The sequence below is a fragment of the Meiothermus sp. QL-1 genome (assembly GCF_003351145.1).
GTDB lineage: Bacteria > Deinococcota > Deinococci > Deinococcales > Thermaceae > Meiothermus.
In genome coordinates, this window is record NZ_QQSV01000002.1 from 270623 (window position 1) to 326561 (window position 55939).

54 protein-coding genes and 1 riboswitch (1 of these 55 only partly in view) are annotated in these 55939 nt (G+C 65.4%); of the genes, 15 read left to right on the top strand and 39 right to left on the bottom strand.

The annotated features are described in order from the left end of the window. Positions 1–107 precede the first annotated feature (107 nt). The gene (locus DV704_RS04095; RefSeq protein ID WP_114798292.1) at positions 108–542 is read right to left on the bottom strand and encodes a hypothetical protein; all 435 of its coding nucleotides are present in this window, start codon (positions 540–542) and stop codon (positions 108–110) included. Between the two features lie 44 nt (positions 543–586). Further along, entirely contained in the window at positions 587–2830 is a 2244-nt protein-coding gene (locus tag DV704_RS04100) for an endonuclease MutS2 (RefSeq protein ID WP_114798293.1), read from the bottom strand. Positions 2831–2894: 64 nt separating this feature from the next. On the opposite strand from DV704_RS04100, the gene DV704_RS04105 reads away from it, so the two are divergent. Beyond that, on the top strand, positions 2895–3899 hold the full coding sequence (locus tag DV704_RS04105) for a DUF5666 domain-containing protein (RefSeq protein ID WP_233498233.1): 1005 nt from the start codon (positions 2895–2897) through the stop codon (positions 3897–3899). A gap of 55 nt (positions 3900–3954) precedes the next feature. Then, positions 3955–5154 (top strand): PLP-dependent aminotransferase family protein, encoded by a 1200-nt coding sequence (locus DV704_RS04110; protein WP_114798294.1) that lies wholly within the window; start codon positions 3955–3957, stop codon positions 5152–5154. Positions 5155–5501: 347 nt separating this feature from the next. On the opposite strand, the gene DV704_RS04115 is transcribed toward DV704_RS04110, so the two are convergent. Beyond that, positions 5502–6788: a hypothetical protein gene (locus tag DV704_RS04115; protein WP_158539597.1), complete on the bottom strand. Its 1287-nt coding sequence runs from the start codon at positions 6786–6788 to the stop codon at positions 5502–5504. 135 nt (positions 6789–6923) lie between these two features. Here DV704_RS04115 and DV704_RS04125 point away from each other — a divergent pair, with 135 nt between their 5' ends. Then, entirely contained in the window at positions 6924–7607 is a 684-nt protein-coding gene (locus DV704_RS04125) for a response regulator transcription factor (RefSeq protein WP_114798296.1), read from the top strand. Between the two features lie 10 nt (positions 7608–7617). Here DV704_RS04125 and nrdF read toward each other — a convergent pair whose 3' ends face one another. The 5 genes from nrdF to DV704_RS04150 all read right to left on the bottom strand — a co-directional run bounded on the left by nrdF (position 7618) and on the right by DV704_RS04150 (position 18501). Next, a complete protein-coding gene (gene nrdF / locus DV704_RS04130; protein WP_114798428.1) occupies positions 7618–8898 on the bottom strand; it encodes a class 1b ribonucleoside-diphosphate reductase subunit beta in 1281 nt (426 codons plus the stop codon). An 8-nt stretch (positions 8899–8906) separates the two neighbouring features. Next, the gene (nrdE, locus tag DV704_RS04135; protein WP_114798297.1) at positions 8907–10985 is read right to left on the bottom strand and encodes a class 1b ribonucleoside-diphosphate reductase subunit alpha; all 2079 of its coding nucleotides are present in this window, start codon (positions 10983–10985) and stop codon (positions 8907–8909) included. Between the two features lie 9 nt (positions 10986–10994). Then, entirely contained in the window at positions 10995–11354 is a 360-nt protein-coding gene (nrdI, locus tag DV704_RS04140) for a class Ib ribonucleoside-diphosphate reductase assembly flavoprotein NrdI (protein WP_114798298.1), read from the bottom strand. Positions 11355–11465: 111 nt separating this feature from the next. After that, a riboswitch (cobalamin riboswitch) is annotated at positions 11466–11579 on the bottom strand. A 40-nt stretch (positions 11580–11619) separates the two neighbouring features. After that, positions 11620–16839 carry an LAGLIDADG family homing endonuclease gene (locus tag DV704_RS04145; protein ID WP_114798299.1) on the bottom strand — a complete coding sequence of 1740 codons (5220 nt, stop codon included), beginning with the start codon at positions 16837–16839 and terminating at the stop codon, positions 11620–11622. Between the two features lie 207 nt (positions 16840–17046). Then, positions 17047–18501 (bottom strand): glycoside hydrolase family 13 protein, encoded by a 1455-nt coding sequence (locus DV704_RS04150; protein ID WP_114798300.1) that lies wholly within the window; start codon positions 18499–18501, stop codon positions 17047–17049. A gap of 103 nt (positions 18502–18604) precedes the next feature. Between DV704_RS04150 and gmk the strand changes: the two genes are divergently transcribed. Further along, positions 18605–19270, top strand: coding sequence for a guanylate kinase (gene gmk, locus DV704_RS04155; RefSeq protein ID WP_114798301.1), 666 nt, complete (start codon positions 18605–18607; stop codon positions 19268–19270). Here gmk and DV704_RS04160 read toward each other — a convergent pair. The 8 genes from DV704_RS04160 to rpmF all read right to left on the bottom strand — a co-directional run bounded on the left by DV704_RS04160 (position 19262) and on the right by rpmF (position 24309). Further along, positions 19262–20047, bottom strand: a complete 786-nt coding sequence (locus DV704_RS04160) for an SDR family oxidoreductase (protein WP_114798302.1) — start codon at positions 20045–20047, stop codon at positions 19262–19264. The two genes, gmk and DV704_RS04160, sit on opposite strands and share 9 nt — an antisense overlap. Before the next feature lies 1 nt (position 20048). After that, complete coding sequence (locus tag DV704_RS04165; RefSeq protein WP_114798303.1) at positions 20049–20522, bottom strand: GNAT family N-acetyltransferase; 474 nt, start codon at positions 20520–20522, stop codon at positions 20049–20051. 97 nt (positions 20523–20619) lie between these two features. Beyond that, positions 20620–20847 carry a cold-shock protein gene (locus DV704_RS04170; protein ID WP_114798304.1) on the bottom strand — a complete coding sequence of 76 codons (228 nt, stop codon included), beginning with the start codon at positions 20845–20847 and terminating at the stop codon, positions 20620–20622. A gap of 184 nt (positions 20848–21031) precedes the next feature. After that, complete coding sequence (gene acpP, locus DV704_RS04175) at positions 21032–21271, bottom strand: acyl carrier protein (protein WP_114798305.1); 240 nt, start codon at positions 21269–21271, stop codon at positions 21032–21034. 73 nt (positions 21272–21344) lie between these two features. Continuing rightward, entirely contained in the window at positions 21345–22082 is a 738-nt protein-coding gene (fabG, locus tag DV704_RS04180; protein WP_114798306.1) for a 3-oxoacyl-[acyl-carrier-protein] reductase, read from the bottom strand. Beyond that, entirely contained in the window at positions 22064–22993 is a 930-nt protein-coding gene (fabD, locus tag DV704_RS04185; RefSeq protein ID WP_114798307.1) for an ACP S-malonyltransferase, read from the bottom strand. The genes fabG and fabD overlap by 19 nt, the downstream gene beginning before the upstream one ends. Positions 22994–23001: 8 nt before the next feature. Then, complete coding sequence (locus DV704_RS04190; RefSeq protein WP_114798308.1) at positions 23002–23979, bottom strand: beta-ketoacyl-ACP synthase III; 978 nt, start codon at positions 23977–23979, stop codon at positions 23002–23004. A 138-nt stretch (positions 23980–24117) separates the two neighbouring features. Beyond that, positions 24118–24309, bottom strand: coding sequence for a 50S ribosomal protein L32 (gene rpmF, locus DV704_RS04195; RefSeq protein ID WP_114798309.1), 192 nt, complete (start codon positions 24307–24309; stop codon positions 24118–24120). Between the two features lie 111 nt (positions 24310–24420). Here rpmF and DV704_RS04200 point away from each other — a divergent pair, with 111 nt between their 5' ends. Genes DV704_RS04200 through DV704_RS04215 form a run of 4 tightly spaced genes read left to right on the top strand, consistent with a single transcriptional unit; the run spans position 24421 to position 27976 of the window. Beyond that, complete coding sequence (locus DV704_RS04200; RefSeq protein ID WP_114798310.1) at positions 24421–24936, top strand: bioflim formation protein; 516 nt, start codon at positions 24421–24423, stop codon at positions 24934–24936. Positions 24937–24942: 6 nt separating this feature from the next. Then, positions 24943–26469 (top strand): carboxylesterase/lipase family protein, encoded by a 1527-nt coding sequence (locus DV704_RS04205; protein ID WP_114798311.1) that lies wholly within the window; start codon positions 24943–24945, stop codon positions 26467–26469. A 29-nt stretch (positions 26470–26498) separates the two neighbouring features. Beyond that, positions 26499–27143 carry a DUF5639 domain-containing protein gene (locus DV704_RS04210; protein ID WP_114798429.1) on the top strand — a complete coding sequence of 215 codons (645 nt, stop codon included), beginning with the start codon at positions 26499–26501 and terminating at the stop codon, positions 27141–27143. After that, positions 27140–27976 carry an alpha/beta fold hydrolase gene (locus tag DV704_RS04215; RefSeq protein ID WP_114798312.1) on the top strand — a complete coding sequence of 279 codons (837 nt, stop codon included), beginning with the start codon at positions 27140–27142 and terminating at the stop codon, positions 27974–27976. The genes DV704_RS04210 and DV704_RS04215 overlap by 4 nt, the downstream gene beginning before the upstream one ends. Here the strand turns inward: DV704_RS04215 and perR are convergent. From perR to lipB, 5 genes are all read right to left on the bottom strand, one after another. After that, complete coding sequence (gene perR, locus DV704_RS04220) at positions 27973–28368, bottom strand: manganese-dependent transcriptional regulator PerR (RefSeq protein ID WP_199489932.1); 396 nt, start codon at positions 28366–28368, stop codon at positions 27973–27975. The two genes, DV704_RS04215 and perR, sit on opposite strands and share 4 nt — an antisense overlap. A 68-nt stretch (positions 28369–28436) precedes the next feature. Continuing rightward, positions 28437–29051, bottom strand: coding sequence for an MOSC domain-containing protein (locus DV704_RS04225; protein WP_114798313.1), 615 nt, complete (start codon positions 29049–29051; stop codon positions 28437–28439). A 2-nt stretch (positions 29052–29053) separates the two neighbouring features. After that, entirely contained in the window at positions 29054–29443 is a 390-nt protein-coding gene (locus DV704_RS04230; protein ID WP_114798314.1) for a DUF3054 domain-containing protein, read from the bottom strand. After that, the gene (gene lipA / locus DV704_RS04235) at positions 29440–30414 is read right to left on the bottom strand and encodes a lipoyl synthase (protein WP_114798315.1); all 975 of its coding nucleotides are present in this window, start codon (positions 30412–30414) and stop codon (positions 29440–29442) included. The genes DV704_RS04230 and lipA overlap by 4 nt, the downstream gene beginning before the upstream one ends. Further along, positions 30411–31073 (bottom strand): lipoyl(octanoyl) transferase LipB, encoded by a 663-nt coding sequence (gene lipB / locus DV704_RS04240; protein WP_114798316.1) that lies wholly within the window; start codon positions 31071–31073, stop codon positions 30411–30413. Before lipB ends, lipA begins: the two co-directional genes overlap by 4 nt. 70 nt (positions 31074–31143) lie before the next feature. Here lipB and DV704_RS04245 point away from each other — a divergent pair, with 70 nt between their 5' ends. Beyond that, entirely contained in the window at positions 31144–32247 is a 1104-nt protein-coding gene (locus tag DV704_RS04245) for an FAD-binding oxidoreductase (RefSeq protein WP_114798317.1), read from the top strand. A 3-nt stretch (positions 32248–32250) separates the two neighbouring features. Here the strand turns inward: DV704_RS04245 and DV704_RS04250 are convergent, their stop codons facing one another. The 3 genes from DV704_RS04250 to topA are packed head-to-tail and all read right to left on the bottom strand — an operon-like array spanning position 32251 to position 35537. Next, entirely contained in the window at positions 32251–32796 is a 546-nt protein-coding gene (locus tag DV704_RS04250) for an NYN domain-containing protein (protein ID WP_114798318.1), read from the bottom strand. Positions 32797–32841: 45 nt separating this feature from the next. Next, complete coding sequence (locus DV704_RS04255) at positions 32842–33102, bottom strand: hypothetical protein (RefSeq protein ID WP_114798319.1); 261 nt, start codon at positions 33100–33102, stop codon at positions 32842–32844. Beyond that, positions 33099–35537 carry a type I DNA topoisomerase gene (gene topA, locus DV704_RS04260; RefSeq protein WP_114798320.1) on the bottom strand — a complete coding sequence of 813 codons (2439 nt, stop codon included), beginning with the start codon at positions 35535–35537 and terminating at the stop codon, positions 33099–33101. Before topA ends, DV704_RS04255 begins: the two co-directional genes overlap by 4 nt. An 80-nt stretch (positions 35538–35617) precedes the next feature. Here topA and DV704_RS04265 point away from each other — a divergent pair, with 80 nt between their 5' ends. After that, positions 35618–36430 carry a phosphotransferase family protein gene (locus tag DV704_RS04265; protein ID WP_114798321.1) on the top strand — a complete coding sequence of 271 codons (813 nt, stop codon included), beginning with the start codon at positions 35618–35620 and terminating at the stop codon, positions 36428–36430. On the opposite strand, the gene DV704_RS04270 is transcribed toward DV704_RS04265, so the two are convergent. Further along, positions 36405–37526, bottom strand: a complete 1122-nt coding sequence (locus tag DV704_RS04270; protein WP_114798322.1) for an acyl-CoA dehydrogenase family protein — start codon at positions 37524–37526, stop codon at positions 36405–36407. The genes DV704_RS04265 and DV704_RS04270 overlap by 26 nt on opposite strands. Before the next feature lie 78 nt (positions 37527–37604). On the opposite strand from DV704_RS04270, the gene DV704_RS04275 reads away from it, so the two are divergent. Then, entirely contained in the window at positions 37605–38381 is a 777-nt protein-coding gene (locus DV704_RS04275; protein ID WP_233498235.1) for a YdcF family protein, read from the top strand. Here the strand turns inward: DV704_RS04275 and DV704_RS04280 are convergent. The 14 genes from DV704_RS04280 to DV704_RS04345 all read right to left on the bottom strand — a co-directional run bounded on the left by DV704_RS04280 (position 38378) and on the right by DV704_RS04345 (position 53212). After that, positions 38378–39412 (bottom strand): 2-oxoacid:ferredoxin oxidoreductase subunit beta, encoded by a 1035-nt coding sequence (locus DV704_RS04280; protein ID WP_114798323.1) that lies wholly within the window; start codon positions 39410–39412, stop codon positions 38378–38380. The genes DV704_RS04275 and DV704_RS04280 overlap by 4 nt on opposite strands. Then, positions 39409–41232: a 2-oxoacid:acceptor oxidoreductase subunit alpha gene (locus tag DV704_RS04285; RefSeq protein ID WP_114798324.1), complete on the bottom strand. Its 1824-nt coding sequence runs from the start codon at positions 41230–41232 to the stop codon at positions 39409–39411. Before DV704_RS04285 ends, DV704_RS04280 begins: the two co-directional genes overlap by 4 nt. A gap of 105 nt (positions 41233–41337) precedes the next feature. After that, a complete protein-coding gene (locus tag DV704_RS04290) occupies positions 41338–42084 on the bottom strand; it encodes a DUF4388 domain-containing protein (RefSeq protein WP_114798325.1) in 747 nt (248 codons plus the stop codon). A gap of 1 nt (position 42085) precedes the next feature. Next, positions 42086–42991: a homoserine kinase gene (gene thrB / locus DV704_RS04295; protein WP_114798326.1), complete on the bottom strand. Its 906-nt coding sequence runs from the start codon at positions 42989–42991 to the stop codon at positions 42086–42088. Positions 42992–43001: 10 nt separating this feature from the next. Next, positions 43002–44567 (bottom strand): O-antigen ligase, encoded by a 1566-nt coding sequence (locus DV704_RS04300; RefSeq protein WP_233498236.1) that lies wholly within the window; start codon positions 44565–44567, stop codon positions 43002–43004. Positions 44568–44615: 48 nt separating this feature from the next. Beyond that, positions 44616–46046: an undecaprenyl-phosphate galactose phosphotransferase WbaP gene (gene wbaP / locus DV704_RS04305; RefSeq protein WP_233498237.1), complete on the bottom strand. Its 1431-nt coding sequence runs from the start codon at positions 46044–46046 to the stop codon at positions 44616–44618. Positions 46047–46048: 2 nt separating this feature from the next. After that, positions 46049–47191 (bottom strand): glycosyltransferase family 4 protein, encoded by a 1143-nt coding sequence (locus DV704_RS04310; RefSeq protein ID WP_369910918.1) that lies wholly within the window; start codon positions 47189–47191, stop codon positions 46049–46051. Then, the gene (locus tag DV704_RS04315) at positions 47182–47985 is read right to left on the bottom strand and encodes a glycosyltransferase (RefSeq protein WP_114798327.1); all 804 of its coding nucleotides are present in this window, start codon (positions 47983–47985) and stop codon (positions 47182–47184) included. Before DV704_RS04315 ends, DV704_RS04310 begins: the two co-directional genes overlap by 10 nt. Beyond that, complete coding sequence (locus DV704_RS04320) at positions 47982–49103, bottom strand: EpsG family protein (protein ID WP_158539598.1); 1122 nt, start codon at positions 49101–49103, stop codon at positions 47982–47984. Before DV704_RS04320 ends, DV704_RS04315 begins: the two co-directional genes overlap by 4 nt. Beyond that, positions 49079–50026, bottom strand: coding sequence for a glycosyltransferase (locus DV704_RS04325; protein ID WP_114798329.1), 948 nt, complete (start codon positions 50024–50026; stop codon positions 49079–49081). Before DV704_RS04325 ends, DV704_RS04320 begins: the two co-directional genes overlap by 25 nt. Before the next feature lie 32 nt (positions 50027–50058). After that, on the bottom strand, positions 50059–51180 hold the full coding sequence (glf, locus tag DV704_RS04330; protein WP_114798330.1) for a UDP-galactopyranose mutase: 1122 nt from the start codon (positions 51178–51180) through the stop codon (positions 50059–50061). After that, on the bottom strand, positions 51177–52472 hold the full coding sequence (locus tag DV704_RS04335) for a flippase (RefSeq protein ID WP_233498238.1): 1296 nt from the start codon (positions 52470–52472) through the stop codon (positions 51177–51179). Before DV704_RS04335 ends, glf begins: the two co-directional genes overlap by 4 nt. A gap of 37 nt (positions 52473–52509) precedes the next feature. Then, a complete protein-coding gene (locus DV704_RS04340; RefSeq protein ID WP_114798332.1) occupies positions 52510–52929 on the bottom strand; it encodes a HEPN domain-containing protein in 420 nt (139 codons plus the stop codon). Then, positions 52904–53212, bottom strand: a complete 309-nt coding sequence (locus DV704_RS04345; protein WP_114798333.1) for a nucleotidyltransferase domain-containing protein — start codon at positions 53210–53212, stop codon at positions 52904–52906. Before DV704_RS04345 ends, DV704_RS04340 begins: the two co-directional genes overlap by 26 nt. 63 nt (positions 53213–53275) lie before the next feature. On the opposite strand from DV704_RS04345, the gene rfbC reads away from it, so the two are divergent. The 4 genes in view from rfbC to DV704_RS04365 are tightly spaced (at most 3 nt apart) and all read left to right on the top strand, a layout consistent with a single transcriptional unit that may run on beyond the window. Then, the gene (gene rfbC / locus DV704_RS04350) at positions 53276–53854 is read left to right on the top strand and encodes a dTDP-4-dehydrorhamnose 3,5-epimerase (RefSeq protein WP_114798334.1); all 579 of its coding nucleotides are present in this window, start codon (positions 53276–53278) and stop codon (positions 53852–53854) included. After that, positions 53851–54870: an NAD(P)-dependent oxidoreductase gene (locus DV704_RS04355; protein WP_114798335.1), complete on the top strand. Its 1020-nt coding sequence runs from the start codon at positions 53851–53853 to the stop codon at positions 54868–54870. The genes rfbC and DV704_RS04355 overlap by 4 nt, the downstream gene beginning before the upstream one ends. Then, complete coding sequence (gene rfbD / locus DV704_RS04360; RefSeq protein WP_114798336.1) at positions 54854–55723, top strand: dTDP-4-dehydrorhamnose reductase; 870 nt, start codon at positions 54854–54856, stop codon at positions 55721–55723. Before DV704_RS04355 ends, rfbD begins: the two co-directional genes overlap by 17 nt. 3 nt (positions 55724–55726) lie before the next feature. After that, positions 55727–55939, top strand: the 5' end (the start) of a protein-coding gene (locus DV704_RS04365) for a glycosyltransferase family 2 protein (RefSeq protein WP_114798337.1). 609 nt of this gene lie beyond the right edge of the window; only the first 213 of its 822 coding nucleotides appear in the window; the start codon lies at positions 55727–55729; the stop codon falls past the right edge of the window.

The window sequence follows — 55939 nt, forward strand, 5'->3', positions numbered from 1 at the left end:
TCTTAACCACTAATCAGATATCAGAGGAGAAGTGTGGCAGATCGCCTTTGAGGAGCCACCCCGGCCAGAATCCGAGGAAGGTAGGTCTGGAGGGCTTCCTATGGGCGCTAGAGTTTCCCCTTTCTAGGCTCCTTCTGAGAGCTCCTCTTTTGCAGGGCCCCCAGGCCCTCCAGGAGATGCCTTCGGAGAGATAGGAAGCCCAGGAGGCTCAGGGCGGTTCCCCCGGAGAGAAAGAGGGGTTCCAGGCGGAATACACCCAGCCAGAACCCGTAGACCCCAAGCCCCCAGGGAAGAACGGCCAGGACTCCCCAGGCAAAGCGGTAGGAGAGGGGCCAGTTGGGGAAGCGGAGGGAGCTATGCTCCAGGAGGTAGCCCCCGAAGAAGAAAGTCCCCAGAGCAGGAAAGGCGGGGAGGGCCGCCGGGGCTCCCTTGGCTCCCCAGAGAAGGAGGCAGCTCAAGAGAAGGGGCAGCAGAAGAAAGCGTGGGAGCGTAGGGTTGAGGAGAAGAAGAGGCGGAAAGAGGGCCAGTAATGCGGGCCGCATGTAGCAAGTATAGCTGTTTCGGCTTTGCCCAGAAGGGAAGGACTTTAGACCCGCAGGTGCACCACCGTCACCCCGTGGCCGCCCTCGTAGGGCATGGCGTCGTGGTACTCGGCCACCCGCCGGTCGCGCCGCAGGAAGTCGCGCAGAGCGTTGCGCAGGGCCCCGGTGCCCTTGCCGTGCAGAAGCCGCACCGGGGTGGTGGCGGTGGCCTGGGCCTCGCTCAGGTAGCCGTCCACCGCCAAAAGGGCCTCCTCCACTGTGAGACCGCGCAGGTTGAGCTCGGGGTTGAAGCGGGCCCGGTGGGTCTGGCCACCCCGGGGGGTCCCGGCGGACTCCATAGGCCTGAGCGAGGCAAGCGGCACCGTGAGCCGCAGGGCCCCCACCTGCACCAGGGCTTCCTTCCCCCTTAGCTCCACCACCCGCCCCGCGCCATACCCCGGCACCTCCACCGGGCTGCCCGCCGCCAGGGCCGGAGGGGTGGGGGCCGGGGGCGGGGCGGGCTGGTACTGCGAGCGCAGGGCCAGCAGCTCCTGCAAGGCCTGGCCGCTCCCCTGGACCCTGGCCCGCTCGCGGGCCTTCTGCACCCGCCGCTGGGCCTCCTCCACCAGAGCCCGGGCCTGGGCGCGGGCCTCCTCCAGAATTCGCTCCCGCTCCGCTTCCAGACGGGCCCACTCCTGGGCCAGCGCTTCTGCCCTCGCCTCGGCAGCCCGGCGCTCGGCCTCGGCGGCAGCCCTGGCCTGCCGGAGGGCCTCGCGCTCGGCCTCGAGCGCGGCCAAAAGCCGCTCCAACCTCCCCCCCTCAGGGCCCAGCAGGGCCTCGGCCCGGGCCAGCACCGCCTCCGGCAAGCCCAGCCGCCGGGCGATGGCGAAGGCATAGCTGCGCCCGGGGGCCCCCACCTCGAGCTGGTAGGTGGGCCGCAGATGGGCCAGGTCGAAGCGCATGGAAGCGTTGGCCAGGCCCGAAGTGTCCTGGGCGAAGGCCTTGAGGGGGGAGAGGTGGGTGGTGATGAGGCCCCGCACCCCCTGGGCGAGCAGGCGCTCCAAAAGGGCCTGGGCCAGGGCCGCCCCCTCCTCGGGGTCGGTGCCAGTGCCCAGCTCGTCGAGGAGGACCAGGCTATCCGGGGTGGCCTGCTCCAGCACGGCCTTCAGGTGCAGCAGGTGGGCGGCGAAGGTGGAGAGGTTGTCCTGGATGGACTGCTGGTCGCCGATGTCCACGAAGACGCGGTCGGGGAAGGCCAGCTCGGCCTTCTCTGCTGGCACGTACAGCCCGCACTGGGCCATCAGGACCGCGAGGCCCAGGGTTTTGAGCAGGGCCGTCTTGCCCCCCATGTTGGGCCCGGTGAGGAGGAGGATGCGCTGCTTCTCATCCAGCTCCAGGTCGTTGGGCACCGGGTTCTCGATCAGGGGGTGGCGCCCCCCCTTGAGCCGGTAGCGCCCCTCCCGGTTGAGCCGGGGGCGGCAGAGCTGCCAGTCGCGGGCCAGAAGCGCCCCAGCCCGGGCCACGTCCAAAGCGGTCAGGGCCTCCAGGGTGGCTTCGAGCTCAGCGTCCTGGGCCAAAAGGGCCGAGAGCTCGAAGAGCACCCGGTTCACCTCGGCCTCCTCCTCCAGCCTGAGCCGGGCCAGCCGGTTGTTGAGCGGCACCACCGAGGCCGGCTCGAGGTAGAGGGTGAGGCCCGAGTCGGACTGGTCGAGCACCAGCCCGGGAAGCTGGTGCTGGAAGCTGGCCTTGACGGGAATCACGTAGCGGTCGCGCCTTTGGGTCACGAAGCGCTCCTGCACCGCCTCGGGGTAGCGGTCCAGGAGCTGGTAGAGTCGGTCCAGAATCTGCTGGCGCAAAGGGTTTAGCTGGCGGCGAATCTCCCGCAGGCGGGGGGTGGCCTCGTCGCGCACCTCCCCCGCCTCGTCCAGACAGGCCCGCACCCGCTGCAAAAATAGCTCGTGCGCCCCAATGCCGCTGGCAATCCGGCCCAGGTGCCCGCCCACCGGCAGCAGCTCCTGCTTCAAGGCCAGGGCCGCCTCCAGGCTCGAGGCCACCCTGCGGAGCTCCACCCCTTCCAGCCGCCGCCCCTCCCGCACCGCGGCCAAGGCCGGCCGGACGTCGGCAAAACCCTCCAGCCGGTAGGGGTAGGCCAGGGCCTCGGCCAGGGTGGCCTGCCGGAGCAGGGCCCGCTCGAGGGTGGGCTCGGGGGCCAGGGCCAAAAGCGCCTCTTGGCCCATTGGGGTGGCCGCCCGCTCGGCCAGAGCCTCGCGCACCCGGTGGAAGTCCAGGCTCTCCAGCACCCCTCGCATAACCAAAGGCTAAGTATAGCCGCTTCAGGGCCTCCTCACGAAAAGGGGTGGCATAATTTCCGCCATGCGCTTCTGGATGGTGGGGCTCCTGCTCTGGGCCGCGACCCTGCAGGGGGTGAACATGGCCCAGCCCGAGGAGGCGCCCAACTTCCAGACCACCGCCGAGATCGAGCGGCGGGGCAAGAAAATCGTGGTGGTCAAGACCGGGCCCGACAACCCCCCGGCCCTCATCGAGCTGCGCGACCTCTTTGGCGGAACCCTGACCGCCCTCGACCCCGAGAAGAGAACCCTGTGGCTGGGCGAAAAGCTCTTCACCACCGACGCCCTCACCCGCTACTGGCACGGGGAGAAGCCCATCCGCTTTGAGGAGCTGCAGGTAGGGCAGCAGGTGCGGCTCGAGGCCGCCGAGCAAAGCGACGGCAGCCTCAAGGCCTTCGATGTGAGGGTGGGGGCCCAGGCCGAGGGCAAGGCCTTGGTCCGCTCCCTCTTCGCCGACCCGCCCCCCTTCCGGGTGCAGATCAGCTTCGGCGAGAACGCCAGGGCCTACGGGGCCATTGCCCGGGTGGAGCAGATCCGCGAGGTCAACGACTTTGTTATTCTGACCGGAGGCACGGCCCGCTACATTGAGGAGGAGGACCGCCTCGAGCTCAACCTCAAGCCCGAACCCCGGGCGGTGGAGGTCCAGCAGGGCAGGAGCAAGGCCTGGGGCAGCCGCCTGGACTACGACAACCAAAGCGGGGAGGCGCGGGTTGCGGGGCCCATCGAGCTGGAACGCCAGGGGGATAAACCCCTGAAGGGCGCTGCCGAGCGCATGGTCTACAACGTGGACGAGGAGGTCCTGCACCTCCTGGGCAGGGTGCGCCTGCAGCAGGAGGGCCGCACCACCACGGCCGAGCGGGCGGTGGTGCAGGAAAAAGACCGGGTGGCCTTCCTTTACGGTACCAAGGACAAGCCGGTGCGCAGCGAGAACAAAGACGGCTTCGTAGAGGGCAGCCGGCTGCTGTACAACCTCGACAGCGGGGATGTGGTGGTGCTCGAGGGGGTCAAGGGCGAGTTCCAGGAACCCTGACGACTTTGCGATGGGGATTTCGCAAAACGTCATGCCACAGGGGTAGACTTTAGGCGTGGAAACCCAACCCTACGAGCCCCGCTTCGCCGCGCGCACCCAGCGCATCCAGGCCTCCACCATCCGCGAAATCCTGAAGCTCACCCAAAGCCCCGGCTTCATCAGCTTTGCCGGAGGGCTACCAGCGGCCGACCTCTTCCCCCTCGAGCGCATTGCCGAGGCCACCCAGCACATCCTACGCGACCAGGGGGCCCAGGCCCTGCAATACAGCACCACCGAGGGCTACCCTCCACTTCGGGCCTGGGTGGCGCAGAGGCTGCCCCGCACCGCCCCCGAACAGGTGCAGATCGTCTCCGGCTCGCAGCAAGGCCTGGACCTCATCGGCAAGGTGCTGATCGACCCCGGGGCCAGGGTGCTGGTAGAGGCCCCCACCTACCTGGGGGCCCTGAGCGCCTTCAACCCCTACGAGCCCGAGTACGTCTCGCTGCCCATAGACGAGGAGGGGCTGGAGCCCGGGGCCCTCGAGGCGGCCCTCCAGGCCGGGGCAGCCAGGTTCCTCTACGTGATGCCCACCTTCCAGAATCCATCAGGGCGGCTGATGGGGCTGAAGCGCCGCCAGGCTTTGGTGGAGCTGGCGCGCAAGTACCGGGTCCTCATCGTGGAGGACGATGCCTACGCCGAGCTCTACTTCAGCGGCCGACCCCTGCCCACCCTCTACGCTCTTGACCAGGAGCTGGGCGGGGGCAACGTCATCTACCTCTCCACCGCCTCCAAGACCCTGGCCCCGGGCCTGCGGGTGGCCTGGGTGGTGGGGCCTGGGCCGGTCATCCAGAAGATCACCCACGCCAAGCAAGGGGCCGACCTGCACTCCCCCACCCTGAACCAGATGCTGGTCTACGAGCTGGTGAAGGAGGAGGCCTGGTACCAGGGCCAGATTCAGCGCATCCGCACCACCTACCAGGCCCGCTGCGCCTGGATGCTCGAGGCCCTGCAGCGCCACATGCCCAAGGAGGTGGGCTGGCACACGCCCCAGGGGGGAATGTTCTTTTGGCTTACCGCCCCTGAGGGGCTGGACAGCCTGGAGCTCCTCAGGCGCGCGGTGGAGGAGAAGACCGCCTTCGTGCCAGGCCAGCCCTTCTTTGCAGATGGCAGCGGGAAAAACACCCTGCGGTTATCGTACTCCAGCGCCTCGCACGAGGAGATCGAGGAGGGCATCAAGCGCCTGGGCCGGGCTATGAAGCGGATGCTGGTCGTGTGACGACTCACACGACCAGCATCCTTGGTGAGCACAACTCACGCCAGCCGCTACAACCACGACACACTCCAGGCCCTGCTGGCCAGCTTCCCGGCCCGGGGAGCTCCGACACCCTGGAGGGCAGCCTGCCCGTCCTGGTTTGGCCGGTCCCGAACGCCGAGCGCCACCGCACCGTTTTCAAGGAGCTGGCCGCGACGGTAAGCCGCCCGATTCCAAGGGGAACCAGCGGCTGGGCTACGTGGCGGGGCGCTGGGGGCAAGGACGGTGGGTTGGTTTTGGAGGACGCGGTAGCCCCTTTTACCCAGAGGAACCACCCCCCGGGGCCTTCCGGGGGGTGGGGAGAAGGGGGGCTACTGCACAGTTACCTGCCCGCTCTTCCCGGCGTAGGCAACGTGCAGCCCCTGGAGGACGTTTTCGTCGAGCGTCTGGGTGCTCCCAAACAGCTCGAGGCCCTGGATATGGGTATAGGCCCGGACCTGGTAGCTCGCCGTGCCGCTCGTGGCGTAGGTGTAGCTGAGTTCGCTCTGCAGGTCGGGCAGGGTGTAGGTGGTGGAGCTCCCGCTCGGGTAGACTGTGGCCAGGATCTGGAAGGGGGTGTTGCCGTCCTGGGCCAGGCCGCTCAGGTCCAGAGTAAAGACTTGGGCATTGGGGTAGGCCAGGGTGTAGGTGCGGGCGTTGTTGGAGATGCTCGGGCCCTGGCTTCCCCAGGGGGCAGGCAGGGGCACGTTCCAGTCGTTTCCGCCGGTCTCCTGCCAGACCCCGAGCTCCTCGGCCGAAGCCGAGCTGCTGGCCCCGGCTTGGTAGAGCCCTACGTACTTGCCCCCAGCACCGCTCAGAACGCCGTACTGGCTACCCAGGCCGGCCCAACCGGGTTCCCTCATCCCATTCTTGAAGAAGGCCACGGACCCTGCACCGGTGAACCCCTGGGGCAGGCTGGCGCTGATCTGCTTTAGGGCAAAGGCCTGGTAGCCCTGGTCGTCGATGTTCGCGCTGCCGTTTGCGGTCACGTTCACCTGCACCAGCTTGCCGCCAATAGGGGTGAGGTCCATGGGGTTGCTGCCCGGGCGGAAGACCCCCACCCAGACCTCCTGCTGCCCTTGGGGAAGCTCAGCCGTAATGCTGGCGCTGCCACTTGACACGGCACCCTGGCGATTGTTTACATAGACCAGGTCCCCGTCCTGGATCTGGGTGCTCCCGACCTGGGCCGGCAGGGTCAGGTTGAAGGTGAAAAGGACGTTCTGAGAGGGGGTCTGGGCAGAGGAGCAGGTCAGGTCCACCTGCCGGGTCTGGCTGGTGCTGGCCTTGAAGAAGAGGAGCCTACCAAAACCCTGGTTGCTGCAGCGCAGGGCCACCTCGTACTCCACGGTCCCCTGGGCCTGGAAGCTGGCCTGGCCGTTCTGGAAGCTCAGGGCCTGCCAGGCCCCGTTCCCCACCCGGTAGCGGGCCCCCTGCAGGGCGTTTTGGGGGTCGGTGAGCCGGACCTCTACCTGGGTGGGGGCGTTGCCGCCGCCACCACCACCGCCGGAGCCGCCTCCACCTCCAGCGCCGGTGCCACCACCGCCAGTTCCAGCGCCACCACAAGCCGCCAGGAGGGCCAGAAGAAGGCCTGCAGCTACCCGATAACCTATGAGTGCCATCTGCCTATGGGGGTTCATGCCTGTTCACCTCCCGCCGGTTACTGTAGGGCTACGGGCCTTAAACCACCCTGAACGGACCCTGAACGCCCGGCGAATCGCCACCCTTCTCATGAGAACTCTGGCTACCCTGCTGGTATGGAAGGCATTGAACAACCCCTGGTCCTGATTGTGGAGGACGAGAAGGACATCGCCCGCTTCATCGAGCTCGAGCTCCAGGCCGAGGGCTACCGCACCGAGGTGGCCTACGACGGCATCACCGGCCTATCGCGCTTTCGCGAGACCAACCCCAATCTGGTGGTGATGGACCTGATGCTGCCGGTGATGGACGGCCTCGAGGTGGCCCGCCGCATCCGCAAAACCTCCAATGTGCCCATCATCATCCTCACCGCCAAGGACCGGGTCGAGGACAAGGTGGAGGGCCTGGACGCCGGGGCCGATGACTATTTGGTCAAGCCCTTCAGCATCGAGGAGCTCCTGGCCCGCATCCGGGCCCACCTGCGCCGGGTGACCCCGGCCATCACCGGGGAGATTCGGGTCTCCGACCTGATCATCAACCTGGAGGGGCGCGAGGTCTACCGGGGTGGGCGGCGCATCGAGTTTTCCAACAAGGAGTTCGAGCTTTTAGAGCTCCTGGCCAAAAGCCCGGGCAAGGTCTTCAGCCGCTTCGAAATCGAGGAGAAGGTCTGGCCCGGCTACCAGGGGGGCTCGAACGTGGTGGATGTCTACATCGGCTACCTGAGGAAGAAGCTCGAGGGCGCCGGCGAGCGGCGCCTCATCCACACCGTGCGGGGGGTGGGGTACGTGCTGCGGGAAGACTAGCCTCGCTGGCTCAGGTCCCTTTCCGCCGCAGCCTGGCCCGCTCCTCGCGGTAGAGGATGTAGGCCCGGGCCACCTGGGGGTAGGTCTCCATCAGGCCCCGCTCCACCCGGTCCTGGATCTCCTCCACCGAGAGGCTTTGGGTCTGGGCCTCGCGCTTGATGGGCTCCAGCACGTGGCGGGCGATGCGCTCGAGGTCCAGGCTCACCCCCACCGCACCCGCGGCCTTCTGCACCGCCCGCACGATGCGCATCTCGTCGAAGGGCACCTGCCGCCCGTCGCGCTTGATGACCGGCTGCAGGTCCAGCTTGTCCTCGGGGAAGTAGAAGTCTAGGTCCGAGAGGGGCTCCACCCGGATGGCCTTGACGTAGCCGTTGCCCTTGGTGGAGAAGAAGTCGTGGTGCTTGGTCTCGGTGCGCAGGCCGGCCAGCACCACCGGGTTCACCTCCTCGGCCTCCACCCGGAAGAAAGGCTCCAGCCCCAGGTTCATCAGGGCCTTGTCGGCGTTGTAGCGGGAGAAGCGGAGGACCTCCTCCTCCAGGCCAATCGCGCTGTAGAGCTTCTGGGTGTAGCGGGCCTCGAGGGCGTCGAGCCGCTCTAAAAGCTCCTCCACCGCGCGCCCGGCCTCCTTCTGCTCTTTTTCGTTCATCCGGGCATAAAGCCCCTGGGCTAAGAGGCCTACGTACACCCCGTGGATGGCCTCGTCGCGGATAATCAGGCTGATGATCTCCCCCGAGCTGGTCATCCGCCCCTGCCCGGCCAGGTAGAGGGGGTAGAAGAAGCCCGAGTAGAAGAGGTAGGACTCTAAAAGCACGCTGGCGGCCATGGCCTGGTAGAGGCTTTTTTCGTCCCGGATGGCGGTGTAGGCCCGGTGTATGAGGGCGAGCTTGGCCTGGAGCTCGGGCTGCTGGCGCACCCAGGCGAAAAGCCCCTCGATGCGCTCGCTGGTGCAGAGGGTGGAGAAGATGGAGCTATAGCTCTTGGCGTGCATGTGCTCCATGGCCCCCATGAAGCTGAGCACCGCCTTGGCCTGGAGCCCCGGCACCCACTGCACCATCTGCGGCATCCCCAGGCTGCCCTGCAGGGTGTCCAAAAGCGTGAGCCCGGCCAGCACCTCCTCGTAGGCCCGCTTCTCCTCCCGGTTCAGGGTCATCCAGGCCAGCTTGTCGTCGGCCAGGGGAATCTCCTCGTCCACCCAGAACTGCCGCACGTTCTGGTCCCAGAACATCTTGGTGTAGCCGTCCTCGGGCCGGTTCCAGTTGACCGCCTCAAAGTTCAGGGTTGTCTCTAGCATGGCACTCCTCAGACCGCGCAGCTCAGGCACTCCTCCACCGAGAGGTTCTTGGTGCGGGTGTAGTAGAGGCTCTTGAGCCCCTTGCGGTGGGCGTAGACGTACAGCCTGGCCAGCTCGCGGGTGCTGGTCTCGCTGGTCACGTAGAGCACCGTGCTGATGCCCTGGTCCACGTGGGGCTGTATCTCGGCCACCAGGTCGATTACGCGGTACATGTTCATGTGGTAGGCCGACTTGTAGTACCAGTAGGTCTCCTCGGAGAGGAAGGGCACCGGGTAGTAGGTGGTGGCGTTGCCGTAGGTGCGGGTCTCCACCACCTCCACGATGGGCTGGATGGAGGGGGTGGCGTTTTGGATGTAGCTGATGCTCTGGGTGGGGGCGATGGCCAGGCGGTAGGCGTGGTAGAGGCCGTGCTCTTCTACCTGGGCCTTGAGCCTTTCCCAGTCGGCGGGGGAGGGCAGGGGCAGGTGGGCGAAGAGCTGCTTCACCCGCTCGGTGCGGGGGCGGAAGTCCTCGGCCAGGTAGCGTTCGAAGTACTCCCCGCTGGCGTAGTCGGAGAGCGCGAAGCCTTCGAAGGTGACCCCGCGCTCGCGGGCGATTTGCATGGAGCGCTCGAGGGAGTAGAAGTTCACCGCTGCGAAGAAGCTGCGGGCGAAGTCGCGGGCCTCCTCCGACTCGTAGCGGATCTGGTTTTTGGCCAGAAAGCCGTGCAGGTTCATGGCCCCCAGGCCCACCGAGTGGAAGGCCTGGTTGGCCTTGCGGGCCCCGGGGGCGTTTTTGATGTCCGAGAGGTCGCTCACCGCAGTGAGCATGTCCATGGCGGTGTGGACGCTTTCCTGCAGGTTGCCCGACTCCATCACGTTCACGATGTTCAAAGAGCCCAGGTTGCAGCTAATGTCGTAGCCGATCTGGTCGCCCTCGCCATAATCGCCGATTACCGAGGTGGTCTGGAGCTGGAAGATCTCGGTGCAGAGGTTGGACATCTTGATCTGCCCGAGGCGCTTCAGGGGGTGGGCCCGGTTGGCGTTGGTCTTGTAGACGATGTAGGGGTAGCCCGACTCGAACTGGGTCTGGGCGATGCGGGTGAGCATGGCCCGGGCCGAGAGGGGGCGCTTTTTGACTGCGGGATGGGCCACCAGCTCCTCGTAGCGCCGGTCGAGGTCCATGTCGTCCAGGTGCTCGCCGAAGGCCTGGTAGACCGAGTAGGGGGCGAAGACGTAGAAGTCCTCGCCCCGCTCGGCCAGCTCGAAGAACTTGGCCGGCACAATCAGGCCCAAGGAGAGGGTCTGGATGCGGCTTTTCTCGTCGGCGTTGATTTTTTTGGTGTCGAGGAACTCCTCCACGTCCCAGTGGAAGATGTTGAGGTAGACCGCCCCGGCCCCCTTGCGCTGGCCCATCTGGTCGGCGTAGTTGAAGGCGTCCTCCAGAAGCTTCATCACCGGCACCACGCCCTTGGCCGCGTGGGCCACCCCTTTGATGGGCTCGCCCCGGGCGCGGAGCTTGGAGAGGTTGAGCGCCACCCCGCCCCCAATTTTGGAGAGCTGCATGGCGGTGTTGAGGTTGTAGCCGATGGAGTTCAAAGAGTCGTCCAGCTCGAGCAAAAAGCAGCTCACCAGCTCGCCCCGCCGGGCCCGGCCCGCGTTCAGGAAGGTGGGGGTGGCCGGCTGGTAGCGCTGCTCCATCAGGGCCCGCACGTAGGCCCGGGCCTTGGCCACGTCCCCCTGGGCCAGGTGCAAGGCCACCGCCAGCACCCGGTCCTCGTAGCGCTCGAGGTAGTACTTTTTGTCGTTGGACTTGAGGGCGTAGTCCTTGTAGAACTTGGAGATGGCCATGAAGCTCGCAAAGCGGAAGCCGTAGCTATAGGCCAGATCGGAGAGCTCCAGCACCTCCTCCTCGCGGTAGCGCTGGAAGAAGTCCTCGTAGTAGCCCTCCTCAATCAGGGCCCGCATCCGCTCGATGGGCCCCGAAAACCGCCGCAGCTTCTGCTCCACCTCGGCCTCGAAGGCCCGGGCTGCTTCGCGGTCCTTTTCGAGCTGGTAAAAACCGTTTTTCTTTTGCAAAACTGCGCTGTTGAGCTCCAGATAACGCATCACTCCTCCTTATGGCGAAAGCCGTTGCAGGGCCTCCAAAAAGCGCTCCCGGTCTTTTTCCGTCCCGGATAGTTCGAACTTAAGCAAAACCGGCCAGCCGTACCGGCTGGCTAGGGTGTCGGCGGCTTTAGCGAAGTTGGCCCCCCAGTTGCGGTTGCCGCTGGCGGCCACCCCCTCTACCCAGGCCCAATTCTCCCTGGCAAAGCGCTCCACCTCCGCTGGCACCTGGCCGAAGCCGGTGGTGTAGGTGACCAGCACGCAGGGCTCCTCCACCCGCTCTTCGCCGCTTCTTATCCACAGGCGCCTTACGGGCAGGCGCTCCACGAAGCGCGCTACATTGCCGGTTTTGGACGCATAGACCACGAGCATAAGACAAAAAATCCTTCTGTCTGCCGAACAGGCAGCGAAAAGCTTACGCCAGGCGAGCTAGGTTGTATGGGGAATCCTCATCCTGGCCTTCCTTTCCGTCCCTGACGCGGGGACTAGGAGACCCAGCCGGGCGGGTAATCGGGCTTTCACCGTTGCGCGACAGCGGCGGAATTCCACCGCACTTCCCCCGTCGCCGGTGGGGAAACCACATCTTGTGGTTTCTGGCCGAAACCATACAACCAGTTGTGGCCAGGTGTCAAGGGGCTCAGCCGCACTTGCTGTAGCCGCAGGCGTGGCACTTCACGCACCCTTCTTCCTGCACCAGCCCGGCCTCGCCGCACTCGGGGCATCGGCCCTGGGGGGTGAGGGTGTGCTGGAGGGCCTGGGGCACCGGTTCTTCCCGCTGCTTGTCGGCCTCGAGCAAGCGCACCGAGCCGCTGGTCTCCAGGGCCACCGCAATAAGGTCGGCCTTGCTGGTCACGAACCGGCCCTGGTAGCTGCCGTAAAGCCCGCCGTTGATGCCGCGCAGGGTTTTGATCAGGGCCTCGGGCGGAACCCCATACTGCAAGGCGATGGAGATCACCCGGCCCAGGGCCTCAGAGTCGGCGTTGGCCTCGTCGCCGGCCTTGCCCGAGGTGAGGATGACCTCCACCGGGTGCTCGCCCTGCATGTTGACCGTGACCAGGAAGCTGCGGCGGGTGCCGTCGGCGGCGGTGAGCTTGACCATGTCGGTGTAGCCCACCAGGCGGCCGGTGCGCTCGAAGACCGGGCCCCGCTGGGAGGGGCTTGGGGGGACCTCGAGCAAAGCCGGCTGCACCGCCACCGTCTCTTTGGACTCCTCCTTGCTCACCGAGAGCACCTGGAAGGCCCGGCTGCCGTCGCGGTAGACGGTGATGCCCTTGCAGCCGGTGCGGTAGGCCTCGGTGTAGGCCGCCTCCACGTCGGCCACGGTGGCCTCATGGGGCAGGTTGATGGTCTTGGAAAGCGAGTTGCCGGCGTACCCTTCGGCGTCGAAGGCGGTCTGCACCACCCCCTGCATCCGCACGTGGTCCAGGGGTGGTACGTCGTGGGCCCCCTCGAAGACCCTGGCGATGGCCTCGGGGATGCCCTCCAGGCCCTTCACGCTGCCGTGGTGGGCCTGAATGGCCTCGATGATGGCCTCCCAGTTCCAACCCCCCTCCCGGGTGGCGAAGCGCCCCTGGGGCGGGTGCTGCTGCATCATCTCCATGAACAAAGGGTGCAGAAGGGGTTTGTACTCGCCCCCAATCCTGCGCCAGACGAAGGGGGAGAAGATTGGCTCGATGCCGCTGCTGACCCCCATGAGCATGCTGGTGGTGCCGGTGGGGGCCACGGTGAGGAGGGCCACGTTGCGCCGGGGGCGGATGCCCAGGGCCTCGAAGGCTTCGCGGTGCTGCTCGTATAGCGGGAAGACCCCCCGTTCCTCGCCGAGCTGCTCTGAAGCGGCGATGGCCTCTTCGCGCAGGACATGCATCACCCGGGCCACCATCTGGCGCGCGGCCTCGGAGGAGTAGGGCAGGCCCAGCTTGATGAGCATGTCGGCCAGGCCCATGACCCCCAGGCCCAGCCGGCGCAGGCTCTGGCTGGCGGCGCGGTTATCTTCCAGGGCGAAGACGTTGACATCCAGCACGTTGTCCAAAAAGCGCACCGCAATGCGGACATCTCGGCGGAAGGCCTCGAAGTCGAAGCGCCCACCCTCCACGTAGGCAGCCAGGTTCATGGCCCCGAGATCGCAGGGCTCGCCCACGGTGAGGGGAATCTCGCCGCAGTTATGGGCCACCACGCCGTTCGCAATCAGGCTGTGGGTGACGGGCTCGGTTAGGTCGTATACAGGGGCGGTTCCGGCCGGCTCGACCCGCTCCACCGTAACCTCAAAGCGCGACCGGCCAGACAGCGCCCCAAGCTTGCCCCGCTTCGCCAGAGCCAGGCCAAACACCTCGGCGAGGCGGTCGCGGCTCTCGCCCTCGAGGGTCAGCTCGTACCCGCTCCGGCCGGCTTTGGTGGTTCGGCGGATGCACCCCAGGATGCCGAAGTTGAGCAGCAGGAGCTGGACCTCCCGAAGAAGCCCCAGGCTTGGGGAGACCAGCCGCAGGCCCCCCCGGTCCGCTTTACCCCTAGCCTCGAACAGACCGCGCAAGAAACCCACCACCGCCTCGCGCGGGGCGGTAAAGATGCTCTTTGGCACCCCTTCCTCCCCGAGCCCCAAAGCGGCGAAGAACTCGGCGGGCAACCCCGGGCCCAGGGTAGGCTGCAGGCCTTCCGCACCGAACCAGTCGCGCAGGCTGTCCACCACGCTCTGGGGCAGGCCCGCCCCGTCCTGCAAGCGCCTGCCCACCAGCCAGCCCAGCACCAGGCCCAGGCTCTCGCTCCACCGGGTGGGCGGGTTGGCCTGCTGCGCCTGGGGGCTTCCGCTGTGCCTGCTCCCGACCGTCGCCACCCGCTCGCGCACCACCCGCAGCGCGGCGGGGGGTAGGGCCTCCTCCTTGGCCCACAGCCCTTCGCCGCTTTGCACCAGCAGCCTATCGCCGGGCCGCAACCGGCCGGCTTCCACGTACCCCTGGGGGGTGAGAAGGGGGTGGTCGGGGGTCAGGGTGAGGGTGAGGCCCTCGCGGGTTTCAACGCGAACCACCTCCCGCTCCCCGGTGTAGAAGGCCTTGGCTGCCCTGCGCACCGTCACCCCGCGCTCCTTGCGCGCTGGCCCCAGGCCCGCGAAGGGCGCGCGGTTGTCGGTGACCAGGTAGAAGCTGCCCTTTTTGGCCAGCTCTGCGATGGGAACCAGGCCGAACTCGGTGGGAATCCGGGTGCTGCCCACGAAGCAGGGGTTGGTGGAGCGGATCTGGTAGCGGGGGCCCAGGTTCTTGAGGGCCGAAAGGGCGTTGACCCGGTCGATGAAGATGAGCCCGGGTTCCCCTGTGGCCCAGGCGTGCCAGGCAATTTCGTGCCAAAGCCACCTGGCCGGCACCCTGCCGCCGTAGAGCGGGATGGGCCGGGCCCCGTCCAGCTCGCGCTCGGGGAGCTCGGGCAGCACCCCAGTGTAGGGGCCTTCCATGGGGTGGGGGTAGTACTTGCCCGGCACCTCGGTGGGTTCTACCGCCCAAAGCCCGTCGGCCTCGAGGGCCTGCCAGAAGGCCTCGGTGACCAGGACCGAGATGTTGAAGGTGCTGATGTCGCCCTCGGCGGCCTCGCGGTCCAGGTCCTTAGCGGTGAGGAAGTCCAGGAGGTCCGGGTGGTCGATGGAGAGGGTGGCCATCCCCGCCCCGCGGCGGGTGTTGTGGCTTACCAGGCCGTTGGCCAGGTAGGTGTGGTTGCCCTCTACGGAAAGGTCCAGGGTCAGGATTTCCCCGCCCGGCTCCACGGAAGCCACCCGCAGGTAGTACTCGTTGAAGGGTAAGGGTTCGGCCTCCAGGCCCTGAGCTTTTTCCAGGACCATGGCGTATCCCGTGGCAGTGAGCTGGTGCTCGCTCCGGAGATGCCGGGGAAGGGCTTTGGGGGAGGCGTAGCCCTTCCTGCCCTTTTCCGCCGTTGCCAGGAGGGGTTTCAGCAATTCCTGGGCATGGGGCAGGGGCCAGCTGGACTCCCGGGGGGTGTCGGGCTTTATCTTGTGGAGGGCCTCCAGGCGAGAGCCCTTGGGTATCCCGATCCTCTCCAAGTAGCGCTCCAGGCCCTTGGCGGTTATCACCCGGACCCGGTAGTGCTCAGCCTTGGAGAAGCGCCCCGGCAGGGGGTTGTAGCGGAGAAGCTTGGAGGGGATGCCGAGTCCTCCCAGGAGGACCATCACGTCCTGGGCCAGGCGTTTGGAGGCGGTGGTCAGCATGGGGTAGCCCGCGGTAATGGTGCCATCGGCCTCGAAAAGGCCCCGGAGGAAGGCGGCGAGGACAGGGCGGGGGCTTTGGCGGATGGCCCTGGGGACCTCCAGCTCCTGGGCCTTTCCCTTGAGAAGGCCGTTCTTCCTGAGCCAGGTGACCAGGGGACGGCTCCGGACCACCAGGGTGACGCTCCGGTCACCGGGCTTCCGTTCCTCCCGGAGCTCCAGCCCAAAGAGCTCCCGGAAGAGGCGCTTAGCCTCTTCCTTCATGGGCTCTTCCTCGTGGACGGAGAAGCCAACCCGGTCCCCGCTCACGAAGCCTTCTCCGAAGAAGAACCCCAGGAGGAAGGCCAGGTCCTCGGTGAGCGTCTTCGGGGTGCGGATGGGGGTGGCGTTGGGGTGGAAGGGCTCATCCAAGGGGGCAAGCTGGACCGGGGTCCCCGTGTGCTCGTCCAGCACCCAGATCACCCAGTCTCCGGGTCTGAGGTCTTGGAGTTCCACCCAGGCCCGCGTTCCGTTCTCCCGAAGAACCTTGAGCTTGTGGTTGGGGGTTCCTTGGACCTCGAGGCCGTTTTCCAGCACCACCCGGAGGGTGGACGCCACGCCGTTGTTGTACCCTTCGGGGCTCGGCCGCCAGCCCTCATCGGTGGCCACGCTTAAGGTGTGGGGTTGCCAGCCCCGCCGGAAGGGGTCCACCAGCTCTCGGAGGCGCAAGGTACCCCGGTCGGTGTGGACCAGGGTATCGGGATGGAGGCACCCTCCCTGCCTGACCACCCGGAGCACCGGGGCGTAGACGTAGCGCAGCGTAGCCACCGGGCCGCTTTTCTCCGCCCCCAGGTTGGCCCATTCTAGGAAGTTATCGTAGATCTCCACCAGAAAGCTCACCGGCCCCGAGCTGGTGCCGCCCGAGCCCCGGATGGGGGCCCCCTCCGGGCGCAAAGCGCTGAAGTCCACATGGGGTTCCTGGCCCCTGATGGCCTCTGCCAGGGCGGCTTTGGCCGTCTCGATGATGCCCCGCATATCGTCGGGAACGACCAGGGCACTTTGGGGCTTTTCCCGCACGGTCAAGACCCCGTGGCGCCGGGCCAGCGCGGCCAGCTCGGGCCGCAAAAGCCCGTAGACCACCCGGGTCCAGTTGCGTACGGTGATGGGTTGTTTCTCCCCGTCGGGGTTGATGGGGGGTCGCATCAACCCCTGGATGAAGTCCTCCACATCCGGGTGGCTGGCGGAGAGGTAGGCGAAGCCCCGCACGGTGCTTCGGGGGCCTGCGTGCTTGCGCGAGGCATAGGGGTCCAGGTTCACCCCGTTGCCTCCCCCCACCTTGGTCACCAGGGCCAGCTTGGTGGCCACCTCCATGATGCCCTCGAGGCTGCTGGGCTCGTGCTCGGTGGCCCCCTGCACGAAGCAGTTGAGCACGTTGCCGTGCTGGGTACCGGCCCCGGCCAGCACCCGCCCGCCAGGGCAGAAGCGCTTGGAGGCCATCAGCCGGTAAAACTGCTCGGCCCAGTGGGCCCGTTCAGCCTCGGACTTCTCGGGCAGGGCCACCCAGCGGGCCACCCGGCGGAACATTCCGTAGATATCCTCATCGCCCGGCTGCATGTACTGCCGCCTGGCGATGTAGCGGGCGTGCTCATCAAAGGCTGCGGGCTTCGATTCCCCCATGGCTCCTCCTGTCGAGAACCCCCAGCGCGAAATTGCCCAATATATAGGGGGTTGCTGGCGAAATCCTACTGTATGTGGTGGCCTTTGGCAAGGCAGAGGTGCTTTTCGTTGTAGACAGAATAGCGCCCCGGGTAAGCGGAATCAACGACGTACAGAGCAAGACTGCTCGGCGAAGCTCTATCGGCAGATGTTCTCTGCGTAGGGCCCTCAGCCCAGGGCCTGCCAAACCGCCAGCGAGAAGGGTGGGAGCAGACCGTCCTCGAGGTCCCCCCCCACGCAGCGCCCTGCCTGGCCGGAGATCAAATCTGCTACCTGCTCCCCCCGGGGCCAGAGGCCGTGCAGGGGGATGTGGACGCGCCAGGTCTCGGGCGAGGCGTTGATGGTCACCACCACGCTTTCCCTCTCATATACCCGGGCGAAGGCCAGGCGCCCATCCTGGGCGTAGAGGTACTGGTACCTGCCGTGGCGCAGCGCAGGCAGGTGGCGCCGCAAGGCGGCCATCTGGCGGATGGTGGCCTGGATGGAGGTCTGCCAACGCGAATCGTCCCAGATCATGCCCCGGCGGTTGTCGGGGTCGTGTCCGCCGGCCATGCCAATCTCCTCGCCATAGTAGACCGTGGGGGCCCCCGGCAGGGTGAAGAGCGTGGCGAGGGCCAGCCGCACCCGCTCCACCTCTCCCCGCAGGAGGCTGTAGAGGCGGGGGGTGTCGTGCGAGGTCATGAGGTTCATCTGGGCGGTCACAACCTCCCAGCTATACCGGTTGAAGAGCTCCTCCAGCCGGTGGTGGCAGGCCAAAGCCCCCAGGCTTTCCAGCCGCCCCAGCCCGCTCTTGGCAGCCAGGTCCCTGTCCAGCGCCTCCCCCCCCACAAAGCCCAGGACGGCCCGGCCCAGGGGGTAGTTCATCACCGCGTCGAACTGGTCCCCCTGCAGCCAGCGCCGGGCGTCGTCCCAGATTTCCCCCACGATGTAGGCCTCGGGGTTCTTGGCCTTGACCCGCCTCCTGAACTCACGCCAGAACTCATCGTCGTCGATCTCGTTGGGTACGTCCAGCCGCCAGCCGTCGATGCCGTAGTCCAGCCAGTGCTCGGCCACGCTGAGCAGGTACTCGCGGCACTGGGGGTTGTTGGTGTTGAACTTGGGCAGCTCGGGGTTGTTCCACCAAGCGGCGTAGTTGGGGTGTTTGCTGTAGGCGTTGAGGGGGAACTTGTAGATGTAGAACCAGTCCTTGTAGGGCGAGGCGGCTTCGTTTTCCATCACGTGTTGGAAGGCGAAGTGGCCCCGGCCGCAGTGGTTGAAAACCCCGTCCAGTATGACCCGCATTCCGCGTCGGTGGGCTTCCTGGACGAGCTGGCGCAAAGCCTCGTTGCCCCCCAGGATGGGGTCCACTTGGAAGTAGTCGGTGGTGTGGTAGCGGTGGTTGGCGGTGGAGCTGAAGATGGGGCAGAGGTAAAGGGCGTTGAAGCCCAGGTCCTTGAGGTAGTCGAGCTTCTCGATGACCCCCCAGAGGTTTCCCCCCTTGAAGCCTCGCAGGGTGGGGGGGGCCTCCCAGGGCTCGAGGTCTGCCGGCACAGGGGCCGGTTGGGCCGCAGGGCCCTGGCCGATGCGGAACCGGTCGGGGAAGATCTGGTAGAAAACGGCGTCCTTTACCCAGGCTGGTGTCATCGGGGCTCCTGACTACCGGGTTAGTTTATACCCTTCCAGCGCCAGCGCAAGTGCAGGTGAGGCTTTTGCGCTCCTGCCAAGGCTTTGATACGATGCGCGAGTTATGCCGCTTGGGAACCTCTTCGTGATGACCGGGGCCTCGGGGGTAGGCAAGGGCACCATCCGGGGGAGGCTGCTGGAGTACCACCGCATGTACTACTCCGTCTCCATGACCACCCGCTCCCCCAGGCCGGGCGAGCGCCACGGGGTGGACTACTACTTCGTGAGCCGGGAGGAGTTTGAGCGCCGAATTGCCCAGAACGGCTTTCTGGAGTACGCCCGCTATGTGGACGACTACTACGGCACCCCCAGAGAGCCGGTGGAGGAGGCCTTGCGAAGGGGTCAGGACGTGCTTTTGGAGATCGAGGTCCAAGGGGCCCTGCAGGTCAAGAAGGCCATGCCGGAGGCGGTGCTGGTTTTTATCGTTCCCCCCTCCCTCTCGGAGCTTCGCCGGCGGCTTTTGGTGCGGGGCACCGACAGCCTGGAGAAGATCCGCAAGCGCCTTCTGCGGGCTGAGGAGGAGATCCGGCTGGCCAGCGAGTTCAAGTACGTGGTGGTCAACGACCAGCTCGACAAAGCAGTCTCCGACTTTGCCGCCATCATCCAGGCCGAGCGGCTTCTGCAGCCGCGCATGGGGGAGGCCATCACCCAGGCCCTATCCAGGGACCCGGCGCTGGAGGCCGAGCTCGACGAGCTGGAGCGGCGGCTCGGCTCGGGGGGCTCAAAGTAGGCTGCGTAGGGCTCCACCCTCGACCATAAGGGCCTGCCCGGTCAGGTAGCTGGCCCGCTCTGAGAGCAAGAACACCGCTACATCGGCGATTTCCTGGGGCGAGGCCAGGCGGCTCATCGGGATGAGGGCCGTTTGCTCGGCGTGGGCCGCTTCGAGGCTCACCCCCCTCTGTGCAGCGCGGTGGGCCAGAATTGCCTCCAATCGCTCGGTTTGGGTGTAGCCCGGGCCTAGGGTGTTGACCGTGATGCCCCAGGCAGCCACCTCCCGCGCCAGCGTCTTGGCGTAGCCGGTGAGCCCGGCCCGTAGGGTGTTGGAGAGGGCCAGGTTCTCGATGGGCTCCCTTACTGCCAGCGAGGTGATGTACAGGATGCGCCCGAACCGGCGGGCCTGCATGCCGGGCAGCAGGGCCCGGGTCAGGTCCACCATGGGGTACAGAAGCTGTTCAGCGGCGTTGTGCAGCTCCTCGGAACGGAGGGCTTGGGCCGGGCCCGGGGGAGGGCCCCCGGTGTTGCCCAGAAAAAGCTCCACCTGGCCCAGCCTTTCGAGCTCGGCGAGCAGGCGGGCCCGCTCGGGCGGACGGGAGAGGTCGGCCGGCACCGCGCGGGCCCAGCCCCCCTCGCGCTCAATTGCCCCTATCAGGGCCGAGAGCCTGTCTGGGTTCCGGGCCACCGCCACCACCCGTGCCCCCTCCCGGGCCAGGGTGAGGGCGACAGCCCGCCCGATGCCCTGTGAGGCCCCGGTTACTAGGGCCAGCCGGCCGGCGATGCCCAGGTCCATGTCATCGTAGGTGCTTCAGGTACCAGCAGAGGGTGGGGCCGCTGTCGCGCAGGTGGGTGAAGCCCATGCGCTCCCAGAAGCGCTTGGCCTGCTCGTTTTGGCCGTAGACCACGGCGTAGAGCCTCTCCATGCGGTTTTTCAGTAGGGCCTCGAGCTGCTCCACCGCGGCCTTGCCCAGGCCGCGCCCTTGCAGACTTTCCTCAATCAAGAGCAGGCTGATGGTGGCCGAGTGCCGGTCGGGGTGGGCCACCTTGTAGTCCAGGAACCCCACCACCCGCTCGCCCTGCCTGAGCAGCACCGCCTGGCGGCGGGTGTCGTGGCGCAGGGTCTCGAGCTCCCGCTGGATGTCGTTCAGGCTGGGGGTCTCCCCGCCTATGAGGGCGATGTAGGTGGGGCAGCTCAGGTACAGGTTGTGCACAACAGGGGCCAGGTCGCTGGTGACGGGCAGGAACTCGAGCTGCGTGGAAACCCTCATAGGCGCTTGTCTAGGATTTTAACCCAGTCCGGCCCGGCCTGGGGTGTATTTTGCGCCTGAAAGTGCGACCCCCGGGGCGGGCCCGGGGGTTGTGGCTCTAGGAGCGCCTGGCCGGCTCTACCACGCTCACATTCGCAGCTTGGGGACCCTTACCGTTCTTGCCGGGTTCAATCTCAAAGGTGACCACGTCGCCCTCGTTCAGGGTGCGAAAACCCCGCGCCTGGATGGCGCTGTAGTGCACGAAGACGTCCGGCTCGCCCCCTTCCCGCTGGATGAAGCCGTAGCCCTTTTCCGCGTTAAACCACTTGACTCGACCTCTATGCATACTGCTCCTTGCTACAGGCAGCTTCCACGGAAGCCGCCCGGCCCAGGACTAAGGCGCTGAACTACCCAAAGGTCGCCTGGCCCAGGCCGGGTCGCGAGCCGCTGCAACCAGACCGGGGACAAAACAACACGGGCCACCTTACACTCCCAGACGCCCGTAGGATAGCATTCCCTGCCCGCCCTGTCTACTGGCCGGCCTGCTTGGACTGGATGAAGTCGATGGCGTCCTGTACGGTGCGGATTTTCTCTGCCTCCTCGTCGGAAATCTCCAGGCCGAACTTGTCCTCCAGGCCCATGATGAGCTCCACCGTGTCCAGGCTGTCGGCGCCCAGGTCCTCGATGAAGCGGGCTTCGGGCACCACCTTTTCCGGATCAACGCCCAGTTTGTCCACAATTACCTCGCGGATATCGTCCAGGATAGCCATGTTCGAACCTCCACGTCGGGGCTTACTTCACCTGCGGGATTCTACCACAACTGGACCCGAGAAGACGGCCTGCCTAGTGGGGGGTCAGGCCCCCGTCCACGCACAGGGTTTGGCCGGTGATGTAGCCCGCCTCATCGGAGACTAAGAAGGCCACCGCCTGGGCTACCTCCTCGGGCTTACCGAAGCGCCCGGCGGGAATCTGTCGGAGGTACCCGTGCGCCACCTCCTCAGGAAGGCGCGCGGTCATATCGGACTCGATGAACCCTGGCGCAACGGCATTGACGGTGATGCCCCGGCTGGCGTACTCCTTGGCCACGGCCCGGGTGAAGCCGATGAGCCCCGCCTTGGCCGCCACGTAGTTGGCCTGGCCTGGGTTGCCCAGGATGCCCACCACGCTGCTGATGTTGACCACCCGGCCCCAGCGGGCGCGCATCATCAGCTTGATGGCCTCCCGGGTGGTGTGGAAGATGGCGCTCAGGTTGGTGGCGATGACCGCATCCCAGTCCTCGTCCTTCATGCGGATGAGAAGGGTGTCGCGGGTGATGCCGGCGTTGTTGACCAGCACCTCCAGCCCCCCCAGGGCAGCGTGGGCCTCGACCACCAGCCTCTGCGCGGCTTCGGGGTGGCGCAGGTCGGCCCCTAACACCACCACCTGCGGTGCCCCCAGGGCCCGGGCCTCCTCGGCGGTGGCCCGGGCCGCGGCCTCGTTGCCGGCGTAGTGCACAGCCAGGGCGTACCCCCGCCGGGCCAGCTCGAGCGCAATCGCCCGCCCAATCCCTCTCGACGAACCGGTTACCAGCGCTTTTCGCATCCTGCCTCCTGCAAGTACCGGGTGATTTCCTCCGGTGTGGTGAGGGCCCGGGCCTCCACCCCTTCCAGGGTGCGCCCCACCAGGCCGGTGAGCACCTGGCCGGAGCCGAACTCGAGGTAGGTCCTCACCCCTCGCGCCTGCAGGTCCTTCAGCGTCTCCACCCAGCGCACCGGGTGGGTGATCTGGGTCAGGAGCAGTTCCCGGATCTGCTCAGGGTCCTCCTCGGGTTGGGCCCGCACGTTGGAGTAGACCGGGAAGCGGGGGGGGTGAAGCCTGACCTGGGCCAGCTCGGAGCGAAGCCGCTGCTGGGCGGGCCGCATCAGGGAGGAGTGGAAGGGGGCCGAGACCGCGAGCGGCACTACTCGGGCCCTGTGGGCCTTGAGCCGTTCGGTGGCCTGGGCAATGCCCTCTGTGGTGCCCGAGATGACGGTCTGCTCGGGGGCGTTGTAGTTGGCAATCTCTACCCCCTCGAGGCCCTCGATGAGCTCCTGAATGGTGGCGGCTGGCAGTTTGAGCACCGCGGCCATGGCCCCGGCCCCCACCGGCACCGCCTCTTGCATGTAGGCCCCCCGCTTGCGCACCAGCCGCAGGCCGTCCTCCAGGCTGAGGGTGCCTGCGGCCACGTGGGCCGTCCATTCGCCCAGGCTGTGCCCGGCGGCGAATTGGGGCGGGGGCCCCCCGGCCTCCAGATAGGCCTGGAAGGCGGCGTATCCCACGGCCAGCAGGGCCGGCTGCTGGTTGACGGTGAGCCTGAGCTCCTCCTCAGGGCCCTCCAACATCAGCCTGAGCAGGCCGGGCAGGACGGCCTCGGCCCGCTCCAGCGCCTCCCGCGCTGCCCTGGAGCCCTGGTAAAGGGCCCGGCCCATGCCCACCGCCTGCGACCCCTGACCCGGAAAAAGCGCTGCGACCATGCCTCACCTCAGTCGGGCTGCCACCAGGTCAGGACGCTGGCCGCCCAGGTCAGGCCTGCCCCGAAGGTCACGAAGAGGATGTGGTCCCCGTTCTTAATCTTCCCCGCGTCCAGAGCTTCCTGCAGGGCGATGGGGATGGAAGCGGTGGAGGTATTACCGTAGCGGTCCACGTTGACCCAGACCTGCTCGGGGGGAAGCCCCAGCCGCTCCCGGGCCGCCTCGATGATGCGGGCGTTGGCCTGGTGGGGAATCAGGTACTTGATATCCTCGGGCTTCAGCCCGGCCTTCTCGATTGCTTCCAGGGTGGCGGTGTTCATCACCCGCACCGCGAACTTGAAGACCTCCCGCCCATTCATGTAGGCATAGGGCCCCATGGGCGTTCCGTCCGGCAGGCAGGGGGCCACGCAGCGCAGGGTGAGCTCCCGACCGCCCGAACCGTCCGCCCCCAACACGAAGGAGCGGAAGCCGTAGCCCTCGGGCACCGGCCCGATCACCGCTGCCCCTGCCCCGTCGCCGAAGAGGACCGCGGTGGAGCGGTCGGAGAAGTCCAGAATTTTGGACAGGGTCTCCGAGCCGATGGCCAGGACCTTGCGCGCCAGGCCGCTTTTGACCAGGGCGTGGGCCTGGGCGATGGCATAGCCCCAGCCCGGGCAGCCCGCCAGCAGGTCGTAGGCCCCGGCGTTGAGGCCGAAGCGGTCCTGCACCAAAGCCGCGGTGGCGGGAAAGAGGGCGTCGGGGGTGTTGGTGGCCACGATGACCAGGTCCACCCCCTCCAGGGCGCTGGGCCCGTGGCGGCGCACCAGGTCTTCCACCGCGCGGAAGGCCATGTGGGAGGTGTACTCCCCCTCGGCCGCCAGCCGGCGCTCGCGGATGCCGGTGCGCGTGACGATCCACTCATCGGAGGTGTCCAGGAACTTCTCAAAGTCGTGGTTGGTCATGACCCGCTCGGGGGCATAACTGCCTAGCGCCAGGATACCTGTGTTCAACTTCGCCTCCCCAGAAGCCCTTCGGGCACTCCAACAAAGATATCACCCAGGGTCTAGAGGCCAAGCCCGGCCGGGGCAAAGCCTAAACCAAGTCTAAAAAGACCAGCCCCTAGGGCTGGCCAAAGGGAAGAAGGCCGGTTAGGCCCCCACCTCCAACACCTTGCGGCCGGCGTAGTAGCCGCACTGGTCGCAGACGGTGTGGGGGGGAATTTTAGCCCCGCACTGGGCGCACTTGACCAGGGTGGGTGGGGTGAGGGCCGAGACCACCGCCCGGCGGATGTCCCGGCGGGACTTGGAAACCTTCTTTTTGGGTACAGGGTGCTTGGCCATCTTGGGTCACTTCCTTCGCCAAACGGGCAAACCGCTCTCCAATCTACCCTCTACAAGGCAAAAGGTCAACCGCCTTGGGGCCTGTTATGATGGGGCAGGTTTGGAGGAGCTATGAGGCGAATCGTCGCGCTTGCGGCCCTTATCGTCGGATTGGCCTTTGCCCAGGTGCCCACCTACCCCGAGAACACCGTGGGCCTGGGCTATGGGGTGGGTCGGGGGCTTGTGCTCCAGGCCGGTGCTGCCCTGCCCTTCAGCCCTCTGGGAATTGACACCGGGCTGGAGCTCGAGCTCATCGTGCCCACCACCTTTAACAACTTTGAGGCCTGGGCCCTTTTCAAGGCCAACCTGCTGCCCGCCCTGACCCTGGCCGATCTCTCGCTTTCAGCCGGGCTGGGCCTGGACCTGAGCTACAACACTCAAAACAGCGTCTTCGGCCTGCACCTGGGGCCCCTGGCCAGCCTGGAGATACCCGGCGGGGCCGTTTCGGGGTATCTGGGCCTGGGCTTCAAGGGCGGCTTCAGCCTGGCCTACGGCCTGGGGGGGCGGCTGTACCTCGAGCCCATCGCCCTCGAGGTAGGCCTCTCCGACCGCTACCCCCTCAAGGTCGCCCTCCTCTACCTCTGGTAGCGGGGGATGCGCTGGGCGCTCTTTCTCCTGGCGGCCTTGGGCCTGGCCTGGGCCCACCCCGTCTGGGTGCTCACCCCCCAGGGCCGCCTCCAGGGTGGGGTGAACGAGAAGGCCCAGGTGGCCTACTTCCTGGGCATCCCCTACGCCCGGGCCGGGCGCTGGCAGGCCCCAGAGCCGGTGCTGGCGCTTCCTGGGGTCTTCCGGGCCACCGAGCCGGGCCCGGCCTGCCCCCAGCGGGGGGTCTTCACCACCCGGCTGGGGGGGTATCTTCCCCCTCAGAGCGAGGACTGCCTGAACCTGGCGGTCTGGGCCCCCCTCCGCCCCCCGCCCCCCGAGGGGTACCCGGTGATGGTCTTCATCCACGGCGGCAGCTACACCGGGGGAGGCTGGGCCGAGCCCCTCTACGACGGCACCGCCCTGGCCGCGCGGGGGGTGGTGTTGGTGAGCCTCAACTACCGCCTGGGGCCCCTGGGCTGGCTGGCCCTGCCGGCCCTGCAGCGGGAGTCGCCCCGGGGCACCACCGGCAACTACGGGCTTTTGGACATGCTCGAGGCCCTGCGCTGGGTGCAGCGGAACATCCGGGCTTTCGGGGGGAATCCGGATAACATCACCCTTTTTGGCCACTCGGCCGGGGGTATGGCGGTCTGCACCCTCTTGGCGGTGCCGGAGGCCCGCGGGCTTTTCCACAAGGCCATCCTCCAGTCGGGAGGGTGCGGCTACGTGCGCACCCTGGCCGAGGGTTTTGCCGCCGGGGCGCGCTGGGCGGCCCAGATGGGCTGCGCTGCGGACGACCTGGCCTGCCTGCGGGGGCTTCCCCTGGAGCGCATCTTTCCCCCAGAGGACCGCAGCATCGGGGCTCTTCTAGAGCGGCTGGAGGCTGGGGAGTTCGCCCTGGTGCCCTGGAAGCCCCACCTGGACGGGGTGGTGCTCCCCAGGGTTCCGCTGGAGGCTTTGAGGGAGGGGGCGGCCGCAGATGTTCCCCTCATAGCCGGGGCCACCACCCAGGAGGCCTGGGGGGAGCGGGTTTTGGGTCCCTCGAGCTGGGCTGAGTTCGTTCGCCGGGTGGAGGAGAGGCTTCCCGGCCAGGGCCCGCGGGCCAGGCAGCTTTACCAGGCCCGCGCTTCCAGCCCAGCCGAGGCCTGGGCCTACTTCCAGACCGACCGCATCCTCTTCTGCCCGAGCCTGGCCGCCGCCCACGCCCAGGCCCCCCATGCCCCCGCCTACGCCTATTTGGTGGACTGGGCCTCCCCGGTGCTGCCAATTCTGGGGAGCTTCCACGGGATTGAGCTGCCGCTGCTTTTCGGCACCGAGCGGACCTGGCCGGCCCTGGCCTTGTTCCTTACCCAGGAGGCCCTGGAGGGCTCCCGCTCTTTGGCCCAGGCCCTCCAGGAACACTGGGTGAACTTTGCGGCCACGGGGGCCCCCTACCTGCGCGGCTGGCCTGAGGTTAAAAGCGGCTACGCCCTGGCCCTGACGTTCCAGCCCGGCCTGGTGCCCGACCCCTTTCCCGAGCGCTGCGCCTTGTTTCGCTAGCGCCAAGCCCCTAGCATGATGGAGTGCCGGTGCTTCGGGTGTCTGCCGCCGACCAGTACCTCATCGCCACGGGCGATACCCCTTTGCTCGAGGTCTGGGCTGCCCTACCCCAGGGGCTCTACCCGCCCTTTCCCCCGGTGGAGCTGCCTGGGGGGCTGGACGGGCTTTTGCAGCGGGGGGGGTTTGGCCAGACCTTCTTTTTAGGGGGTGAGGTGCTGGGGCTTCTTTTTTCTACCCCCAGGGGCCGGCTGGTGCGGGCAGGGGGTCTTACGGTCAAGAACGTGCAGGGCTACGACCTGGTGCGCCCCTTCGTGGGAAGTTTTGGGGCCCTGGGGGTGGTACAGGAGACCACCTTGCGGCTCAGGCCGGGCCGGGCCTGGGTCTTTTTGCGGCGGGTGGGCGAGCTGGCCGAGCCCCCCCTCAGGCCCCGCTTTCTTTGGCAGGAGGGGGCCTACACCTACGCCCTGCACTTCGGCCACCCCCGGGAGGTGCAGCGCTTCAGGGACAGCTTCGGTGGGGAGGAGGTGGCCGGCTGGCTGGACTACCGGGGCTTCTTCCCCCGGGGTATGGGGATAGGGATGGGGCCGGTGGCCGACCTGCGCTTCGGCTGGGCCGACGGCGGCGCCAGGCCCGATATGCCCGAGGCCTACCGGTGGCTGGCGGAGGCGCTGTGACCCCCCGCTTCACCCCTCCTGAGGCCCTGCGGCCCTACCAGCGGCGGGTGCAGGTAGGGGGGGTGGGGCTTCACCTCTACGACACAGGCCCGGGCCAGGGGCCGGCCTTTTTGCTGGTTCACGGCCTGGGGGATGAGGCCGACACCTGGCGCAAGCTCTTCCCCCTGCTCAGGGGCCGGGTGATAGCACCGGACCTGCCCGGTTTCGGGCGCTCGGAGCACCCCAGGCGGGCCTATACCCTGGGCTTCTTCGCCCGGGTCCTGCTGGCCTTGCTGGACCACCTGGGGGTAGGGCGCGCGGTGCTGGTGGGCAGCTCGCTGGGGGCGGCGGTGGTGCTGGAGATGGCCCTGCGCCGGCCTGAGCGGGTGGAGCGGCTTTGCCTGGTGGGGGGGCCACCCTGGGGGCGGCCAAGCCGGGCGCAGCTTCTGCTCCTTACCCCTGGTCTGGGCGAGCGCCTGTACAACCGCCTCCGCGCCTCCCAAGAAGCGGCCTACGCGAGCCTCGAGCCCTACTACGCCCGCTTCCAGGCGCTTCCTCCGGAGGACCAGCGATTCTTGCGCGAGCGGGTCTGGGAGCGGGTCTGGAGCGACGACCAGCGCCGGGCCTTCTTCTCCACCCTTCGCTGGATGGCCCTGAGAAGCCTCTTGGGCTGGCGCTGGCAGGGGCTTGCGCCGCCGGTTCACCTGGTCTGGGGGGCGGAGGACCGGGTGGTGCCCCCCGGGGTGGGGCGGCGCCTGGCGGCGGCGATACCGGGGGCTCGCTTCAGCCTGATTCCCGATTGTGGCCACCTGCCGCAGCAGGAAAAGCCCCTGGAGCTGGCCCGACTTCTCTAGGGGTCCTGCGCGCGGCAGGCCGGGCACAGCCCCTCGTACTCCACCTGCACGTGCTCGATTGAGAACTCGGGGTACCTGGCCCGCACCTCGCTCAGAAGGTCGGGCAGAGGATGGATGATGTCGAAAAACTGGCCGCATTGGCGGCAGACCATGTGCAGGTGGCCGTCCAGGTTGGCCTCGTAGCGCACGGCCTCCCCTGGACGCGAGAGGGGAACCAAATACCCTTCGGCGATGAGGGCGTCCAGGGTGCGGTAGACCGTGCCCAGGCTGATGCGGGGCACCTTTTTACGTACCTCGGCGTAGACCCAGGCCGCGTCGGGGTGGTGGCCCTTGGCGTTTTGCACCACCTCGAGCACAGCCCTGCGCTGCTTGGTCAAGCGTTTGATCGCCATCTTGCACTCCGGCCTCGGCCCGTGGGCGGGCCGTAATTCCTACTAAGTATATCAGGATTACGGCCAAATCAAAGCCCCTCAACCAGGCGTCTGGCCATGGCGGCCCGAAACCGGGCGGCCAACGGGGCTGCCATAGCCGCCCGGAGCTGCTCCGGGGAGGGGGCCGGGTCGTACCAGAGTTGGAAGAGCCCCTCCACGGTGGGCCAATGGGCAGGGGCGGGGATTTTCTCGATGGGTTGCCCTGGCCTGAGCCACCCCTCCGCCAGCACCCGGGCGTAAAAGCCGGGCCGCCGGGCCTGGCGAAAGCGCCGGACGAACCCCGGGTCCCCCATGCGGGCTGCGAGGGTGGCGCAGGGGATGCGGGGGGCGCTCACCTCCAGCACCACCTCCCCAATGCGAAAGCGGTCCCCGATGCGAAGGGGTGGGGGGCCAAAGCTGGAGAAAACCAGGTTCTCGCCAAAGCTGCCGGGGGCTAGGGCCTCCCCCAGCTCCTCGGCCCAGTAGTCGTAGTCGGCCTGGCTGTAGACGTAGACCGCCTGGTCGGGCCCGCCGTGGTGTTCGCTGTCGGCGATGTAGTCGCCCTCCAGGCCCCAAAACGTGGCCCGGGCCTCGGCCACCGGGGTCTTGTGGATGCTGGTGGGCAGGCCCTTGGTGTGGGCTAGCTGGATGGAGCAAAGGCGCATACCTAGGTCCTAGCCAGCCGGTCCCGCAAGAGCCAGAAAGCCAGCCCCCGCCAAAGGAGCAGCAGGGCCAGGGTGGTGGCCAGGCTAACCGCCCAGAAGACCAGATAGCCCGCGTCAAAGGACTTCTGCAGCACCATGAAGCGAAGCCAGACCCCAGCGCTCACCCCCAGGGCCCAGGTGTAGAGCAGGTTGCGCCAGGTGGGCCGGGTGTAGGTGCGCAGGAAGGGGGCCAGCAGGAACCAGGCCAGCAGGATGGGCAGAGCGTTGCGCGCCAGGCCGGCCAGGCTCAGGGGTTCCCCGTGACTCTTCAGCCCTACGAGGGCGAAGGCCACGATGGCCAAAGCGTCGCCCCAGGCCAGCAGGCGGCCTCGAGTCTTGGGGGAAGGTCTCATACCCTCTCGGTTGCCTCAAAGAAGACCTTTTCGGCCCGGTAGGAGCTGCGCACCAGGGGTCCGCTGAAGACCTCCATGAAGCCCGCCTCATAGCCCCAGTCGCGGTACCTGGCGAACTCCTCCGGGGTCACGTAGCGTTCAACCGGCAGGTGGTGCTGGGTGGGGCGCAGGTACTGGCCCAGGGTGAGGATGTCCACCCCCACGGCCCGCAGGTCGCGCATGGCCTCCCGGATCTCCGCCTCGGTCTCGCCCAAGCCCAGCATCAGGCTGGACTTGGTGAGCACCTCGGGGCGCACCTTCTTGGCGTGCTCGAGCACCCTCAGGGTCTGGTCGTAGCCCGCGCGGGGGTCGCGCACCTTGGGGGTGAGGCGGCGAACGGTCTCCAGGTTGTTGGCGAACACCTCCTGGCCCCCCTCCAGCACCACCTCCACGCTCCTCAGGTTGCCCTGGAAGTCGGGGGTGAGGGTCTCCACCTTGACCCCGGGGTCGAGCCGCTTGATCTGCCGCACGCACTCGGCGAAGTGGGCCGCCCCACCGTCGGGCAGGTCGTCGCGGTCCACCGAGGTGAGCACCACGTACCTGAGCCCCAGCTCGGCCACCGCCTGGGCCACGTGCAGGGGCTCCAGGGGGTCCACCCAGCCCCTGGGGTTTCCGGTGTCCACCGCGCAGAACTTGCAGGCCCGGGTGCAGACGCTGCCCAGCACCATGATGGTCATGGTGCCGTGGCTCCAGCACTCCCCGATGTTGGGGCAGCGGGCTTCCTGGCAGACGGTGAAGAGGCGCAGGCGCTGGGTGAGCTCTTTCAGGCGGTGGTAGTTGGGCCCGGTGGGCGCGGTGGCCCGCAGCCAGGCCGGCTTGTTGCGGTCGACGGGTTCGGGCCGCTCCTGCGCGATGCCGCCCGGGACCACCTTGAGTTCGATAAGACCCCCGTTTTGGAAGTCCTCTAGCTGGATGGTTTTGAGGTTCCTCATGCTGGCTCCTTGGTCGGAAAGGCTGGGAAGACCTGGGCCATGGCCTCTACCACCCGCTCTGCCACCTCCTCCAGGCTCAGGGGGTGGCCCAGGATTTTTTGCAGCGAGGTCACCCCCTTGTCCCTGAGGCCGCAGGGCACGATCAGACTGAAGTCCTCGAGCCGGGTGTTCACGTTCAGGGCAAAGCCGTGAAAGGCCACGTCTTTTTTGATGGCCACCCCGAAGGCGCAGAGCTTTTCCTCCTGCTCCGGGGCTGTCCGCACCCAGACCCCGGCGTAGCCCGGGCTAGGATAGGCCTCGATGCCGTAGCTGGCTGCAACCTGGAGGATGGCCTGCTCCAGCCGCCGCAAAAACCCCCGCACCTGCCGGCCCACCGGGAAGATGGGGTAGCCCACCAGCTGGCCCGGGCCGTGGTAGGTCACGTCGCCGCCCCGCTCTACGGCGAAGAGTTCGATGCCCATGGCCCGGTACCGCTCCTCGGGCAGAAGCAGGTGCTCGGGCTTGGCGGCCCGGCCCAGGGTGATGGTGGGGGGGTGCTCTAGAAGTAAAAGGGTGGGCTCGCGCCGGCCCGCTGCTACCTCGGCGTGCACCCGCTTCTGGTACTCCCAGGCCTCCTGGTAGGGCATCCGGCCCAGCTTCTCCACCGCGAAGGCGGCCATGGCTAAAGCATACGCCGTCTGGCCGGGGCGTGACCCTCACCCGGCTCACAGTGGGCGGTATGCTTGGGCCATGAACACGCCGGTCTGGGAGGGCGGCGGCTGGCCCGGGCTGCCCAAGCTGGAGGGCAGCCTGGAGGCCGAGGTGTGCGTGGTGGGCCTGGGCGGCTCGGGGCTTTCGGCCATTTTGGAGCTTTTGCGTCTGGGCCGAAGGGTGGTGGGGCTTGACGCTGGGAGGGTTGCGGGGGGAGCGGCCGGCCGCAACGGCGGGTTTTTGCTGGCGGGCCTGGCCCGGTTCTACCACCAAAGCGTGCGGGCCTACGGGCGCGAGCGGGCCCGGCGGGTGTACCAGGCCACCTTAGAGCAGATTGAGCGGATGGCCCGGGAGACCCCGGAGGCTGTTCGGCGGGTGGGCTCGCTGCGGGTGGCCGCCTCCAGCGAAGAGCTGGAGGACTGCGAGGCCCACCTGGCGGCCTTGCGGGCCGACGGGTTTGCCGCCTGGCCCTACGCGGGGCCTGAGGGGGAGGGCATTTTGCTGCCCGATGACGCGGCCATGAACCCCCTTTTGCGCTGCCGCCGGCTGGCACGGAAGGCCCTGGAGGCGGGGGCCCGGCTTTTTGAGCAGAGCCCGGCGCTGGAGATTCGCTGGGGCGAGGTGCGCACCCCCAAGGGCCGGGTGCGCTGCGAGGGGGTGCTGGTGGCGGTGGACGGAAGGCTCGAGCAGGTCCTGCCCGAGCTGGAGGGCCGGGTGCGCACCGCCCGGCTGCAGATGCTGGCCACCGCCCCCATTCCCCCCCGCTTTCCCCGGCCGGTCTACCGGCGCTGGGGCTACGACTACTTCCAGCAGCTCCCCGACGGGCGGCTGGCCTTGGGGGGGATGCGCGACCGGGAAGAAGCGGCCGAGTGGACCTGCTCCGACGAGCCCACCCCCAGCCTCCAGCGGCGGCTGGAGGGGTGGCTCGAGGCCCTGGGGGTGAGGGCCCCCGTCACCCATCGCTGGGCGGCCTCGGTGGGCTACACCCCCACCGGCTGGCCCATCGCCGAGGAGGTGCGGCCTGGGGTCTGGGCCATAGGCGGCTACAGCGGGACCGGCAACGTGGTGGGGGCCCGGCTGGGGCGCGAGGTGGCCTGGGCCCTTTGTGGGCAGCGGATGCCGGGGGCAGTCTTCCTGCCCTAGGCCCTACTCCGGGGCCAGCTCCTCCCCTTCCAGGCTTCGCGCCCGGAGCTGCTCCCAGGGCAGGTGGTCCAGGGGGTAGTACCGGTCGGCCTGCTGGGCCAGCCGGTAGGAGGAGAGGCTTTGGAAGGTGGTGTTCTCCACCTGCTTGCCCATGTCCTGCAGCACCTTGAAGACCTCGGCGAAGTCGGCGTCGCCCGAGACTAGGATGGCCACGTCGTAGGCGTGGGCGTAGGCCAGCTTGAGCATATCGGTGGCGATCTGGATGTCCACCCCTTTTTCCACAAAGGTCTCCCCCCGGCGCTCCAACCGGCCCAGGCGCACCGTCACGTAGGGGGCCCGGCGCAGGTAGTTGAGGAAGCTCTGGTGGGCCTTGGCGGCGGGGTCTTCGCTGGGCAGGGGGGCGTTGTAGTAGTAGGCCCGCAGCAGGGGCCGCCCGGCGGCCAGGGCGGATACAAAGGCCACGAAGTCCAGGCGATACTCCGGGCCCAAGGTGGAGACCAGACCCCTATACAGGTTGCTGCCGTCGATAAAAATGGCCACCCGGTTCATAGCCGGATGATAGAAGGTAGGGCTAGCGCCCGCCTTGGGGCCCGGCTACTTTTCCCAGGCAGCCACCACGCAGGGTCCCACCGGCACCAGGCGGTGGGGCCCCTCCAGGTGGGCGGCCTCGCTCGGACGCAGGTGCAGGTAGCCGCCGTCGGGCAGGTCGATCACCAGCTCCCCTTCGAGCAGCAGGTAAAGCCGCCCCTTCATGGCCTCCTCGGCTGCTTCCAGCCGGCGGGCCCAGAAGGCCGCGAGCCCGGGGAAGCGGACCTCTTTTTGGGCCCTGGCCAGCCGGAGCAGGTGGAGCTTCATCGGGCGCCGACCACCTCTTCCTTGCGCTGCTTACCATAGGCCATCCGCAGCTTGAATAGGGCCTGGCGGAAGAGCTTCAGGGTCTCGGCCTCGGGCTTACCCAGGGCCTGGGCCGCCTGCGGCACGGCCTTTTGCTGGCCCCGGGTCAGCCGGGCTACCTGGGCCTGCTCGGGGGTAAGGCCAGCCTGGGGGATGAGGGGCTCGAGGTCGGCCCAGGTGCTTTTCCTGGTCTTGGGTTGCCCTTTTTCGCGCTGGGCCCCAGGCCGCGGGCCTCCATAACGCTCACAGGCCGGGTTGGAGCAGGCCCGCAGCCGGCCCTTGTCCAGCTCGTTCCAGCCGCAAAGAGGGCACTTGTCGGGCAGCAGCGGGTTGAAGACCAGGAAGTCGCAGCCGGGCTGGTTGCAGCGGTAGTAGGGCCTGCCCCGCTTGCTGGTCTTCTGCACCACCTCGCCGGTGCGGCACTTGGGGCAGGTGATGCCGGTGGAGGGGGCCTCATCGCGGGTGTAGGTGCAGGCCGGGTAGCGGTTGCAGCTTATGAAGCTGCCGTAGCGGCCGAAGCGCCGCACCAGCTCGCCCTCTTTGCAGGCCGGGCAGGCCTCCCCCGTGGGCTCGGGCTCCTTCCTCAGCTCGAGCCGCTCGGTATAGCGGCACTCGGGGTAGCCGGTGCAGCCCAGAAACTGGCCGTAGCGCGAGACCTTGAGCTCTAAAGGCCGGCCGCACTCGGGGCAGAGCTTTCTGGGCACCTTTTTGAAGTCCTCTAAAAAGGGCTCGTAGAACTCCCGCACCACCTTGGGCCAGTGGGCCTTGCCCTCCTCGATCTGGTCGAGGCGGGTCTCGAGCTGGGCGGTGAAGTCGTAGGCCACCACGTCGGGGAACATCCGCACCAGGTAGTGAGTGACCTCGCGGCCTAGGGGGGTGGGCCGGAGCGACTTCCCCTGCCGCTCGATGTAGTTGCGGCGTTCCAGGGTCTCGATGGTGGGGGCATAGGTGGAGGGGCGGCCGATGCCCATCTCCTCCAGGGTTTTGACCAGGCTGGCATCGGTGTAGCGGGGAGGGGGCTCGGTAAAGTGCTGGCTGGGCTCGAGGCCCTCCAGGTGGGCCGAAGCCCCCTCGCGCAGGGGAGGGAGCTGCTTTTCCGCCTCGTCCTCCTCGCGCCCGTAGACCTTCAGGAACCCGTCGAACCGGACCACCGAGCCCGTGGCGCGGAAGACCAGCCCCCCGCCTTCCACCGTGGCGGTGGTCTGCTCGTAGACCGCCGGGCTCATCTGGGAGGCCACGAAGCGCTGCCAGATGAGCTGGTAGAGCTTGAATTCCTCCTCGCTCAGGTGGGGCCGCACCGCCTCCGGGGTTCGCTCTACCGCGGTGGGGCGGATGGCCTCGTGGGCGTCCTGGGCGTTTTGCGCTTTCTTGCTGGCGTACTGGTGGGGTTTCTCTGGCAAGTAGGCGGGCCCAAAGCGCGCCGGGATGAAGCGCCGCACCTCGTCCAGCGCCTCCTGCGAGACCCGGGTGGAGTCGGTGCGCATGTAGGTGATGAGCCCCACCGGCCCCTCGGGCAGCTCTACCCCCTCGTAAAGCCGTTGGGCCACGCGCATGGTGCGGCTGGCAGTCCAGCCCAAGCGGCTGCTGGCGGCTTGCTGCAGGGTGGAGGTGGTGAAGGGAGGGGCGGGGCTGCGCCGGCGCTCGCGCCGCTCGAGGCGGGCGATGCAGTAGGCCTCCACCGCCCGGGCCTCCTGCAGCAGGGCCTGGGCCTGGGCTTCTTGGGTGATGAGGAACCGCTCGCCGAGAACCCGCTCTCCCCGCACGCTATATAGCTCGGCGGTGAAGCGCTGCCCCTCCGAGGAGAAGGTCGCCGCGATGCGCCAGTACTCCTCCGGCTCGAAGCGCTCGATCTCCTCCTCCCGCTCCACCAGAAGCCTGAGGGCCACCGACTGTACCCGGCCCGCCGACAGGGCCCGCCGGCGGAACTCCATGCTCAGGATGGGGGAGAGCTGGTAGCCCACCAGCCGGTCCAGCACCCGCCGGGCCTGCTGGGCGTCCACCAGGTTTTGGTCGATGGGCCGCGGCCGGGCCACCGCCGCCCGCACCACCTTGGGGGTGATCTCGTGGAACTCCACCCGCAAAGGGTTTTTGGGGTCGAGGCCCAGCAGCCGCACCACGTGCCAGCCGATGGCCTCGCCCTCCCGGTCGGGGTCGGTGGCGATCAGCACCCGCTTGCCCCGGGCGGCCCGCCTGAGCTCCTCCACCACCGGCTGCTTGTCCTTTTTGACCTCGTACTGAGGTGCGAAGTCGGCCTCGATGTCCACGCCCAGGTTGTGCTCGGGCAGGTCGGCCACGTGGCCCTTGCTGGCCCGCACCTCATAGCCGGCTCCCAGCATCTTCTGAATGCTCTTGGCCTTGGCCGGGGACTCCACCACGATGAGCGTTGGGTCCGGCATAGGGTCAGTATAAGGATGCAAGGGGCTTTGTTTGTCAAGGGCGGCCACATTCGCAGGGCGTTTGCGATAAGCTGGGCTGGATGCTGGCGCGGCTGGGGCAGGGGCGCGAGGCCGAGGTGCTGGCTTGGGCCGATGGCTACGTGATTAAGCTCTTCTGGCCCGAGTACACTGAGGTCGACGCTCGGCTCGAGGCCTACCTGGCCCAGCAGGCCTGGCTTCTGGGGGCGCCCGCCCCGCGGGTGGCCGATGTGCTCGCGTTGGAGGGCCGCTGGGGCGTGGTGATGGAGTGGCTGCGGGGAATGCCGATGAGCGACTACCTCCTCCTCGGGCCCCATCACCTGCAGCAGGCGGCCGAACGGCTGGCCTGGCTGCACCACCGGCTCCACACCTGCCCGGCCGCCCAGATGCCCTCCCAGAGGATGCGCATTATCCGGCGGATTGAGGCCAGCCCGCTTTCCCCAGAGCTTCGGGCGGCCTTGCTGGAGCACCTGGAGCGCCTTCCTGAGGGCAGCGCGCTCTGCCACGGCGACCTTCACCCCGAGAACGTTCTGGTCGCGGATGAGGAGGCCTACGCGGTGGACTGGTCGTTGGCCAGCCGGGGCAGCCCTGCGGCCGACGTGGCCCGCACGGTCCTGCTCCTGCGCTACAGCGAGCTGCCTCCGGACTGGCCCGGGCGGCCAGCCTTCGAGCAGCAAAGGCGTCTATTCTGCCAGGCCTACCTGGCCCACTACCAGCGCTTTGCGGGGTTGGAGCGGCTCGAGCTGGAGGCCTGGCTGCCCATCGTGGCGGCGGTCCGCCTGGGCGACCGGGTGCCCGGTGAGGAGGCCCGTTTGCTTCGGCTCATCGAGCGGGGCTTGGCGGCCAGCCCTAGCGGTAGAGCTCGCGGGCGATGATGAGCTTCTGAATCTCGCTGGTGCCCTCGTAAATCTCGGTGATCTTGGCGTCGCGGTAGTAGCGCTCCACCCGGTAGTCGCGGTGGTAGCCGTAACCCCCCAGCACCTGCACCGCCGCACGGGTCACCCCCACCGCTACCTCCGAGGCGAAAAGCTTGGCGGTGGAGGCCTCCAGGGTGTAGCGCTCCCCCCGGTCCTTCTTGGCCGCGGCCTCCAGCACCAGCGCCCTTGCAGCCGCAATCTGGGCGTGCATCTCGGCCAGCTTGAAGCCCACTCCCTGGAATTCGCGAATTTTCTGGCCGAACTGGGTGCGCTCGTCGGCATACTGCCTGGCAATCTCGAAGGCGGCCCGGGCTATTCCCACCGCCTGGGCCGCGATCCCAATCCGCCCCGAGTCGAGCCCGGCCAGGGCCTGGGCCAGCCCCCGTCCCTCCGGCCCCAGCAGGTTTTCCTCCGGGACAAAGACCTCCTCCAGCCGCACCTCGCAGGTATGGGCGGCGTGGAGGCCCATCTTCTCCTCTGGCGGGCCAAAGCTGAGGCCGGGGGTGGTTTTCTCCACAATAAAGCTGCTGATACCGGCCTCGGTCCGGGCCATCACCACGTAGACCTGGGCCTCGCCCCCCGAGGTCACCCAGCTCTTGACCCCCGAGATCCGCCAGCCCCCCGGCACCCGCCGGGCCCGGGTCTTGAGCGAGGCCGGGTCGGAGCCGACGTGGGGTTCGGTGAGGCAGAAAGCCCCAATCCACTCCCCCCGGGCCAAGGGGGTGAGGTACTTCCTTTTCTGCGCCTCGGTGCCGAAGCGCAGGAGCATGTACTGCGGTAGGCCCGAGGTCACCGAGAGAATTACCGCCACGCTGGGGTCGGCGGCGGCGATCTCCTCCAGGGCCAGGGCCCAGGTGACCGAGTCCAGCCCCGCCCCGCCCCAGGCCTCGGGGGTGGTCATGCCCAGCAGCCCGAGCTGCCCCAGCTTTTTGAGCTGGGGCCAGGGGAAGGCCCCGCTGCGGTCGTACTCGGGCGCCAGCGGCCACAGGACCTCGCGGGCCACCTGGCGCACCATCTCCAGCACCATCTTCTGGTCGGCGGTTAGGGCAGGCATGGATATATCGTATCACGAGGTATGTGCGGTAAAAGCGTCATGAAAATGGGGGGCGGCGTGGGGTAGGCTTGGGCTGGAATGCCTAAGCTTTGGAGACTCCTGCTGGCCGCTGGTCTTTCCCTGCTCCTTTTGCCCCTGGGGCTGGTTTTGCACCCCGAGCTGGGCCAACTTGCGGCGGCGGGGCTCTGGTTTCTGGGCACCCTGCTGGGGTTGTTCGCCTTTCGCCTTCTGCTTTACGCCAGCGGGCTGCTGGCCCTTTTTGTGGCCCTGGTGCTCTTCAGCCCGCTCACGGCCTTTCTGCTGCAGCCGCTGGTGGTGGACGAGCCGCCGCAAAGGGCCGACCTCATCGTGGTGCTCGGGGGGGGCATGCACTGCGGGGCAGGGGTGCTGGAGGCCAGCTCCCTGGCCCGGCTGGAAAAGGGGCTGGAGCTCTGGCGGGCCGGTTACGCCCCCCGCCTCACCCTCTCCGACACCGTGGGCGAGATTTTCGGCGACGCCCGCTGCCCCTCCTTGGGCAAGGTGGCCGCCGAGCGGGTGCGGGCGCTTTATGGCCCGGCCGGGCCGGAGCTCATCCTCCTGCCCGAGATGCGCACCACCCGGACCGAGGCCCTGGCGGTGGCGGCGCTCGCCCGGGAGCGGGGCTACCGGCGGGTCTTGCTGGTCACCACCCCGGCCCACAGCCGCCGCGCGGTGGGGGCCTTCCGCCGGCTGGGCCTGGAGGTGGTGAGCGTGAACTCGAGCGAGCCCCGCTTTGACATGGCCCTGCCCACCCCCTACGACCGCCTGCAGGCCCTCACCCCGCTGGTGCGGGAGTACCTGGGCCTTTTGAAGTACCGCCTCAACGGCTGGCTCTAGCTATACCGGCGCAGCACCGCTTCCAGCCGCTCGGGGCCGGGCCGCATGAGCGCTGGGGGGAGCTGGGCCAGGGGGGTGCCCAGCCCCTCCACCTCGGCCAGGCTGGGCCGGTGGGGGTTGTAGTAGAGGAGGCCGGTGATGAACTCCCCCCTGGCCTGGGCATCCAGCAGGCGCCGTATGGCCCCCATCTGGTCGGTGGGGTCGTAGGCCTCCTCCAGGTTGCGCAGGCGAAGGTGCGAGCCGTCGTGGAGCTCCACCAGCCGAACCTCCCCCGGGGTTAGCGGCTCGATGCTGATTTCCTCCGCGGGCGGAACAAAGCCCAGCTCATGCAGGGGCTTCTCGTGCTGGGTGCCGTAGCCGTAGCTCTTGGGGCTGTCGTCCTCGTTGTTGAAGGTGACGCAGGGGCTGATGATGTCCAGCACCGCGGTGCCCCGGTGGGAGAGGGCGGCCTTGAGGAGCTCGCGCACCTGCCTGGCGTCGCCGGCAAAGCTGCGGGCCACGAAGCCGCACCCGGCCACGATGGCCTCCAGGCAGAGGTCGATGGGGGGAAAGGGGTTGGTGCCGGCGTACTTGAGGCGCAGCCCCTCCTCGGCGGTGGCCGAGAACTGGCCCTTGGTGAGGCCGTAGACCCCGTTGTTCTCGATGATGTAGACCATGCGCAGGTTGCGCCGCAGGAGGTGCTTGAACTGCCCGAGCCCGATGCTGCCGGTGTCGCCGTCGCCCGAGACCCCGATGGCCTTCAGGGTGTGGTTGGCCAGAAGAGCCCCGGTGGCCACGCTGGGCATCCGCCCGTGCAGGGCGTTGAAGCCGTGGGACATGCCCAGGAAGTAGGCCGGCGACTTGGAAGAGCAGCCGATGCCGGAGAGCTTGATGACCTGGTGGGGCTTTAAGTTGAGCTCGTAGGCCACCTGCACGATCTGGCTGGCGATGCTGTTGTGGCCGCAGCCTTTGCAAAGGGTGCTGGGGGCCCCGTCGTAGTCCTTCTTGCTCAGGCCCACCGCGTTTGGCTTCAGGGGAGTGGTTTCCTTCATGCTGCCTCCTCTTTTTCGAGCAGCCGGGCCATCACCCAGGCCGCTGTAAGGGGCAGGCCGTCCAGATAGGCCAGGCTGCGAAGCTTAGCGGCGTGCTCGGGTAGCTCAGCCCGCAGGATGCCGTGTAGCTGGCCGTCGCGGTTGAGCTCAATCACATAGACCCGCTCGTGGGCGGCCACGAACTCGCCCACCTCGGGGCCAATCGGCAAAGCCCGCAGGCGCAGGAAGCTCAGGGGCAGGCGCTCGCGCAGCCGGTCGCGGGCTTCCTCGATGGCATAGCGGGTGGAGCCGTAGGCGATGACCCCGATGCGGGCCTGGGGGTGGAGCTCTACGGCAGGGGGGGGCACCAGCCTGCGGGCGGTCTCGAACTTGCGGGCCAGCCGGGCCATCAGGCGGGCGTAGTCCTCAGGGCGCTCGCTGTACTGGGCCTGCTCGTTGTGGCCGCTGCCGCGGGTAAAGTAGGCCGCCAGGGGGTGGGGGGTGCCGGGCAGGGTTCGGTAGGGGATGCCGTCGCCGTCCACGTCCTTGTAGCGGGCGAAGCCCCCCCGGACCTCCAGGGCCTCGGCGCTCAGCACCTTGCCGCGTTTGAGGGGCTCGGCAGGGTAGGCGAAGGGCCGGCCCATCCAGTGGTTCATCCCCAGGTCGAGGTCGGAGAGCACCAGGACGGGGGTCTGGAGCTCCTCGGCCAGGTCGAAGGCCCGCCAGCCGAACTCGAAGCACTCCTCGAGGGAGGAGGGGAAGAGGATGGGATGCTTGGTGTCGCCATGGCCCAGGGTGTAGGCGAAGGCCACATCCCCCTGGCTGGTGCGGGTGGGCAGGCCGGTGCTGGGGCCCACCCGCTGGATGTCCCAGATGACCGCGGGAATCTCGGCGAAGTAGCCGTAGCTCATGAATTCGGCCATCAGGCTGAGCCCGGGCCCGCTGGTGGCGGTGAGGGCCCGAGCCCCGGCCCAGCCCGCCCCCAGCACGATGCCTGCTGCCGCCAGCTCGTCTTCGGCCTGGACCACGGCGTAGGTGGGCCGCCCAGCCTCGTCGCGGCGCAGCTCGCTCAGGAAGCCCCGCAGGGCGTCCATGAAGCTGGTGGCAGGGGTGATGGGGTACCAGGCCGCCACGCTTACCCCGCCGAAGACCGCGCCCAGGGCTCCCGCCTCGTTGCCGGTCATCAGGATGAGGCCCTGGGTCTTTTCCATGGGCTCGATGCGGTAGGGGTCCTGCTTGCGCAGGTTTTCGCTGGCCCAGGCGTGGGCCCGGCGCACCACCTCGAGGTTGTCCTCCACCAGTTTGGGCCGCTGCTCGAACTGAGCCGCCAAAGCTTCTGCCACAGTCTCCAGGGGCACCCCCAGCATCCAGGCCAGCGCCCCCACGTAGGCCATGTTGGCTAGGTAGGGCCGGCGCTTGACCGGGACCTCGAGGCCGGCCAGCAGTTCGGCCGCGGGCACCGGGTAGTAGACCAGGTCGTCGCGCTGGGGCAGGTTCTTGAGGTCGGTGGCGTACAGGCAAACCCCTCCGGCCGGCAGCCCCTGTACGTCCTCGGCGGCGGTGGTGGGGTTGAAGGCCACCAGGATGTCCGGGGGCTTGCGGGCCACGTAGCCCTCGCGGCTTACCCGGATGTGGTACCAGGTGGGCAGGCCTTGGATGTTAGAGGGGAAGATGTTTTTGCCGTGCACGGGTATGCCGAGCCTAAAAAAAGACCGCAGCAGGGTTAGGTTTGCGGTCTGGCTGCCGGTTCCGTTGACGGTGGCGACGGCTATGGAGAAGTCGTTGACTATGGGCTCGCGTGGGGCAGGTAGCACAGCCTGCGCCCGTTCCAGGACGCTCATGAGACCTCCTTGTGGGGCCCTAGGCCCGCAGGCCGATTGGGTCTGCCTTCCTATCTTACCCCGGTAAGGGGGCAGCGGAGGTGATTTTTGCTCCGTTTTTTCGACCTAAAGGCCCCTTGCCTCTGCCTCCTGCTCCCAAAGAAGGTCGCGCAGGACCCAGCCCCGGCCAGGGGCTTCCAGGGCCCCGCGGCTGATCTGGTCGATCAGGTAAGCCCGCACCCGGGGGATGGGGAGCCCCGCCTGGATGAGCTCGCCCAGGTTGCAGCTGCCGTCCAGCAGCGCGGTGATGTCCTCGGGGTCGCGGATGCCGGCCTGGGTGCGGCGGGCCGAGGGGTGGCGGATGCGCAGGCCGAACCAGGCGTACTTGCGCAGCTTGGTCAGGTCGCCCTCGCGCAGGCCCCGCCAGGCCCGCTCGGCGGCGATGATGAGCGGCACCCCCCAGTTCCTGGCCGCAGCCCGTACGCTCCGCCCCCCCACAAAGACCGCGAAGGGCTCGGTGGCCCGGGGGGTTTCCAGCACCCGGCTGGGGGAGTCCAGCACGCTGCGGAAGCGGGTCCACTGGTCGCTCAGGCGGGCCCACTCGGCCATGAAGACCCGGAAGGGCATCAGGGGCGTGCCCTGCTGGGGGCCTGCTCGGAAGTAGAACCGGCCCTCCTCGGGGTGGAGGGGAAAGGTGACGATGGCCTCGAAGCCCTCCCAGTCCAGGATGCCACCCCCTACCACCTCCCCTTCCACGAAGTGAAGCCTTAGGGGTAGCCGGCCGCAGGTGAGCTGCAAAACGCCGGTGCCGCGGTTGGCGTGGATCATCTCTAGCACATCGCTCAGGGGGATGGTGTGGAAGCTTCCCTCCAAGCTAACCCTCCTGTGGAGCGTAGGCCAGCCCCCTGCCCAGCCCCAGCACCAGCGTGCTGCCCTGGCCCACGTAGGCCTGCAGGGCCTGGCAGATGGCCGGGATATGCTCGGGCCTGGCCAGGGCGGCCAGGGTGGGGCCCGCTCCCCCTACGAAAGCGGCCAGCGCGCCCGCCCGGTAGGCCGCCTCCAGGGCCTCCTCCAGCCCCGGCATAAGGTGGGCCCGGTAGGGCTGGTGCAGCCGGTCGCGGGCGGCCTCCCGCAGGGCCTCGTAGCAGCCTGAGTAGAGCGCAGCGGGCCAGAGGGCGCTGCGGGCCAGGTTGTGGACCGCATCGGCGTAGGGCACCGTCTGGGGCAGGGCAGCGCGGGCCAGAGGGGTGGGCACCTCGTAGGGGGGCACCCCCAGCACAAAGCGAAGCCCCTGGGGAGCGGGCAGCGGCAGGGCCAGCGGGGGGTCGGCCAGGGCGGCCACGAAGCCTCCGTAGACCGCCGGGGCCACGTTGTCGGGGTGCCCTTCCAGGGCAGCCGTCACCCGAAAGACCCCCTCCCGGCCCAGCCGGTGGCCCGATATCGCGTCGGCTAGGGCAGCCCCGGCCACCAGGGCCGCCGAGCTGCTGCCCATGCCGCGGGCCAGGGGAATCGGGTTGTGGGCCCAGATGGCCACGGGGGGCGGGCGGGTCTCTCCTAGAGCCTGCCAGGCGGCGCGGTAGCCCTGGTGGATCAGGTTGTCGGGGGTGTTGGGGAGCTGGCCCTGCCCGGTGTAGTAGAAGGCGTCCTCGGGGGCGGGGGTGGCGCGGACCTCCAGGTAGAGGTCGAGCGCCACCCCAAGGGCGTCGAAGCCGGAGCCCAGGTTGGCCAGGGTGGCCGGCACCCGCACTGCAAAAGACCTCTGGCTGCTAGCAGCGGCCATGCTGGGCCCATCATAACCCCACCCGAGCCGGGCTGTGCTGCTTTTGCAGCCCAAAAGCCACCGCCAGCAACAGCGGATAGTAGACCCAGGCCGAGAAGAGCGAGAAGTCGGTGAGATTGAGCAGCAAAGCGATGCCCAAAAGGGTCAGGCTAGGCCGGGCCCCGGCCTTGAGCAGGGCGTGCCCCACACCCAGAAGCCAGATCCCCAGCCCCAGCAGGGCCAGCAGGCCCCCCTCGGCCAGCAGGTGGAGCGCCAGGTTGTGGGCGTGGGGGGGGGAAGGCTCGATGGGGTTGGGCGGTGGGTTAAGGTCGAAATAGAGGGGAAAATGACCAAAGCCGATGCCGCCTAGGGGGTTTTCCCGCAGGGCCTGGATGGCCACCTGCCAGAACTGCAGCCGGGCCTGGGCGCTGTGGTCCAGGGTCAGGGCCTGGGAAAGCCGCCCCAGAAGCTCGGGCTGCCAGAGGGCCAGCGCCCCCAGCAGCCCGGCTAGCCCCAGCACCCAGGGCCGGGAGCGCCCCAGGCTCCAGGCCCACGCTCCCCCCAAAAGCAGCAGCGCCCAAAAAGCCGTGCGGCTGCCGGAGAGAAAGAGCAAGGCCGCGGCCAGCCCCAGCGCCACCCCCCCAAGCCGCTTGCCCCCCAGCACCCAGATCAGCCCTGCGGCCATGACCGCGCCGTGGCCCAGGAAGTTGGGCTGGGGGGTGAGGCCGGCGACGCGGGCGCCTGGGCCGGCCTCGAGCCACTGCCAGCCCGCGTAGGCCAGGTGGGCCAGCATCCCGAGCAGGATGGCCCACGCAGCTTTGGAGGGAGGGATGCTTTGAAAAAGCCAGAGGCCTGCCTGTAGCACCAGGAAGCCCAGCAAGGCGACGCCCACCCACCACCAAAGCCGCCAGCCCAGCGACTTCAGCCCGGTGGGCCCCATGCGGTAGGCGGTGGGGGTGGGGCCCTCCTCGAGCTGCGCCCAGCCCACCTCCAGATAGGTGAAGTCGCCCCCTTCGTTGAAGAAGTCGATGGCCCGCACCGCCCGGTCGCCCTCCTGGGCGGTGTAGCTGGCCCAGACCCGCCAGACCCCTGGGGCCACCGCTTCCATCTGGGTGGGCACAGGATGGTGTCCCCGCTGGGTGAAGAAGGTGATGGTGAACCTGGCCTGGCTCCCGTCGTGCCGTATGTAGAAGCTCTGGGTGTAGGTTTTTCCGGCCTCCAGGGGGTACCAGCGGTCCACGAAAAACTCGACGTAGCGCCGGCCTGCCGGGCTATGCTGGGGTATTCGCCAGAACCCATCGCCCACCGCCTTAGCCGCGCGCTGACCGCCCTCCTCGGGGTTCCAGCCCAGCAAGCCGTGGAGAAAGGGGCTCAGCAGGTTGGGGCTCTGGCCGGGGGGCAGGTTGCTGGTGGCAAAGCCTGGGGCTACCTGGGGCAGCAGATTGGGCGGGGTGGCCAGCAGTTGGCCGAGCCCGCCGGCCACAGCCAGGGCGCCAAAAGCCCAGGCCAGCACCCCCTGCCGGTGGCGCAGCACCCGCCACAGACCAAGCCCGGCGGCTGTAGCGAACCAGGGGGCCTTGAGAGGGAGCAGGAGCAAAAGGCCCAGTCCTGTCCACTCAATCGTTTTTCTAAGCCCTGCTTTCACCTAGTAAGCACCTTTGCCCGTAAGAACCACCCACACCGTGCGGGCCAGGATGTACAGGTCCAGCCAGATCGACCAGTTGCGTACGTAGTAGACGTCAATTTGGAGCCTTTCTTCAAAGGTGAGCTCGTTCCGACCACTAACCTGCCACAGACCAGTAACTCCCGGTTTTACGCTCAGGATTGTTTTTGTGAACTTCCCTATTCTTTCTTTTTCTCTAGGAAGATAGGCCCTAGGTCCTATCAAGCTTATCTCACCTTTTAGGACGTTTATTATTTGAGGAAGTTCGTCTAGGCTAAAACGCCGCAGCCATTTCCCCAGTGGTGTGAGGCGGGGATCATTCCTTAGCTTGTGAAATTGCTCGTATTCAATGCGTAAACTCTCGTTTTGTGCAAGGACTTGTGCTAGCCTTTTTTCTCCGTCGCCATACATGGTTCTGAATTTTATGATGTTCACAATTTTCCCTTTATGCCCCAGTCGAGACTGTATGTAAAATGCGGGGCCTATAGAGGTAGTTTTGACAAGTACCCAGATTAGGCCGAGTAGAGGCAAGCTCAAAAGAAAGCAAACTAAGGCCAATAGCCAGTCTATGCTGAGTTTTGTTACTTTCGAAGCAGGGCTTAGGAGCTTATGTTGTAACTCCAGTCCGAGTATGCCACCAATGTCCCTGGACGCCACCCAAAGGCTCGACAGCCCAAGCAGGTCCGGTATCACGATGAGGTGGGGGAAGCGGTGGCCGTACGTTTCTATCAACTCAAGCAGGCGGTTCCTCGGTACCCCCGGCATGGCTAAAATCGCGTGCTTGACGCCTGCTTTGGCGTACTGCTCGGCCAGCTCGAGCCCCCCCACCACCTGCACCCCGCCCAGCACCAGGCCGTGCTTGTGGGGGTCGTCGTCCAGCAAGGCTATGGGTTTTAGCCCAAGCCCAGGTTGGCGTTCCAGCGCCCGCACCACCTCCTCCCCGGTCTTGCCTGCCCCAAGGACAACCACCGGTGCGCCCCACCAGCTTTTTCTGGCGAACATCTCTCTGGCTAGGGCCCGTCCCAAAGGCACCAGCACCAGGGCCAACCCCCAGGCAAAGACAAAGGCCCCGCGCGAGTACTCGGCGGCCGACTTGTACATGAAGGTAGCCCCGCCCAGCACCAAAAAGACCAGACTGGTGGCATAACTAAGGCGACGCAGCTCCTCGGGGGGGGCAATTCCTACCCCATATAGCCCAGCCAGCGCGTAGGCTAGGGGGAACAAAAACAGCATTGGCCATAGCTCGATGTACGCATCCCATAGCAAGGAGCGATCCCAAAGATACCTCAAACCAATAGCAGTGCCAAGGGAAATGGTAGCAGCGGCTAAGTCGGTAAGTAGAAGGAATGAAGCTCTCCAATAGGGATGTATTCTGACTGCTTGCTGCTGCGAGGAGACCGCAGTTTGCTGCAAAATTACCTCCCTAGAAGTTCGTGGTAAAGGGCTAGGGTAGCGTCCACCATTTTATCTACGCTGTAAGCTTGAACCCTTTTGTAGCTTTGTTCCCCCATTTGCTTCCTGAGTTTTTCATCGGCCAACAACCGGCTTAGAGCACTAGCAAAATCAACTGTGCTTCTCGTGGGCACCAGAAAGCCATTTACGCCCTCGGCAATGGCTTGCTCAGCACCTCCTACGCGGGTTGCAACGATGGGTAGCCTTTCAGCCATAGCCTCAAGCAGCACATAGGGAAAACCTTCATAGTCGCTGGGCAAAGCAAATATATCGAAGCCTTGCATGGCCCACCGACCTTCCAAAGGTCCCGGCAGGATGACTTTTCCTGCCACACCCAATTGCTTAATTCTTAGCTCCATCCTTGGTCGCAGTGGACCCTCCCCAACCATCACGAGTCGAGCCTGAGAATAGTCTGTGCTAATGCGCGCAAAAGCGTCTATCAGAATGAAAGGAGCTTTCTGAGGTACAAAGCGCCCCACAAAACCGATAACTATGTGTTCACATGATAAACCTAGCTTTTTTCTGACCTCGCTTTTTTTCTTGGGAATACCGGAGTTTATCTGTATGGCGTTGGTAATAAGCTTTATCCGCTCCGCAGGGATACCTAAGCGCTGGGCCTCTACCGCTTCGCTTTTAGATACAGCTATTAGAGCAGTTGTTGTTCTGGCAAGCACTTTTTCTGCCGATTCGTACAGAAGTTTTTGGGTTCGACTTAAATTTTTCGAAAGGGTTGAAAATGCATTGGGTGTGTAAATCACTGCCCTCTTTTCCAGCCAGGCTAACAAGCGGGCCAGTGCACCACCTTTGGAACTGTGGCCGTGTATAAGATCGAATGGGCCGTGGTCGGCCATGTATCTATGCAGACGGAATAGCACAGCTAAGTCGCTGGGGTGGGGTGACCTTCGCATGGGAATTGCTATGTGTCGCACACCTGCTTGCTGAAGTCTGGGTAGAGCCTGGGTAAGAACGTGGTCGAGCCGAAGAGGAGAGTAGGCCAAATGAACCTCAACACCACGCTCAGCTAGACCCAGACATAGGTCAGACACGTGACGAGCAGTGCCGGCTCCTGTGGCTTCAATTATGTGAAGCACACGCATCACAACCATCCCCGGTATGCTGCTAGCCTGCGTTTGAGGGCTTGTACCATCCACACAGGTGTAATCAGCAGCAAAGAATTTTTCAGGATGCCCAGCCAACTCTCTATAAGTAGGGGGTCAAAGTTTAGAAGCATTACCCTTAAGCGGTTCCAGACTTGTTGCCGCCGCTTCTTTAATGAGATGCCAAGTGGGTTTATTCTGTAGGCAAGTATCGTATCCGCCAGGTTGGCGACTTTGTACCTCCTTACCACTCTAAAGAAGAGCTCGTAATCTTCTACCGCTTTGTAGCGATTTGAGTAAAGGCCTACTTCTTTCAAGACTTGGCTCCTAATCATCACCGCCGGATGAATAAAGCAATTTCGCGCATGCATTATGCGTCGAATTGAGCTGTCCTCTGTTGGGAAACGTTCCCTGAAAACCTCTTTTCCCTGCTCGTTTATGAAAAGCACTTGACCGCCCACCATAGCATATTCAGGGTGTTTTTTTAAAAAATCCAGTTGCTTTTCGAAGCGCCCAGGCAAACATTCATCGCCTGCATCCAAGCGGGCCACGTAGGGATATCCTTGAGACAAAATCCATTCAAGGCCGTGGTTTAGTGCGTATTCTATACCCTGGTTTTGTGAAAGTCTCAAAAGAAATCCCTTGTGGGGTGAAGGCAAAGTGGGGAGTTCAATAGGTGGTTGGCTACCGTCATCAACTACTACCACATCCAACGGGACTTCTTTGGGGAGAGAAGACAAGGTGAACTCGAGGCCTGCTTGGTCTTGATAGACGGGCATAAGGAGGGCCACTTCTGTTCTCATGGTTTGTAGTCGAAGATGGTTCTGTAGGGCAAGAATGGAGTTAATGTGCCAGTGAGCTGGCCATTATAATCTACAAGAAAGCTTCGGTAAACAAAGCCAGCTCCTATGAGCCCTGCTAGTGCAAGTCCAACCCAAAATGTTTTTCCGGCTTTTTTCGTGTGATCTAACTCTCTGATTAGAACAAGAGGCACCACGAAAGTCATAAGTTCTAGCAACCTAAGTCCAGCATATGAAACCAGGGCTAGTCCTTGGAAGATTAAGGAAGGTAAGACAACCAGCGTAAACGTTCTTATGACAGGCGTGAATGTTGTTTTTGTTTTATTCACCACCGCGATAAGAAAGAGCACCCAGATCAGGAGGATTATTCCTGTTCTAGAAAGACCAGAATAGGCGTAGGGGCTTTCATAATCGGAGTATAGCGTAATTTTTGACTCAAAATAGTCCCATCTTGTCAATAACAGTAAAGACGTTATAGTAGTGAATCCTAGCAATATTACAATTAGGCGAGGTAGTTTTGGGCTTGCTCTTAGTATTTCTCCCAATAAAATTAGTCCTAGTACAAGGGCGATAGAGTAGTGAAAAAGCAAACTGACTGTGCCTAAAAAGCCGAAGAGTGCCCAGTTGCCTCTCCTAAGCGCTTGCCATGCAAGTAGAGTAAGCGCCAAGGCCAGTCCAGCGCGTACAGCATTCATGCCGTATTGATATATGAGCAAAGGAATAAAGTACAGAAATGCGAACTTTATTTCTAATTTGTCGGCTCGAACTATGAATCCCAAAACAAGGAGAATAAAAATCAGCCCTATGAACCTTAGGGCCCAAATCTCAGAACCAGTAATCCAAAGCGAGATTTTCGATAGGGTCACGAATCCAGGCTCAAGACCACTCAAAAGTTCACTTTCTTGACCTTCCAGGATACTCTTTAAGATGTTCTCATAAATTCCGTATGTGTCTGTCCCGCTGTAGCGAAAGACTATTATCAGCCCGATAAACAGAATTGGCAATGAGAAAACAACCCGGTTGACCAGCACTCTCAACTGCCAGAGGGCTATCGATAAGTAAGAGGTAGCTAGGCCTAGAATGTATACATCCACGGTCAATTTACCTTCTTTTTTAGCCAATCTTCGTAAGATATTAAGTTCTTCCTAAACCCTAAGAGGGCGGCAGAAATCCAAAATTTCCACTCCTTAACGTTGCGCTTTTTAAGAAGAAACAAAAGAGAATACCTAGCCAATTCTAGCAACACAAGTAAAGGTATGTTGACTCCACCATAGGTTCTTATTAAGTAACCTCGATTTCGATAGGTATAAAAGTTTTTCAGCGGGCTTTTGGTATGTACGGCAATAAGTCGCTTTCCAATCATCGGATGTTGTTCGGATAGTCCACCAGGATGAAAAACTCTGCAGTTGGTAGTAGTACCAAAGCGTAAATATCTTGATCGTTTCATTCGCATAAAGTAGTCATTCTCGTCACCTCGAATAAACAGAACCGGATTGGGTAGACCTATCACCTCTACCACTTTTTTGCTTATCAAAATACCGTTCCAAAGATGAAGTTGGTTTGGTACCAGATCTAGCGTCTCAAGTTCGGCAACTGTATACGCTAGGCCTTTGCTAGTGGGTAGAGGAAAGCAAAGCAGATTAGGGGTTGAAATGTCAACCAAGAGCGGTGCAACGGCATCAAGTTTATTGGTTCTTGCTACTTCTAGCAATGTAGCTAATGTGTCAGGTTCTGCTACGCAATCATCATCAGCTACCCAATACCAATCAAAGCCCATTTCATACGCCTTGTTGAGACCGTGGTAGAAACCACCTGCGCTACCCTCATTTTTCGCTAAAGCTATTCTTGTTACCTCTGGAAAGAATCTTTCAAGCACTTTTCCTGTTTCGTCCTTACATGCGTTTTCAACGACTAATACCTTGTCCGGTAACCGGTTTTGACGATATATACTCTCAAGGCAAGTCCTTAGGAGATCTTCTCTGTTGTGAGTAACCACAATGGCGCAGACTTTTTCCCTACTTTCTACAGTATTCTGATTAGGCATACACCAAATCCTCCACGAAGTGGGCGATTGACTTAGAGTTTCGAAATTTCCCCGAATAGCATAAGGGCCCTTCCTACAGCTTGATCCATATTATAGTATTTGTAGTCAGCTAGTCGGCCCGCGAAAAACACTCTCCTGCCAAGATTTTGTGTTTCTTTCTTGTATAACTCGTAGAGTATCCGATTTTCTTCTTTAGGTATGGGGTAATACGGTATGGTCTTACCGGGTATGTGGGCTTGTGGGTACTCAATTGCAACTGTAGTCCCATGATGTTTCTGTCCGGTGAGATGCTTAAATTCCGTAATACGCGTGTAGTTGTGCTCGCTTGGGTAGTTAACCTGGCCAACCTTCTGAAATCTAGCAAGCGTTTTGTATTCGAATTCAAATCTCAGACTGCGATATGGAAGCGGGCCATATGTGTAGTCGAAGAAAGCATCGATGGGTCCGGTGTAAATCATTCGATTGAAATGGACTTCATTTTCAACCTCTCGAAAATCCGTGTTCAGCAGCACCTTTATGTTTTTGTGAGCTAGCATTCGCTGGAACATAACCGTATAGCCGTGCTTGGGCATGCCTTGATAGGTGTCCTGGAAGTACCGGTCATCGCGAGAAATGTAAACCGGCACGCGGCCTGTGACGCTTGGGTCTAGTTCCTCAGGCTTGAGTTCCCATTGCTTGAGGGTGTAGCCGTAGAATATGTTCTTGTAAATGTAGTCGGCTAGAAAACGCAGCTCTTTGTCCTCGGCCTCCCGAAGCCTGAGGATGGGTACCTTGACACCGAAGCCGTAGGTGCATATTAGTTTTTCCTCCAAGCGCTCGGCATACTTTGGAGGGAATAGGGCATAGAGCGAATTTAAGTTGAAAGGAACTGGAACTAGTTTGCCTTCTACTGAAGCCAACACGCGGTGGTGGTACGGGCGCCACTCGGTAAACTGCGAGAGGTAGTCCCATACCTTGCGGCTGTTGGTGTGGAATATGTGGGGGCCGTACTTGTGGACGAGCACCCCGTGCTCGTCGTAGTAGTCGTAGGCATTGCCCCCTATATGGTCCCGCACATCCACTACCAAAACTTTTTGGTCGAGCTGGGAGGCAATCCGCTCTGCCAGCACAGCCCCGGTGAATCCTGCACCTACGATTAGCCAGTCAAACTTCATGCTTGGATCCTTTTTTGAATCTGCCAGGGGGTTTTGCCTTGGCGCCACAGGTAAAACCACATAGCCCCTGTAACGAAAGCCTCTACCAGCACCACAGCATAGGCCATGCCATAGTGGGCTAAGCGGGGTACCAATACCAGGGCAAGCCCCAGGTTGAGGAACCCCGCCCATAAGATTACACCATTGAAAGGGCGGTCGAGTCCCAAGGCCAGCATCCACTGAATGCCAAGGGCGTTGCTGAGCGCAATCATGGGTAACAGAAGGGCCAGGATGCGCATGATCGAGGTGGCAGCCTGGTACTCGTGGCCCAGCAGCAGGTGTACGATCCAGGGGGCCAGCCCCACAACCAGCAACGCCCCTAGAGCGCCGCCGAGGCCCATAGCAATAACTATCCTGCCTGCCAGGTGGGCAGCGGCTTGGGGGGAGTGCTGGACCAGGTAGCTCAGTTTAGGGAAAAAAGTTCGGTTGATGGGCTCTAGAAGGCCAAGCAGGGCCTTGGTCAGGCGCTCTGCCCCTGCGTAGTAGGCGACCAGGTGGGGTGGTGCGAAAAGGCCTAAGATGAAGACGTTGCCCACGGTGTATAGGCTGACTGCGGCGCGAAAGAAAAACATGCTCCAACCTAACTGGAAGGCCTCTTTGGAGAGCGGAACATTAGGCCAGCGAAAGCCCACCTTCTTGTAGGCCAGCCAGAGGGTCAGGATGCTACTTAGGCTCGAGGCCAGCCCCTGCAGGAACAACACCTTCCAAGCATCCGAAGGGGATTGCACCAGGAGCAGGATGAAGAGGGCCGCTATTGTCTTTGTGGCCACTTCAATCCCCGCCACCAGCCGTAGGCGCTCCAGGCCCTGGAAAAACCAGTTGGGGCTAAAGCCTAAGGCTATAGCCCAGAATACCCCGGACCAAAGAAGCAAAGGGTCCTGGCTCAGGTTTTCCACCCAAGGGGCGATGAGGAGTGTGAGCCCTGCAGCCCCTACGGAAAGGAGGATTTTCGCTCCTGTCACTCCTGCGAGGATTTCGGCCAGCCTGTCCCGGTGCTCGCGATGCCGGGCTACCTCCCGTGTGGCCGAGAGGGCAAAGCCGTACTCTACCAGCAGGGAAAGGTACTGGGCGTAAGACTGGACGATGGCCAGAAGCCCCCACCCTCCCGGCCCCAGCACCCGGGCCAGGAATGGTAGCAGAATGAGCGGCAGGAGGTAGTTGGCAAACTGAACCCCATAAAGCGCCAGCAGGTTTTGCGCCGTGCGGCCCTGAAGAAGCCGGGTGAGTCGGGCCAGCGCGCTCATTGCGGGCATGTGCAGATGGCCTGGGCTGGTTTTTCGCCTTCAGGGCTCATGGGGCCACCTCGCCAAGCCAGCGCGCGGCCAATTGCAGGATCTGCCCAGCCTGGGCCAGCGCGGTTTGGGCCTCGCTTTGGGTGTAGGCCTCGGCGGGGGTGAGCTCGGCCAGAGCATCGGGATAGCGGGTGGGTATGTAGAGCTTGTCCAGGGCCAGGGCGTAGTCCAGCAAGGGATCAAAAGCGCTCTTAGCGGCCTCGGGCATCTCCCGGATCAAGCGGCCCAGGGAGTGTCCCCAGGGGTCAGCATCCTGGGCTAGCCAGACGGCCTTCAGGGCTTTTTCCCCCGCTTGTTGGGCGAAGAAGGCGGCCTGGGCGTACTTGCCTGCCGAGGCCAGCGCATGGCCGGCCTCCAGGTCATCCTCGGCTTGCCGCAGCCAGCGCAGGGCCTCACGCCGCTGTTTTTCCGCGCTCATACAGGAGTTTGGCCTCCTCTATTACGCTTCGCAGGAAGGGTAGGTGGCGGCGCGCTTCAAACTCGGCAGGCGTCAGCACCACCGGCTCCACCACCCAGGGCAGCTCGCGCAGGGCCAGGAGTACTTGGCCGATGCGCTCCAGGGGCGGTAGGGGGGTCTCCCAGAGCACCAGGAGGTCGACATCGGAGCGCCGGGTGGCGGTGCCCCGGGCATGGGAGCCAAAAAGGTAGATTCGCTCGACCCCTAAAGGGACCAAGCGTCGGACGAGCGCAGCCCACTCCACCAGGGAGCATTCTACATGCCAAGGGCAGGGGGCGTCGGGTATATTTGGGCAGTTGGAGGTGGTATGCCCTTCCGGTTTGAACCCCTAGCCATACCCGAGGTGATCCTGGTCGAGGCCCGGGCCTTTCCCGATGATCGGGGTTTCTTTATGGAGACCTTCAAGCAGTCGGAGTTTGCCCGGGGGGGTATTGCGCGCCAGTTCGTGCAGGATAACTTCTCCTACTCGCGGAGGGGCACTGTGCGGGGCCTGCACTACCAGATGAACCCCGCCGCACAGGGCAAGCTGGTGGCCTGTCTGAAGGGGGAGATCTACGACGTGGCGGTGGACCTGCGCCGGGGCTCGCCCACCTACGGTAAGTGGGTGAGCGCTGTCTTGAGCGCTGAGAACCGCCGGATGCTCTGGGTGCCGGAGGGGTTTGCCCACGGCTTCCAGGCCCTGTCGGAAGGGGTGATGGTCTGGTACAAGGTGACCGCCGAGTACAGCCCCAGCACCGAGCGGGGCATCCGCTGGGACGACCCTGCTTTGGGCATTGAGTGGCCCCTGCCCAAGGAAGCCCTGCTCTCGCCCAAGGACGCGGTGCTGCCCACCCTGGCCGAGCTTTCCGAGGCCGACAACAACTTCGTCTACGAGGTGCGGGTATGAGGACGGTTCTGCTGACCGGGGCTGGGGGGTATATCGGGAGCGTGCTCACCGAGATGCTTCTGGAGGCGGGCTACCGGGTGCGGGCACTGGACCGGTTCTTTTTTGGGCCCACCCTGGCCCACCTGGAGGGGCACCCTCACCTCGAGCTCATCCGGGCCGATGTGCGGGACTGCGACCCCAAGGTGCTGGAGGGGGTTTGGGCGGTGCTCGACCTGGCTGCCCTTTCCAACGACCCCGCCGGAGAGCTGGACCCTGCTGCCACCTTGGCCATCAACCACCAGGGGCGGGCCCGCATGGCCCGGCTGGCCAAGGAGCGGGGGGTGGAGCGGTACGTGCTGGCCTCCTCCTGCAGCGTCTACGGCTTCCAGGATGGGGTGCTGGACGAGACCTCGCCCACCAACCCCCTTACCACCTACGCCGAGGCCAACCTCAGGGCTGAGGAGTCCAACCTGCCCCTGGCCGACGATGCCTTCTGCGTGACCGCGCTGCGCCAGGCCACGGTATACGGGCTTTCGCCCCGGATGCGCTTCGACCTGGCCATCAACGGGATGACCCTGGGGCTATGGCGCGATGGTAGGATACCCCTTCTGCGCGATGGCACCCAGTGGCGGCCCTTTGTGCATGTGCGGGACACAGCGCGGGCTTTTCTATTGGTGCTCGAGGCCCCCAGGGAGAAGGTCAACGGTCAGATCTTCAACGTGGGTTCGGACGAGCAGAACTACCAGATCATGCCCCTGGCCCAGCAGATCGCCGAGGCCCTGGGCAAGCCCTTCGCCTTCGAGTGGTACGGCCTGCCCGATCACCGGTCGTACCGGGTGAGCTTTGCCAAGATTCGCCAGACTCTGGGCTACGCGCCCCGGTTCACCCCTGCCGACGCCGCGCGGGAGATTGCTGCGGCTTTGGAGGCGGGCAGGGTGGTCCCCGACGACCGCACCATTACCCTCAAGTGGTACAAGAACCTTCTGGAGTGGCAGCGGATTGTTCGCGAGGTGGAGCTGGATGGGCGCATCCTCTAGGGTGGCGGTGATTGGGGCCCGGGGTCAGCTCGGCAGCGATCTGGTGCGGGTGCTGGGGGGGCATTATGAGGTGGTGGGCTTTGCCCACGAGGACCTCGAGGTGGCCGACCCCGCCTCGGTGAAGCAGGCCCTGGGGGGCCAGGCCTGGAGGGCAATCATCAACACCGCTGCTTTGCACAAGGTGGAGACCTGCGAGGCTGAGCCCGAGCGCAGCTTCCGCGTCAACGCCCTGGGGGCGCTATATGTGGCCCAGGTAGCCAGGGCCTGCGGGGCCAAGTACGTCTACATCAGCACCGACTACGTCTTCGACGGGGCCAAAGGAGCCCCCTACCTGGAGTCGGACTGCCCCCGTCCCCTCAACATCTACGGGGCCTCCAAGGTGGCGGGGGAGCAGCTGGCCCTGCAGACCCTGGAGGATGCCCTGGTGCTGCGGATCTCCAGCGTGTTTGGCCGGGCTGGGGCCAGCGGCAAGGGGGGCAACTTCATCGAGACCATCTTGCAGAAGGCCCGCGCAGGGGGGCCCTTGCGGGTGGTAGCCGACCAGTACATGAGCCCAAGCTATACCCTGGACGTGGCCCGGCTCCTGCTGGACCTCTTGCAGAAGGATGTGCGGGGCATCGTCCACGGGGCCAACCGGGGGGTCTGCACCTGGCACGCCCTGGCCCAGGAGGCGGTGCGGCTGTGCGGGCTGGCGGTTCCGGTGGAGCCCATCCCTGCCAGCGCCTTCCCCTCCCCGGTCCGGCGCCCGCCCTACTCGGCCCTCGGCAGCGAGCGGCTTTCGGCCCTGGGCCTGGAGCCCCGTCCCTGGACCGAGGCTTTGCGCGACTACCTGCGGGAAAAAGGGCATATCTAGGGTATGCGGGCCCTATCCATTGTGGTGGTCAGCCACAACGCCAAGGCGGTGCTGCTGGCGTGCCTGGGAAGGCTCTGGCAGCACTACCCCGAGGCCGAGGTAATCGTGGTGGACTCGGGGTCCTCCGACGGCAGTGCCGAGGCGGTGCAGGAGGGTTTCCCCCAGTACCGCCTGATTCGAAGCCAGAACCGGGGCTACCCGGCGGCGGTGAACCAG

Coding starts and splice junctions, on each gene's coding strand:
- DV704_RS04095 (WP_114798292.1), bottom strand. CDS start 542: ATGCGGCCCGCATTACTGGCCCTCTTTCCGCCTCTTCTTCTCCTCAAC.
- DV704_RS04100 (WP_114798293.1), bottom strand. CDS start 2,830: ATGCGAGGGGTGCTGGAGAGCCTGGACTTCCACCGGGTGCGCGAGGCT.
- DV704_RS04105 (WP_233498233.1), top strand. CDS start 2,895: ATGCGCTTCTGGATGGTGGGGCTCCTGCTCTGGGCCGCGACCCTGCAG.
- DV704_RS04115 (WP_158539597.1), bottom strand. CDS start 6,788: ATGGCACTCATAGGTTATCGGGTAGCTGCAGGCCTTCTTCTGGCCCTC.
- DV704_RS04125 (WP_114798296.1), top strand. CDS start 6,924: ATGGAAGGCATTGAACAACCCCTGGTCCTGATTGTGGAGGACGAGAAG.
- nrdF (WP_114798428.1), bottom strand. CDS start 8,898: ATGCTAGAGACAACCCTGAACTTTGAGGCGGTCAACTGGAACCGGCCC.
- nrdE (WP_114798297.1), bottom strand. CDS start 10,985: ATGCGTTATCTGGAGCTCAACAGCGCAGTTTTGCAAAAGAAAAACGGT.
- nrdI (WP_114798298.1), bottom strand. CDS start 11,354: ATGCTCGTGGTCTATGCGTCCAAAACCGGCAATGTAGCGCGCTTCGTG.
- DV704_RS04145 (WP_114798299.1), bottom strand. CDS start 16,839: ATGGGGGAATCGAAGCCCGCAGCCTTTGATGAGCACGCCCGCTACATC.
- DV704_RS04150 (WP_114798300.1), bottom strand. CDS start 18,501: ATGACACCAGCCTGGGTAAAGGACGCCGTTTTCTACCAGATCTTCCCC.
- gmk (WP_114798301.1), top strand. CDS start 18,605: ATGCCGCTTGGGAACCTCTTCGTGATGACCGGGGCCTCGGGGGTAGGC.
- DV704_RS04160 (WP_114798302.1), bottom strand. CDS start 20,047: ATGGACCTGGGCATCGCCGGCCGGCTGGCCCTAGTAACCGGGGCCTCA.
- DV704_RS04165 (WP_114798303.1), bottom strand. CDS start 20,522: ATGAGGGTTTCCACGCAGCTCGAGTTCCTGCCCGTCACCAGCGACCTG.
- DV704_RS04170 (WP_114798304.1), bottom strand. CDS start 20,847: ATGCATAGAGGTCGAGTCAAGTGGTTTAACGCGGAAAAGGGCTACGGC.
- acpP (WP_114798305.1), bottom strand. CDS start 21,271: ATGGCTATCCTGGACGATATCCGCGAGGTAATTGTGGACAAACTGGGC.
- fabG (WP_114798306.1), bottom strand. CDS start 22,082: ATGCGAAAAGCGCTGGTAACCGGTTCGTCGAGAGGGATTGGGCGGGCG.
- fabD (WP_114798307.1), bottom strand. CDS start 22,993: ATGGTCGCAGCGCTTTTTCCGGGTCAGGGGTCGCAGGCGGTGGGCATG.
- rpmF (WP_114798309.1), bottom strand. CDS start 24,309: ATGGCCAAGCACCCTGTACCCAAAAAGAAGGTTTCCAAGTCCCGCCGG.
- DV704_RS04200 (WP_114798310.1), top strand. CDS start 24,421: ATGAGGCGAATCGTCGCGCTTGCGGCCCTTATCGTCGGATTGGCCTTT.
- DV704_RS04205 (WP_114798311.1), top strand. CDS start 24,943: ATGCGCTGGGCGCTCTTTCTCCTGGCGGCCTTGGGCCTGGCCTGGGCC.
- perR (WP_199489932.1), bottom strand. CDS start 28,368: ATGGCGATCAAACGCTTGACCAAGCAGCGCAGGGCTGTGCTCGAGGTG.
- DV704_RS04225 (WP_114798313.1), bottom strand. CDS start 29,051: ATGCGCCTTTGCTCCATCCAGCTAGCCCACACCAAGGGCCTGCCCACC.
- DV704_RS04230 (WP_114798314.1), bottom strand. CDS start 29,443: ATGAGACCTTCCCCCAAGACTCGAGGCCGCCTGCTGGCCTGGGGCGAC.
- lipA (WP_114798315.1), bottom strand. CDS start 30,414: ATGAGGAACCTCAAAACCATCCAGCTAGAGGACTTCCAAAACGGGGGT.
- lipB (WP_114798316.1), bottom strand. CDS start 31,073: ATGGCCGCCTTCGCGGTGGAGAAGCTGGGCCGGATGCCCTACCAGGAG.
- DV704_RS04245 (WP_114798317.1), top strand. CDS start 31,144: ATGAACACGCCGGTCTGGGAGGGCGGCGGCTGGCCCGGGCTGCCCAAG.
- DV704_RS04250 (WP_114798318.1), bottom strand. CDS start 32,796: ATGAACCGGGTGGCCATTTTTATCGACGGCAGCAACCTGTATAGGGGT.
- DV704_RS04255 (WP_114798319.1), bottom strand. CDS start 33,102: ATGAAGCTCCACCTGCTCCGGCTGGCCAGGGCCCAAAAAGAGGTCCGC.
- topA (WP_114798320.1), bottom strand. CDS start 35,537: ATGCCGGACCCAACGCTCATCGTGGTGGAGTCCCCGGCCAAGGCCAAG.
- DV704_RS04265 (WP_114798321.1), top strand. CDS start 35,618: ATGCTGGCGCGGCTGGGGCAGGGGCGCGAGGCCGAGGTGCTGGCTTGG.
- DV704_RS04270 (WP_114798322.1), bottom strand. CDS start 37,526: ATGCCTGCCCTAACCGCCGACCAGAAGATGGTGCTGGAGATGGTGCGC.
- DV704_RS04275 (WP_233498235.1), top strand. CDS start 37,605: ATGCCTAAGCTTTGGAGACTCCTGCTGGCCGCTGGTCTTTCCCTGCTC.
- DV704_RS04280 (WP_114798323.1), bottom strand. CDS start 39,412: ATGAAGGAAACCACTCCCCTGAAGCCAAACGCGGTGGGCCTGAGCAAG.
- DV704_RS04285 (WP_114798324.1), bottom strand. CDS start 41,232: ATGAGCGTCCTGGAACGGGCGCAGGCTGTGCTACCTGCCCCACGCGAG.
- thrB (WP_114798326.1), bottom strand. CDS start 42,991: ATGGCCGCTGCTAGCAGCCAGAGGTCTTTTGCAGTGCGGGTGCCGGCC.
- DV704_RS04310 (WP_369910918.1), bottom strand. CDS start 47,191: ATGGTTGTGATGCGTGTGCTTCACATAATTGAAGCCACAGGAGCCGGC.
- DV704_RS04315 (WP_114798327.1), bottom strand. CDS start 47,985: ATGAGAACAGAAGTGGCCCTCCTTATGCCCGTCTATCAAGACCAAGCA.
- DV704_RS04325 (WP_114798329.1), bottom strand. CDS start 50,026: ATGCCTAATCAGAATACTGTAGAAAGTAGGGAAAAAGTCTGCGCCATT.
- glf (WP_114798330.1), bottom strand. CDS start 51,180: ATGAAGTTTGACTGGCTAATCGTAGGTGCAGGATTCACCGGGGCTGTG.
- DV704_RS04335 (WP_233498238.1), bottom strand. CDS start 52,472: ATGCCCGCAATGAGCGCGCTGGCCCGACTCACCCGGCTTCTTCAGGGC.
- DV704_RS04340 (WP_114798332.1), bottom strand. CDS start 52,929: ATGAGCGCGGAAAAACAGCGGCGTGAGGCCCTGCGCTGGCTGCGGCAA.
- rfbC (WP_114798334.1), top strand. CDS start 53,276: ATGCCCTTCCGGTTTGAACCCCTAGCCATACCCGAGGTGATCCTGGTC.
- DV704_RS04355 (WP_114798335.1), top strand. CDS start 53,851: ATGAGGACGGTTCTGCTGACCGGGGCTGGGGGGTATATCGGGAGCGTG.
- rfbD (WP_114798336.1), top strand. CDS start 54,854: ATGGGCGCATCCTCTAGGGTGGCGGTGATTGGGGCCCGGGGTCAGCTC.